Genomic DNA, 57671 nt, shown 5'->3' with positions numbered 1-57671 from the left:
TATATTTTTTATCCATTTACATGGGCTTTACAACTTCCAGAAGCAGACCTAGCTGCTAAAGCAGTATCAGTTGGTATTGCAGAAATGTTTTTACCTTCTCTTTTAGTTGTAAGTGCACCGCTTGTGACAAAGTTTGTTATTGCGGTTGTTTCGGTATCATCTATTTTGTTTTTCTCCGCTTCAATTCCTTGTATATTATCAACAGATATTCCGTTAAAAGTATCTGAGCTTATTATTCTATATGTGCAAAGAACGATTTTAACGTTGCTTATTATTACGCCGATTGCTTATTTGTTGCTTTAAAAAGGAAAGGTATTATCAAAAGGGGAAAGTTGGAAACATATAAAAAGTAGATTTGAAAATTAATATTTGTGATAAAAATATTAGTAATATACATGTGTTATATAAATGCGGGAACAGTTATTTCTGAGTTTTAAAGAGATAAAGTTATAAAAAAGAACCCTTCCGTAAAGGTTGGGTTCTTTTGTTTGTTATTTTTTATTAAAAGCAGGGTGTTCCCACATCGCTATCAAGCTAAGAAAAGCAAATACCCCAAAACGAGAAAATTTACATCTCTAGGTGAAAATGTACAATTTTTTGTTTTGGGGGCAATCTGCAAGCCCATCAATCTAAGATTTTAAAGTATCCCCTAAACGAAATTTTTGTATTTTTCTGAACTTTTATTTATTTTTCGTATATGACGTAATACTTCTTAAGAAGATTCCTAACCCTGCAAAAAAGAATCCTAAGCATAATAAGCTGGCTGGCGTTCCCCAAGTGATTTGATCTAGCATTTTTATCCCCTCCCGTTTATTAGTATATAGTATTTATTGGGATTTATCCAGATATTTCCTTGAATAGGCACCTCCATATGCCTATCAACCTAACAGAGCAGATTGCCCTATTTTCCGACTACTATGTCTAAAATAGCAGAGGCGGCAGAAGTAAGCTTTGGTAGTGTAGCATATTACTATGAAAGTAAAGAGAAATTGTTTGAAGCAGCAGTATTAGCACCTTTTGAAGATTTTAGAAAACTATTCTTATTAGTTCATGAATTCGATGGTTCACCATTAGAGAGAATTTCAAAGATGGTATATGAACAAATGAAATTTTGTATTCAATAAAGTAGTTCTTTAAGATTAGTACAATATGTAATTGCTCATCACGATCAATTTCCACAAATAATGAGTAAAATACTCGTTTTTTGGGAGGAATCAAAGGAGAGTATTTCTTCAGTAATAATCGATGGTCAGAAAAAAGGAGAACTAATGTTATTAGAACCAAATGTTGTATTTTCTTCTTATTTCTCTTATTTAATCGGTACGATATTAACTATTATTGATGAGCTTTCACACCCTATATGGGAAGAGTATATTCGACAAGGAATTCGTATGTTTGGTCCTAAGGAAGAGATGGTGAGGGAAATTGAATTAGGTTAAGTGAGGTTAAAAGGGATAAAGTAATAGAGCATGGAAAAATATGATCTGTTTAATAAAAGTTAATATTTATTCAAAAAGAAAAGAAGTCATTTTGATTCAAATGACTTCTTTTTATTTATCGTAAAATCGTAGTTAGTGCGAAATAATAATCAGTGGAGAGAAATAAAAAACATGAATTAAAATTTCACTTTATTTCAAAGTGAAATTCACATTTAGTGTGACTTTAGTTTTAGAATATTCCTTGACGGGAATATTCCTCTTTGGTTATAATCGATTCAACAGGAAAATAATATTAGTGATGATATTGATGTGTTATAACCGGAGACCATCACTTAACGAGGTGAGTGATATGTCGGGGAAAATTCCGGGCGTGAATATGACGACGTTGAGCGCTTTATCTGAACCGAATCGTATGAATATCGTTGAACTCTTGCGTGACGGTCCCTTAACCGTTGGGGAAATCGCCGAACATTTGGGATTAAGGCAACCACAAACTTCGAAACATTTAAAAGTGTTAAGCGATACAGGGATTGTGGAAGTGCAGGCTGAAGCTAATCGCCGGATTTACAAGCTCCGACCTGAGCCTTTCCAAGCACTTGATTGTTGGGTGCAGTCATTTAAGCGTGTGATGGAAGAGAGATTCGATAATTTAGATGAGTATTTGAAGGAATTGCAAAAAAAGGAAAAGTTATAAAATCAGTTCATATTTAAGGAGGAATTAACATGTCAAACAATACAATGGTATCAAGAGTAGAGAACGATCGAGTATTAGTACTGGAGCGTGTTTTCGATGCACCGCGTGATCTTGTATTCAGTATGTTTAAAGAAGCAGAGCATTTGAAACACTGGTGGGGACCAAGGGGCTGGGAAATTCCAGCATGCACTGTCGACTTCCGTCCGGGAGGCGTTTGGCACTACTGTATGAAGTGTATCGATCAGAACCTGGGGCAATTTTTTGGTATGGAATCATGGGGCAAAGGAGTTTATAAAGAGATTATTGAGCCAGAGAAAATTGTCTACACCGATTACTTTTCGGATGCTGAAGGCAATGTAAATGATTCTATGCCGTCAACCGAGATGACATTGGAATTCATCGATTTAGGTGGAAAGACAAAGCTAATAAACCGTGCTGAATATGTTTCCGAAGAAGCTCTTAAGACTGTTATGGACATGGGCATGCTACAAGGTATCACCGAAACTTGGGATCGTTTGAACGAGCGATTGGAGTCGCTGAAATAGATTTTTGTACCGCAACTTTATTTTCGGTGATAATTAGGTGTAAGTGTATGGAGTTTAATAAAAATTGTTTATAAAGGAGCGTTAAAATAAATGATTAATAATGTTGGTCAAATCATGTTGTATGTAAATAACCAAGATGAAGTGAAGGAATTCTGGACAGAAAAAGTAGGATTTATTGTAATTTCAGAGGAAGATAACGGTCAAGGAATGCGATGGATTGAAATTGCTCCAACTAAAGAAGCTGAAACAAGTATTATTCTCCATAATAAGGAGCTAATTGCTAAAATGCAGCCGGAGTTAAATCTTGGTACACCTTCTTTAATGTTCTTCTCAAAAGAATTCGATAGTTTATATAGTGATTTAGTAAACAAAAACGTTACAGTTGGAGAAATTGTAAATATGCCTTCAGGTAGAATATTTAATTTTGCAGATAGCGAAAATAATTATTTTGCGGTAATGGAAAAGAAGTAAATTTCAATTCAATTTATGAGTGCGATGCTTGAATAAAAGGCATCGCACTTTTTATTTTAAAGATATATTTTATTTCTCAATATAAAACACTTTTATATTCTTATATAACGATATAGCATTTATAGAGTATGATATAGTTACAACAAAGGGGGCTTACAAATGGAAATGATTCACGAAAGAGCAAAGTTACGGTTAATGGATAGCAATGATGTCGAAAAAATGTTTTCAATCGTGGAAGGAAATCGAGATATTTGGGCGTATTTAATCTCTAAAATGGATACTGTTCAAGATATGCAGCAATATGTTCAAAAGGCGATAAAAGCTTATGGGGCAGGGAAGGATTTGCCATTTGTTGTTGTGGATCAAAAGACAAATGAAATAGTAGGGAGTACACGCTTATATAACATTTCAGTTGAAGATAAGACGGTGGAATTAGGGAAAACGTGGTATGACCCAAGTGTGCAACGTACGAGTATGAATACGGAATGTAAGTACATGTTATTACAATATGCTTTTGAAAAGTTGCATATGCGGAGGGTACAAATTAAGACGGATGCACGAAATGAAAAAGCACAAAGAGCAATTGAAAGACTCGGCGCAGTAAAAGAGGGTGTACTTAGAAACGAAAGAAAATTACCGAGTGGGCATGTTAGAGATGCAGTTGTATATAGTATTATTGCAAGTGAATGGCCAGCTGTAAAGGAACGGTTATTAGAAAAATTAGAATCGTATAAAGAAAAACGATAATTCATATTAAGAAAGGTGTATTGATCGTCTAGTTGAAAAATATACCTTTTTTCTTACAAAATAGTTACTTCTTTTGTTTCATCATTCCATTATGATAAAAAATTCGTTACAATGTAGTTGTATGGTAATAAACTTATAAATTACATAAATGTAATGAAAACCGCAAACGAAAAATGAATTGATAATCCTCAATTTTAAATGAAAACCCTTTAATGCATATATATGATAAGAAAAATTCCTTCTTTTAAACAAATTCAAACAAAATGATTTGATATATACGTTTTTATATAGAAGTATGGATGATGTACGGAGGCAGTTATAAATGAAAGAAAATAAGAAAAGTAAGAAAAGAAGAATCTTGCAAGTATTCTTGCTTATGATTTGTTCTATTATTTTATATGTAAGTTATGCAGCTTACGATATTTGGAGTTATCGCTTTAAAACAGATGATGGTGTGAAGACAGATGCTGGTATCGTGCTGGGAGCAGCTTCATGGAACGGAAAACCATCTCCTGTATTTAAAGAAAGAATTAATCATGCAATTTCCTTATATAAGAACGGTAATATTAAAAAGATTATTTTCACAGGTGGTACAAAGTTTGAGGCAGAGCTTGAGGAAGCGCGTACTGCTAGAGTGTATGCACTGAAACATGGTGTGAAAGAAGAGGATATTCTAATTGAAACAAAATCCCTTTTCACAGAGGACAATTTAAAGAATGCAAAGCAAGTTGGAATAGAGAACGGAATACGCACATATACGATTGTGAGTGATCCACTTCATATGAAACGTGCAATGAAAATTGCAAAACATATTAAAATTGAAGCGTATGCATCACCAACTCCAACGTCAGCGTATAAAACGTTAGATACAGAAATCCCTTTCTTTTTTAAAGAATTATGCTCGTATATTGGATATGTAACCTCTTTGCCATTAAAGGCATTGAAAGGGGATTAATATAAGAAAAGAACCTATCTTTTTTATAGGAACTTTTCTTATTGTTCAAAAGCATTGTATTTTTATCGGAATAGTGAAACAATAGAGAAGTAACTTCATATAATCATAATGACAAAATGAACGGTTTATGAATCGGACATAAAGGAGATTATGTATGGCACTCTCATTTGTTGAAACAGAAGAACAATCTTTAGTTATTGAGAAAATAAATAAATTGATTCCGAAGTTCATGGAAAGGGAGCATCAACTAAGTGAATTAGGATCATTTCCGTATGAAAATATTAATAATTTGAAAGATATCGGATATACGAAATTAACGTTGCCAAAAGAATGGGGAGGCAATGCGATTTCTTTATATGACTTCGTTTTATTTCAAGAGAAAATAGCAGAAGGCTGCGGTGCTACCGCATTATCGATTGGATGGCACCTTGGCATTGTAAAGGAATTAGCTGAAAATCGTTCTTGGAATGAGGAAATGTTCACTTGGTTTTGTGAAGAAGTACGTAATGGTGCGCTTTTTAATCGAGCAGCGACAGAGCCGAATACAGGTAGTCCTACTCGCGGCGGGAAACCAGAGACGTTAGCTGTCAAAAAAGGTGAGAAGTGGATTATAAATGGAAGAAAAACGTTTACGACAATGGCACCAGTACTTGATTATTTTATCATTTCAGCAAGTATTGAAGGCCAGGAAGATATCGGAGAGTTTGTCATTCCAAAGAATACGCAAGGCGTGACAATTGAAGAAACGTGGGATAGCATCGCAATGCGAGGAACTGCGAGCCATGATCTCGTTTTACAAAATGTAGAGATACCAAATCGCTTTTTCACTGATATAAAGGGTTCAAAAGTTAAAGCTAAGGGTATTGGCTGGTTGCTACATATACCAGCATGTTATTTAGGAATTGCACAATCAGCAAGAAATTATGCAGTTCAGTTTGCGGTATCATACAAGCCAAACAGTTTAAATCATTCTATAAGTTTATTACCGAATGTTAGAAGGTTAGTTGGAGAATTAGAACTTGAGCTTATGCAAGCTCGCGTCTTTTTATATCAAATTGCGAAAAAGTACGATGAGGCAGAGGATAAACTATCATTACAAGCCGAACTAGCGGCAGTGAAATATGCAGTAACAAATGCGGCAATATCTATTGTAGATAAAGCAATGCGCATCGTAGGAGCAAAAAGTTTATCCGAAAAAAATCCGCTTCATCGTTATTATTTAAACGTCAGAGCAGGGCTACACAATCCGCCGATGGATGATGCAACACTATCTATGCTGGCGGATGCGGCGTTTCGGTCGTAGTTTTTTAAACTTACATTTTATTGTTTATGGACAATATAGTTGTTTTGAAAGCACGTGTTTGATTAGTAATCGAACACGTGCTTTTTATGTGTACGACGTACCAAATTGAGATGTAGATTTTTAATATAAATGGTTATCATGATTTTGGATTGTTATTGGCTGAAAGAATATTTATTGCAATGTTAGTTTGGCAACTTTTAATCCCAAATTAAAGGTCTTTCCAAGTTTATCATACGTAAATATTGTAAAAATTGACCTGCATGAACTGCATCATGATAGGCAATTCGTAATAGCATGTCGCCTAAATATCTTTGATAGCCAACATCGCTTCGATCAATAAGGGTTGAATCTAGCTCAGCTATGCTTATTGATTGAACATATTCTATGAAGTTAGTAAAGTATGATTGTGCCAATTCAATTTCTTTTTTTACACAAGTAATTGGCTCGTTATCATACGGGATATGTATGTCATTTATTGAGCCGTTGTTTTTTAAAATCATATGATAGTAAAAAGTTGAGGTCCAAACATGACGAATCATCTCACCAAAGGACATAGCCTCATGATCAGGTTTCCAATTAAGAAAATTATCGGGAAGAGAATTCCATAATTTTTCTGAGCGCCTTCTCGTTTCTTTCAAATTTAATATACTAAGATCAATTGCATTCATAATACATTCTCCTTTACTATTAAACTTAAAATAATTGTATCAATTTAACAGTTAGGGTATCATCGAAATATGAATGTATATCCGAATATCTCATATATAGCTAAACTAATTGCTGAACCTACAAGAGCAATTATCTTAGATTGTTTAATGAACAATCAGGCACTACCTGCTAGCGAATTGGCTTATAAGGCAAAAGTGTCACATCCAACGATTAGTTCTCATCTTTCTAAATTAGTAGAGGGGAATCTACTTACAGTTGAACAACATGGTAGACATCGTTACTATCGACTTGCTAATCAAGAGGTAGCAGAAGTTCTTGAAAAGTTAGGAACAATTGCACCAACAGTCCAAGTTCGGTCTTTAAAACAATCGGATCAACTAAAACAAATTCGTTATGCTCGAACTTGCTATGATCATCTTGCAGGCAGACTCGGTGTAGAGATAACTGAAAAATTACTACATAGGGAATTTATAATTTTAAAGGAAGGAGAATACATTGTAACGGAACAAGGTAAGGAGTGGTTTCTGAATTTTGGAATAAATATTGATAAGGCCGATATAAAAAGGAGGGTATTTGCAAAACCTTGTCTTGATTGGAGTGAACGACGCTACCATATTTCTGGTTGGTTAGGATCTGCAATAGCAAAACTGTTTTTTGAACAGGAATGGATTACAAAAACGGATAAGAATCGAGCCGTTCATCTTACAAAAAAAGGTGTAAAGTTATTGGAAGATCAATTAGGCATTGATATGAAAACTGAGGAAAGAAACGCTTGAAATTATAAAAGTCCGTCAAAATGACGGACTTTTTCATTGGGTGAGTTTAGATTCGATGTAAGTGTTAGACTGAAATATGTTTAAACATCCATCTTCACTTTTAGCGATATACTCTCCATTATATTACTTTTTGCATTATTCCGGTTGCACCTGAAGCCTCATAATAAGCGGATAAATAATAGTACCCTGGCTCAGGAGAGGTAACTAATGAACGCAAAGTAAATGTTTTACCTTCATTTGGTTTTATTGTATGTCTTACTAGTTTCTCTTCATCTTTTGATTTGATTGAATATGTAAATGCATTTGTACCGGTATTTTCAACTGTGACTTTTAGGTCACTGAGACCACTAAAGTCAAATCCAGTACCCATGTCCCCGCGGAATGTATGTGTATTGTTAAATGAAGATGAATGAAAGGTTTGAAATTCTTCTTTATTGCTTGATGAAAGGGTAATCGTTTCTGTTTCAATACTTGAAGTTGAGGAATCTAGTTTTGTATTTGGTTTTGTTAATAAAGTAATCGCGCAAAGTGATGCAATTACAATAAATGAACTAGAGATAACGAACCGTTTTTTTGTAAGAAACACATTCTTATATCCTTTTATAAGTATATAAGAATGTGTAATTTTAAGAAAAACATAACATATATGATATTTATTATCAATTCAATAAATCTTTCTTTTCATTCTTCTTTTTGTAGTTTTATAGTGGAATACTATGCTTCTTATTTCACCTACTGTATAATAAGAAAAAAGCACGAAAAGAGGTTATCTCATGCTAGAGGTTATTGCAACTTGTTTAGAAGATGTGAAGCGAATTGAAAAGGCTGGTGGAAATCGAATTGAACTCATTTCATCATATACAGAAGGTGGTTTAACACCGAGCTATGCTTTTATAAAAAAAGCAGTAGATGCAGTGCAAATACCAGTTCATGTTATGATTCGTCCGCATGCGAAGTCTTTTACATATACGGAAGAAGAAATTGAAATGATGAAAGAAGATATTGTAGTTGCTCAAAATCTTGGAGCTGCTGGTGTTGTATTAGGTGTGTTAAATGAACAAAATGAAGTTGATGAAGAGAAATTAGTAGATTTATTATCTGTTGTAGATGGAATAAATGTAACGTATCACCGTGCGATAGATGATACAGAAAATCCAGTAGAAGCGATGAAAGTTTTGAAGAAATTCAATAAAGTTACTCACGTTTTAACTTCAGGCGGACAAGGAAATGTAGTAGATAATATTCCGGTTCTTGCAGCAATGCAAAAAGAAAGTGAAGGGAATATACAGCTTGTTGTCGGAAGCGGAGTAACGAAAAAGAATGTAAAACAATTGCTAGATGAAACTGGAATTACGCAGGCGCATGTAGGTACAGCGGTTAGAGAAGGTAAGTCATGTTTTTCTGAAATTGACCTAAATTTAGTACAAGAGTTAGTTGAAATAATAAAGTAAGTATGTAAGAAAGAGGAGAGACGATGAAGACAAATACGAAGAAAGAATTGATCTCATGGATTAAGACGATAGGTATTACACTTGCGATTGCCTTTATCGTTCGTGGGGTGCTATTTACGCCGTCATTAGTACAAGGTGAATCGATGATGCCAACTTTAGAAAATAATGAGCGAGTTCTCGTGAATAAGATTGGTTATAGTATAAGCGGGTTAGATCGTTTTGACGTTATCGTCTTCCACGGAAAAGAAGGGTACGATTTAGTAAAACGAGTAATTGGTTTACCAGGTGATACAGTTGAGTATAAAGATGATGTTTTATATGTAAACGGAAAAGCGATGGAAGAACCGTATTTAAAAGAATTTAAAGAAAAGGCGTCAGGTCGTGTATTAACTCCTGATTTTACGTTAGAACAAATCACAGGGAAAACGAAAGTGCCAGAGGGCCAAGTGTTTGTTTTAGGAGATAATCGTGAAGTATCTAAAGACGGTCGTATGTTTGGATTTATTTCAGAAGATGAAATTGTCGGAAAAGGACAAGCTGTTTTCTGGCCATTGAAACAAGTGAGAGCGTTATAAAGCAAGTATGGGAGAAATATTCTTCCTGTCGATTTGAAATAAAGTCGTACTGTTTATAAAAAAGTTGCACCGTTTTATTCTTTTTGATTAAAGAAATCCAAGTGCGTTTGAATCAAATTTTTTTGTGAAACTGAATGTTCATTTAAGAAGGACAGAGGCCATTTTGATTATTATTTTTCAAAATGGCCTCTGTTTATTTGAAAATAGTATTGTGAGGAGGGAATTAAATGATAGTGAAAGAAGCAGAAGCTATCTTAAGCAGGAAAGGAGCCAAGAAAGTAAACGAAATTCCTAAAGAGGTCTTACAATTACTACAGCAAGGGAAATTAGAAAGTGTTAATCTAACAGAATGGCTAGCTATAAATCATATTGAACTACTTAAAAATGTCTTACCTTCAATAGGACTCAAGGATAGTTTGGAGTTTATAGTAGCTGAATTGGAAAAACAGAACGTTGAAACTGGAATGAAAGTCATTCGAATAATAGGAACTTTATTGGATAAAGTTATACGCGAAGAGAGTGAAAGGAAAAAGGAAGACTTACTGTTAAAATTATCTAATCATATTTCAGATAGTGTACGATGTTGGGCAGCGTTTATGAATAAAAAAACAAATAACACATTAAAAGATAAATTAACGTACATTCGACCTTTTGCAGCGGATCATCACTTTGGTGTTCGAGAAATTGCTTGGATGTCTATTAGAGAAGACCTTTCACAAAATATAGAAAAAAGTGTGGAGTTGTTAGTAGAATGGGCAAAAAGTGAAGATGAGAATATTCGCAGGTTCTCTGTAGAATCTATTCGTCCTCGGGGGGTATGGAGTAAACATATTGAAACATTAAAACAAGAACCTGATAAAGCACTTCCTATTCTTAATTTACTTAAATCAGATCCTTCAAAATATGTCCAAGATTCAGTTGGAAACTGGTTAAATGATGCAAGTAAAACCAAACCGGATTGGGTAATCAACCTGTGTGAAGAATGGGCAAAGGATACTGACATAAAATCAACTAGTAGAATTATTAAAAAAGCTAAAAGAACAATCTTGAAAAACAATTAACGTTCAATTAATAGACTTGTTAGTTGAACGAGGGAAACAAATAATCAATCATGTTTAAAAAAAGAATAATTTGAATAGCTATTAGAAGAGCATGTTTTGAACAAAGATTGTTCAAAACATGCTCTTTATATTTTTTTCTATATCAGTGTTATTAATGTAAATTGATAACACTTTATTTCAAATCTACACTTACATACTTTATTATTGAAATTTTCAATCTAACGGTTTTGTAGCAATGTGAACTTTGGAAAGTGAACCATCGTTATTTCTAAAAACAATTGCATATTCACCGTCAGGAAGCCAATCAGTCCAGTGAATATTGAATTCGCTTATCGCTTGTTCCCCAGGTTTTAAAGTTCCGTCAATCATCCAAGAATTTTTAGCGTTATATAGAGTGTAACGAAAAGGAGAATCACCTATATTTTGCACAAGAACGTTTAAGTTATCTCCTCCAAAATAATTGAAACTATAGGTGCTTGATCCAAAAAAGGCAACGTTGTTGTTAGTTATGAGACGTTGTTCAATTTGAGAGCTTAAATTAGTATCTTCATTTGTCGCAAATGTTACATTATCCCCTATACAAAAAGATAGCATAATTGCAGGAATCACTAGCAGTCTTTTCAAAAGAAACACTCCTCACATTTTGTTGTACATATACCATAATAAATAAAAATATTAGAAATGTAATAGCTTAATGTAGAAATTTACAAATGCATTTAATTATTTACGTTTTTTTAAATGACTGACAAAATTTATCGGAGGATATACACGAAAAATATATTGATAGAATTGAAAGAATATTTTATAATTTTAAATTATATGTTTGTTTCGAAAAACGGAATTGAAGTTCCGAAATTCGGAACAAGAGGGAGATAGAATGAGTATAAATAAAACGGCAGTTAAGACAATGGATATTTTAGAGTTGTTTTATGAGCATGAAGAGCTAAGTTTAACAGAGATGGTTCAGCTTACGAGTATGCCGAAAACATCTGTTTATCGTTTAATTGGCTCGTTGGAAGAAATGGAGTTTTTACAAAAAAACGAGAAGGGAAAATATCGTCTAGGAGTCGTTTTTTTACGATTCGGTCAACTTGTTTCACAAAGATTATCTGTAAGAAATATTGCGATTCCATATATGAAAGAGCTTAGAAATAGTTTAGGGCAGGCAGTTAATTTAATTATTCAAGATGGTAATGACGCGATTTATGTTGAAAAGATGGAAGGCGTTCAGCCTGTACGTGTGTATACGGCGGTTGGAAGAAGAGCACCGCTTTATGCGGGTGCATGTCCGAGAATTTTACTATCGTATTCCTCTAAGGAAGAGAAACAGAAATATATAGAGGAAACGGATTTAAAACAGTTTGCGGATGGAACAATCGTGGATAAGGAACAATTGCTAGAAGTGTTACAAATGGCGAAAAAGGAAGGACATACAATTAGCTATTCTGAGTTAGAAAATCATACAGCGGCTATAGCAGCTCCAATTTTTGCAAGTGATGGAACGGTTGTAGCAGGTATTAGTATTTCAGGTTTAGCAATTGAGTATAGCGAAAGTAACATTTTATATTTTACTGCGAAAGTGAAAGAAACAGCATACCGCATTTCGAAAGAACTCGGCTTTTTGGCATAGAAAGAGGGAGTGGGATGAAATTTTCTGCGTTAGGGGATCAAGCAATTATTGTTACATTTGGTGAAGAAATTGGGATGGATATATACGAAAAAGTGCAACGATTATTTCAAGCGCTAAGGCGGCATCCATTTGTAGGAATGGTTGAATGCGTTCCGTCGTTTACTTCATTAGCGGTTTACTACAATTTGTACGAGGTATGGAAGGGAAATGATAGAAATATAAGGCCATATGATTACGTTTGCCAGTATATAAGGGAGCTATGTGATTCATATAAAGAAGAAGTGAACCGAGATGTGAAACATATTTCTATACCAGTGTGTTACGGGGGAGAGTATGGACCTGATTTAGAAGAGGTTGCGCATTATCAAGGCTTACAAGTAGAGGATGTTATTCGAATACATAGTGAAACAACATATTTCGTGTATATGTTAGGTTTTACGCCTGGCTTCCCTTATTTAGGGGGAGTATCAAAAGAACTAGAAACACCTAGAAAAGAAACACCACGGTTACAAATTGCTTCTGGTTCAGTAGGTATTGGCGGAAATCAAACAGGTATTTATCCGCTTGAAACACCAGGAGGCTGGAATATTATCGGCCGAACACCTATTTCTCTATTTAATCCAAAAGAAGAAACACCAACATATATTCAAAGTGGTATGTATTTACGGTTTATACCAATAACAAAGGAAGAGTACGTATCGCTTGAGGGGGCTAAAGAATGGATGTAGAGGTTTTGCATGCAGGAATGTTTACAACAGTCCAAGATTTAGGACGATCTCATTATCAACAATACGGTGTACCTGTTGGCGGGGCTATGGATAAAAATGCGCTCAGGATGATTAATATGTTAGTAGGTAATGAGGAGAATGAGGCTGGACTCGAAATTACAATAATGGGACCTAAATTGTTAATAAAGAAAACGACATTGCTTGCGATTGGCGGTGCGGATATGGAACCGTTATTAAATGGAGAACGCATTCCATTATGGCGCCCTATATTAGCTGAAGAAGGAAGCATGCTTTGCCTCGGAAAAGCGAAAAGCGGTTGCAGAGCATATGTGACTTTTGCGGGCGGTATAAATATTGATCATACGATGGGAAGTAAAAGTACTTACATACGTGCTGCTCTTGGCGGTATTGAAGGGAGAATGCTGAAAAAAGGAGATTATTTTCAAATTGGTACAGGGGCAGAAGTTGCAAGTCGCTTTATTCAAAATTTACAAGAAGAAAAGCGTGTAAAAACGAAGTGGGCAATTTGCAACGATGCTTTACCAAAATATAAGAAGTATCCTATTCTTCGCGTCATAACAGACTTTGAATATGATCAATTTACAGAAGAAAGTATAAAGTCGTTTTTTTCGAAAGAGTATAAAGTGTCCAATTATGCTGATCGCATGGGATATAGGCTTGACGGAGATGTTTTAAATAGAGTTGAAGAGATAGAAATTTTATCGAGCCCAGTTACATTCGGAACAATTCAAGTACCAAATGGTGGACAGCCTATTATATTAATGGCTGATAGACAAACGACAGGTGGTTATCCGAGAATTGGACATGTAATTTCAGTAGATTTACCTCTTCTAGCGCAGCTGAAACCAGGAGACTATGTGACTTTTGAAAAAATAACTATGGAAGACGCTGCACAATTATATATAAAGCAGGAAACAAGTATGAGTCTATTAAAGAAATTCATCGCTTTACGAAGCTGAGATTAGGAGGAAAACATCGTGACTACAATCGATTTAAACTGTGATTTAGGAGAAAGTTTTGGAGCTTATAAAATGGGGAATGATGATGAAATTCTTCCGTTCGTTTCCTCTATAAACGTTGCTTGTGGTTTTCATGCTGGTGATCCGATCGTTATGCGGCAAACGGTTGAAAAAGCTCTGCAGCATAACGTAGCAATAGGAGCACACCCTGGCTTTCCTGATTTAATTGGATTTGGGAGAAGGAACATGCACGTTTCAGCAAGTGAAGTATACGATTATGTTTTGTATCAAATTGGCGCATTAGACGGATTTGTTAAAGCTGCTGGAGGGAAAATGCAACATGTAAAACCGCACGGTGCCTTATATAATATGGCAGCAACGGATTCGGAAATTGCGGATGCAATCGCAAAGGCAATTTATCATATTAACCCTGGATTATTACTTTACGGATTAGCGAATAGTGAGGCATTTATAAAGGCAACAGAAAAATATAATATAACTCTCGTACAAGAAGCTTTTGCTGATCGTACGTATAAGCAGGATGGAACTTTAACGAGCCGTACAGAAGAAAATGCTCTTATAAAAAATGAAGATGAAGCAATAAAACAAGTACTTCAAATGGTGAAAGAAGGGTATGTAGAATCGGTCAATGGGGAGAAAGTAGCAGTTCAAGCGCAAACGATATGTTTACACGGGGACGGAGAGAAAGCAGTCCAATTTGCGGGTGTAATATACAGAACATTCGAACTTAACGGTATTTCTATTTGTGCACCGAAATAAAGTGAAACTTTAATTAGCGGGATTAAAAATGAGGGGAAGTGCTAAAATTGATAAAATTAATTGGGATTTTACTTGTTGCGGTTGGATTTTTATTTAGGCTAAATACACTGTTAGTAGTAATGGTTGCGGGTATTGTTACTGGTATGGTTTCAGGCTTAAGTTTTTATGATGTGATCAGCATGTTCGGTAAATTTTTCATAGAAAACAGATATATGTCTATGCCAATCATATTAACTTTACCGGTAATCGGAATTTTAGAGCGTTATGGCTTAAAAGAAAGAGCAGAAGCACTTATAACGAAATCAAAAGGAGCAACAACTGGAAAAGTATTAATGTCATATTTTACGATAAGAGAATCATCAGCAGCACTTGGACTGAATATTGGAGGTCATGCGCAAACAGTGAGACCGCTCGTTGCACCGATGGCAGAAGGGGCTGCGCAAGGTAAATATGGTAAACTCCCTGATAAATTAAGAGAAAAGATTAAAGCAAACGCAGCAGCTGCGGAAAACACAGCTTGGTTTTTCGGAGAAGATATTTTCATTGCAACTGGTGCCATTTTATTAATGAAAGGATTCTTCGATTCAGTAGGTATGCATGTCGGTGTATGGGATATGGCGCTTTGGGGCATTCCAACTGCGATATCGGCACTGATTGTGAGCTGGATTAGGTTTAGAAGGTTTGATAAGTATATAGAGAAAACAATGAAGGCAGAAGAAAACCAAGAGAAGGAGGCTATATAAGATGAACATCATAACAATGGATACAATTTATTATGTATTAGGTATCATCGTTGCATTTATCGCTGTTCGTATTGCATTTGATCGTGAACATCCAAATAGATTTGGTTCTAGTTTATTTTGGGCATTGTTTGCAGTTACATTTTTATTCGGAAATGTAATCCCTTCGTTTTATGTTGGCTGTATTGTGCTCGCTATGGTCGTTTTAGCTTCATTAAATAAAGTAACAAAATCTGAGGAGAAAGAAGTACCAGTGCAAGAACGTGTGAAACATGCTGAGAAATTAAAGAATAAAATTTTCATGCCTGCACTATTAATACCTATTTTTACAATTATCGGTACATTAACGTTAGGGAAAATTAAATGGGGAAATGTCGCACTTGTTGATCCAGATAAAGTAACATTAGTTGCATTAGCGTTAGGAGCATTACTCGCATTCGTTGCAGCGATGCGTATTACAAAATCCAAAATAACAACGCCTGTTCAAGAAGGAAGTAGGTTATTACAAGCTGTTGGTTGGGCAGTTATTTTACCACAAATGTTAGCAGCACTTGGCGGTATTTTCGCGAAGTCTGGCGTTGGACAAGTTGTTTCTGATTTAGTCGGACAAGTGTTACCGACAGAGTATCCATTCGTTGCTGTTATGGCCTATTGTTTAGGAATGATGCTATTTACAGTCGTAATGGGGAATGCATTCGCAGCATTTGCCGTTATTACTGGAGGAATTGGCTTACCTTTAATTGTGCAAATGCACGGAGGAAACCCAGCAATTATGGCAGCATTAGGTATGTTTGCTGGATATTGCGGAACGCTGCTTACTCCAATGGCAGCAAACTTTAATATCGTACCTGCGATGCTTTTAGAACTGAAAGATAAAAATGCAGTCATTAAAGCACAAGTACCAATTGCTCTTTCAATTTTTATTATAAATATGTTTATTATGTACGGCCTTGTATATCGTTTCTAATTAGGAGAGTGAAACTATGAAAACAGTATTAGTAACAGGATTTGATCCGTTCGGCGGAGAAAGTATCAATCCAGCTTGGGAAGTCGCAAAAAGTTTGCATGAAAAAACAATCGGAGAGTACAAGATTATTAGTAAACAAGTTCCAACCGTATTTCATAAATCAATAAGAGTATTAAAAGAGTATATAGAAGAGTTGTCGCCTGAAATGATTATATGTATTGGACAAGCTGGGGGCAGACCAGATATTACGATAGAGCGTGTAGCAATTAATGTTGACGACGCAAGAATTGCTGATAATGAAGGAAATCAGCCGGTGGATATGCCGGTTGTAGAAGAAGGACCTAATGCGTATTGGTCTACACTTCCGATGAAAGCAATCGTGAAAAAACTTCGTGAAGAAGGTATACCATCATCTGTTTCACAAACGGCAGGTACATTCGTTTGTAATCATTTATTCTATGGTCTCATGCACGAACTAGAGAAACATGATAAGAAAATAAAAGGTGGATTTATTCATATTCCGTTCTTACCAGAGCAAGCGAGCAATTATCCAGGTCAACCAAGTATGTCACTTTCTACTATTAGTAAAGGTATAGAATTGGCAATTGAGGTAGCGATGGAAGTTGAGGTGGATATTGTGGAAATTGGGGGTACGACGCATTAAATAATAGTAGATTAAAGAGGGCTGATGCAGCCCTCTTTGTGTGTTTGTATTTTGTAATTGAAGATGCAGTATAGAATATAAAGGGAAAGGTTGCAATGGGAGTATTCTAACAAATATGGAATTGTTCCAAATAAAAGGGAACTTTTTAAATAGTTTCTTAATGATGTAGAATTTTCGTCTATATGAATGGATAAAAAGTTAAGTTCTGATAAACTCAAAGACATACAAAGTAATGATTTTAAAATGGTGTGATAAAAAATATCACACCATTTTTATGTAAAACAAACAGAGTGAATTTTTTTCCATTAGTAAAGTATAACTGGGTAAGAGATAATCATCAGAATTGTTAATTGTACTATGATTTTTCAAAACTGATAAATTTAAATATAAGTACGGTAAGAATGCGATATTTATCTAACTTTTACAAAAAAGAGTAACCCATTTGGCTACTCTTCACATAGAAACTTGTATTTGTTCATTTCAATAAGAGACCGTTATTGAAGTCCCTTCATGAAATTTTGGATTTTTGATGATAATGTAAACAGCAGGATGCTAACTAAAATGGAGATAGCACCAATAATACCAAAGTAAATTGCTTCTGTTGCAGGATTATACAGTTTAACAACTTGGGCATTTATTGCTTGCGCAGACGCAGTTGATAAGAACCATAAGCTCATGGTTTGCGAAGAGAAAGCAGCTGGAGCCAGCTTCGTCGTTATTGATAACCCTGAAGGAGATAAACAAACTTCTCCAATTACAATTAAAAAGAAGCTAAGGACTAACCACATAGGATTCACTAAAGAGTGAGTACCGTTGATTAAAGCCGGAATAATCATAACTAAGAATGATAAACCTGCAAATAGCAATCCAATAGCGAATTTTTTTGCCGTTGAAGGCTGCTTCTTGCCTAACTTTATCCAAACCCATGCAAAAATCGGGGCAAGCGTTACGATAAAGATTGGACTTAATGATTGGAACCAAGCGGAATGCAATGTAATTCCATTGAACTGTAATTGAGTTCGTTGATCCGCGTATGTCGCTAAGATAATAGCACCTTGTTCTTGTATAGACCAAAATATTGTAGCTGCAATAAAGAGTGGTATATACGCAAGAAGACGAGATTGCTCTACTTTTGTTGTTTTAGGACTACGATACATATAAATGAAATAATAGGTTGGAATAACAATCCCTAAGATACTAATTAGGAATGTAAAACGATTTATAGTTAACAACCCAGTTGGAATTGTAACCACACCTAGCAATGTTAATACAACCAGACCAACACTGAAATACTTAAGAGTCTTTTTTCTTTCCGAATCTGATAATGGATTAGGTACTTGCGTACCGACTAGACCAAGGTTTTTCTGTTTTGTTCCAACAAATACCCCTAACCCAATTGCCATACCAATTGCCGCAACTCCAAAACCAAGGTGGAAATTATATTGCTGACCTAATGTTCCGACAACTAAAGGTGCAAGTAAGGCACCTAAGTTAATACCCATGTAGAATATACTGAACCCTGAGTCACGACGCGGATCTGTTTCACTATATAAACTTCCTACGATGTTCGATATGTTAGGCTTTAACAACCCTGTTCCTAGAACTAAGAAGACCATAGAGATAAATAACGCACTTTTACTACCCGGTAAAGCTAAAATAAGATGGCCAATCATAATTAAAACGCCACCAAAGAATACGGTTTTACTTGGACCAAATAAACGATCCGATATCCATCCCCCGATAATACTAGACATGAACAGTAAGGAACCGTAAATTGCCATTATCGAGGTTGCGGTAGATTGATCAATTCCTAATCCACCTTTTGCGACCGAATAGTACATATAATATAGTAAAATAGCTCTCATTCCGTAATGAGAAAACCTTTCCCAAAACTCAGTGAAGAATAAAGAGAATAATCCTTTTGGATGCCCAAAAAATCCTGTTTGAGGAATACTTTGAACAAGTTCGTTTTTTTCTTTCATAATGTTAATATTACCCCTTGTTAATTTTTTATATTATACAAGTATAACTTAAGGGGCTCCCAGTAGTCCATAACTATCTAAGCCCATCGATGAAGAAAAGCAGCCTTCTGGCTGCTTTCTAAATGAATTGAAAAATTGTCATTTGCTCATTAGACACACCTTTCACTGAATCTACCTCTAAACAATCCAGAATTGATTGTGAGAGTGCTTTAGCTACTAAGAATGCTACGTATATTGTTGACTTAATTGAACAGTAGTTATCTTTGAAACTTTAATTACACCCAAAAAAATTGGGGGTTAATTCATGCAATGAAGTAAGTAAAATGAATTGTACAACACCTATTGTAAACAACTGGTATAATAAGTATAGGAATATACATAGAGGTGATTTTTGTGCAATTTGAAGAAGTACGTTCAATTTTAGAAAAAGCGAAGAAAATTACAGTGTTAACAGGTGCTGGTGCAAGCACAGAAAGTGGAATCCCTGATTTTCGTTCAGCAAATGGATTATATGCTGATGCGAATGTAGAGATGTATTTGTCGAGAGGCTATTATAATAGAAATCCGAAAGAGTTTTGGAAGCATTATAAAGAAATCTTTCAAATTAATACGTTTCATCAATATAAACCAAATCGCGGGCATCGCTTTTTAGCGGAGCTAGAAGAACAAGGGAAAGACATAACGATTTTAACGCAAAATATTGATGGTTTGCATCAAGTAGGTGGTAGTAAACATGTAATTGATTTACATGGAACACTTCAAACTGCGCATTGTCCGAAGTGTAAAACGGGATATGATTTACAATATATGATTGATCATGAAGTACCGCGTTGCGGGAAGTGTAATTTCATTCTAAACCCAGATGTTGTTTTATACGGAGATACACTGCCTCAATATCAAAATGCGATAAAACGTTTATATGAAACAAATGTACTTCTCGTAATGGGAACGTCATTAAAAGTGCAACCTGTCGCTTCATTCCCAGAAATCGCAAAGAGAGAAGTAGGCGCAACAACAATTTTAGTAAATGAAGAGTTAACAGGGCAAGAATACAATTTTGATTTTGTTTTTCAAAATAAGATTGGTGAATTTACCAAAGGGTTATCTTCGATTAAATAAGTTTTTGTTTTCGTAAAGAAACTGAGGTGAATGATGTCTACCTCAGTTTTTTTGTATGAATTATATTCATGTTATTGCGTATAAGGGGAATGGTAATAAATAGGATGAGAAAATCAAAAACTGAAAATTAAATCTTTTATTTCTTTTGTAATTAATATAAAATTCTATATATAGCATATAAATAAATTTAATACATAATGATTTTTGCGCAGAAATGTTAATAGAATGAAGCGAGGGAGCAAAATGAGACAGAAAAAGGAGAAACAGAAACAGTCGAAAAAGAAAAAGACTCATATTCCTTTTCGGTTAAATGTACTATTTTTTATCGTTTTTCTTTTATTTTCAGCTATTATTATTCAATTAGGTAAAGTACAAATCATTGACGGAGAAACGTATCGAAATGAAGTGAATAAAAAGGAAGATGTAACGGTGAGTACTCCAGTTCCGAGAGGGAAGATGTTTGACCGGGAAGGGAAAGTTATTGTAAATAATAAACCGTTACGAACTGTTACATATACGAAGATGAAAGGAGTGGACTCAAAAGAGGTTTTAATAGTGGCAAGAAATTTAGCACAGCTAATTGAAATGCCGCAAGAAGATATGGACAAGTTAACAGAGACAGATAAAAAAGACTTTTGGATGCAGTTAAATGAAAAACGTGCAGCAACAAAAGTAACGAAAGAAGATGAGAGTAAATTTAGGAAACAGGAAATAGAAGGGAAAGACTTAGATAAGAAAGTAGAAGAGTTGAGACGAGAAAGAATTACACAAGAAGAATTAAACGAGCTTTCGAAAGAGGATATAGAAGTACTAGCAATTAAAAGCAAAATGAATGCGGGATATAAAATGACGCCACAAATCGTCAAAAAAGATGTAAGTCAAAATGAATATGCAGTAGTGAGTGAAAGATTATCGAGCTTGCCAGGCGTAGATACGACTGTGGATTGGGAGCGCGAATATCCAAATGACAAAATACTACGTTCTGTACTTGGTAGTGTTTCTAGTGAAAATGAGGGATTACCAAGGGAGCAATTAGACTATTATTTAGTACGAGATTATAACAGAAATGATCGTATTGGTAAGAGTTACATCGAAAAGCAATACGAAGATGTGTTACATGGAACGAAAGAACAGTCTAAAAATATTACTGATAAAGCTGGAAATATTATTCGGACTGAAAAAGTGACAAAAGGAAAAAGTGGAAATAATTTAATGTTAACAGTTGATATGGATTTACAGAAAAAGGTGGAGGAAAGTCTTGAAAGGAATTTAAGGGCATTTCATTCTTCTGAACCGATGATGGATCGTGCATTCGTCGTTATGATGAATCCGAAAAATGGTCAAATTCTATCATTAGCAGGAAAGAAAATTGTAAATAAAGATGGCGGGATGCAAATAGAAGACTACGCTTTAGGAACGATGATAAGTTCTTACGAGTTAGGATCAACGGTGAAAGGAGCTACGGTATTAGCGGGATATCAAACAGAAGCGATTAAGCCATATACGCATTTCTTTGATGCACCAATGTACTTTAAAGGAAGTTCGAAGCCGAAGAAATCGTGGAAAGACTTTGGAGATATTGATGATTTAAGAGCATTGCAAGTTTCATCCAATGTCTACATGTTTAATACGGCGTTAAAGATTGCGGGGATTGATTATGTACCAAATAATCCACTAGATATTAAACAAGAAGCGTTTAATAAAATGCGTTATTACTTTAGACAATTTGGTTTAGGTGTACCAACCGGTATTGACCTTCCAAATGAATCGATTGGTCAAATGGGTAGAACCGATAATATACCTGGTTTTTTACTTGACTATGCGATTGGGCAATATGATACATATACGCCGCTGCAGCTTGCGCAATATATGTCAACGATTGCAAATGGCGGTTACCGAATGAAACCACAAATTGTACAAGAAATTAGAGAGCAACCAAATAGACCAGAGGAAGTCGGGAAAGTTATGCAATCGATGGAACCAGTCGTGTTAAATCGAGTGGATATGGATCTTTCATATATAAATCATGTGAAAGAAGGGTTTAGAAGAGTTTTCCAAGAGGTAGATGGGACAGGTGCTGGAACTTTTAAAGGATTACCTTATAAACCAGCTGGGAAAACAGGAACAGCAGAGACAGTGTACGGTGGAGAAAGTGATATTGGAAGAGATGAAAACAACTATCGAAAAAAATGTTATAATTTAACTCTCGCCGGGTATGCGCCATATGATGCTGATCCGGAAGTTGCTTTTTCTGTTGTTGTGCCATGGGTAAATAATGATAAATCAGGTATTAATTCTGCAATTGGTAAAGAGGTTTTGGATGCATATTTTGACTTAAAAACGCAGAGATCGGGTGCAAGTCCAGTCCCAGTAGCACAATAGCCGAGTAAGGCACAGTAAAAAACTTCAAATTGTAGTATATCACTGCGCAAATGAACAGGTGCAGTGATATATTTTTGAGCTGAAAAGTGTTTTGATAAGGTGGGAATGGATATGAAAGAGGAGAGTAAGAGAGGTTGGGGAAAGTACATACTATTTATATTTGTCCTAGTAGTAACGTACCAGTCTTTCACTTTATGTAAGGTGGAAGGAAAATCAATGCAGCCAACTTTACATGAAGAAGACTACGTATTTGTAAATAAAGCTGCGGTACATTTTTCTAGCTTACAGCACGGAGAAATCGTCATTATTAAGGAAGAGGATGAGTCGAAATATTATGTGAAACGCGTAATAGGACTTCCTGGTGACGTAATTAACATAACGAATGGAACTGTATACGTAAATGACAAAAAGCAAGAGGAACCTTATATAAATAAAGATTTATATAATAATACACAAGTGTTTTACAACTTTCAAAAGACAAAGATTCCGCCAAATAAGTTATTTGTAATGGGAGACAATCGTGAACAAAGTAAGGATAGTCGAAATGGTTTAGGGTATATTGAAGAAGATAATATAATAGGAAAAGTGGAATTTGTGTACTATCCTTTTTCGAAAATGAAAATACTAGACTAGTTTAGTCTAGTTATTTTATTTTCTTCAAAAAACCATTCGGATTAAATGATATGAAAAATTTATGCTTTGTCTCATCTACTATGAAATTATTATTTTTTGTTAAAAATTTTTCCACAGCTTCCATCGGACCAGGGCCCCAATCAGGGAGAATAGGATTTCCGTTAATACATGTATCCTCGACGATCATGTAGCTACCAGTAGTTACAATTGATTTATATAATTGCAGTTCTTTTAATACATGTTCTTTACTATGATCGGAATCTAAAATAACTAAAATAACATCGTCAGGTTTTCGCATACTTAAAATAGTTTGGACAGCACTTACAGAAACAGAAGAAGCTGTTAAATACGTAATCCGATTATGTGATGGGCGATTTGGTTGCGGCGTTATATCAATAGTAAGAACGTGACCTTTTCCTATTAAATCTAGAATAGAAGCTAAATAAAGTGCGCTACCACCATGGAAAGTCCCGCATTCAATAATTAAATCCGGTTGTAAGTCGTAAATAATTTCTTGATATAAGAAAAGGTCAGAGGGAAGTTTGCAAATGGGGACACCGAGCCAGTTTGTACCGTTTGGCCATACATTGCTATCATAAAAGCATTTTAAAAATTCATTTCCTATGTTATCGATGTTGAATTCTCCTTTCTCAAAAGGATTCTTTCGTTGGACGTAAAGTGTTTACGTATGAAAGTTGTACTGTATATTATGTGAGGAGCAATGACAAGGAGAGTGTTTTTACGTGGAAATGATAAGAATTCCTCATGTAGAAAATGAATTGCTTACAGAAGAGGATGTAAAAGAAAGGAAATGACGATATGTATAAGTACACAATTTGCTTCATTAGAAAAGGGGATAACATACTCCTTTTAAATAGAAACAAGAAGCCAACAATGGGAATGTGGAATGGCGTTGATGCTACTCCATGCTCATCAACTTAAAAATATTAACTACCCCAAGAGTAAAAAATGCTATCCCTTCTTTATATTCATACTAAAAGAATAGCGTTTTTTCATTATTTAAATATGATTTCATCTGAATTTAATGGAGATTTCCCCTACAAAAGTAGTAGAATTTTTATTTGAATTTGCTACCTCAGTTAGATTTATCATATTTCAATTTCGATATAATAATAGTAACTAGGTATATCGGATATGGAGATACATTACAATGATTATACATACTTCAGATTTATAATTATAGTAACTACTCAACCCGTAGTTACCAATAAAGAAAGGAATAAGCAGAATGATACGGAACATATACGAAACTCATTTACATGTAAGAGATTTAGAAAAGGCTATAGATTTCTATCAAAATAAGTTGGGGTTAGCATTAGCAAGAAAACTCTCCAAAAGAAAAGTGGCTTTCTTTTGGGTAGGAGAAAGTAAAAAGCAAATGCTTGGACTATGGGAGGTACATAACAATGAAGCTTTTGAGATGAAACACTTTGCTTTTGGTGTAGATTTAGAATTTCTAAAGACTTCTAAAGTGTGGTTAGAGAATCGTGGAATAGAAGTGGTAGGGAGCCAAGGGAAGGGAAGTCAAGAACCAATTGTCCAAAGATGGATGCCAGCTGCAAGTGTATACTTTCTGGATTGTGATGGAAATAAATTAGAGTTTATTTCTATGTTACATGATAATCCAGATGAATTAGAATATGCATCCTATTTAAGTGAATGGGATGCGGAACACCAAGAAAAATAAATGAGATTGTATCCCGGAATATTGTTGATTACACAAGGTCTATTCTGACAGAAGATGATACGGAGAAACGATATGAAAAACATCTCGTTTCACAATAGGAAAAGACACGTTAAAATACAAAGAAAAAGCCAAATTCCAATAAAGAATTTGGCTTTTTTGTAAGGAATGCTAATTCAAGTTTTACTCTACATAATTCGCTTTTATAATAAAACGATGTTGCTGCACATCAAAATATCCTTTTTGCAAGATGATTTCATGTATGCGATATAATTCCTCATAATACCTTTCTACAGTAAAATCAGGAATTTGCCACGGAATTGCTTGTAAGTAATAGACAACAGCACCGACATCATAAAAACGCTGAAGAGGGAATTCTTCTTTCGCTTTTAAAATAGTAAATCTATTTTGTTCTAATTCACTACATGCCGTTTTGAGTGACCAACTTGAAAATTCGCTATTCAGCGGTGTGCCAAACTGCTCATTAAGTTCCGCACAATCAAGACCACCGACTTGTTGTGTAAGAAATGTTCCATTAGTGGAAAGAATTCTTTTCACTTCAGAAGCAGCGTAGGATTCATGTTGATTCACAATTAAATCAAACTGACCATCTTGAAATGGTAAAGCAGTATCATCAGTCACTTCTACAACTGTAACCCCTAAAGGTTCTAATTTCTTTTGTGCAATTGGGACATTCGGAGCATAGCCCTCAGTAGCGCAAATAGTTGGTGGGAACGGTTGTAACATAGATAAAAACTCTCCGCCGCCAGTACCCATATCTAGCATTGATTTTGCACGTTGCATAAGCTGGAAAGCAGTGCTACCGTACGACCATGGTAGGGGCTCGCTATTCATACGGCCAGTTTCTGAAATGAAAGAGAAATCCCAGCCGCTAAAGTTAGTCTTTGCACTTTCTAATAGTGCTGAAAATAATGGATCACGTTTCATATTGTTGTCCTCCTATTTCGTTAATAAATGATATAGTAAGAAAAGAAAAAGGGAGGACCTCTTATTAAAATGAAGCGGTTTTACGTTTCGTGTTCAAATAGATTCATACAAATTCGCTCCTTGCGAGAATAGTTATTTATATATTCGGGATAATTGAGTAAAAATCCTTTGAAATTATAGGGGAAGGCAGTTGTTTAATGAAAAATTGGATGGAGTTTACAGACAAAGAGTACGACCAAATTTGGGACATGATAGATAGTAAGCTTAAGTTTTCACCAAGTGATTCTACATTCCCACCATTTAAGGTGCCAAGTCCTTTTGTAACATATGATATTTCTCATTACTTCGGAGAATCGGTAGATTTAAATGTATATGACGATTTGGAAGAAAAAGCATTACTAGTTTTTAAAGAGAATACAGTATCGGATGAATATATAATGGCATTTGATTGGCAACATGAATGTTACTGGGTAAATTCACATTTAAAGTTCGATAGAAATGAATTTGATGAGTGGACAATCCCGATTTTTCCAAATGGAGATTACTATTTCTTTATTCAGAAGGACTTTAAGTGGGGGTATTTAGGTCATCCTTGGGAGAAGAGTATAACGATATTTGGAAAAGAATTAATAGAGAGCTTTGAACAACGTAAGCCAGAAATGTTTCAAAATATTTTAAGGCAGGGATAATGTTTTAAAGAGAAAAAACGCTTATACTTCATTTTTGAAGCATAAGCGTTTTTGTATAAAATACTTAAAAACAAAAATCTTTTGGTAAAGTGCCATTTTTTATCATCGTTCTTAATCCATGTTTCATAATCCAAGGATTAACAGGATGGTTTTTATCGAGTAATTGTTGCAACCATTGAAAAATGAGTTCGTGATCTTCTTTCGTAATATCATTAATGTGATTGGCTACAGATTTTTGAACATACTTAGAAGGGTCATTCATTAATGGCTCAAGAAGCTTTAAATTATTTCTGAAGTCACCTTTCAGAGCTCCTATTTTTTTTGCCCAAGGAAGTCTTGGTCTAGTACCTTCTGAAACTAATCTCCTGATGTGGCTGTTTTCATCACGTAACCATTGCTGCAATATGTCTAAGGTTTCTTCATGGTATTTTTCAAGATAAGGACGAATGGCATATTCAGCAGTATTTCTTTTTGTTATTTCATACATTGCGTTGAATGAGGAGTCAAAATCGTTAAGCCCATATTTTTCAACGTATTTTGCGATAGGCATATACATATAACCATTTGTAAATGTGCCGACTTCTGTTGTATTTTCTGGTCCCAATGTTTTCAGTAATATATGTATTGCTTCATTAAAATCTTTTTGTAATGCATTGTGTAATTCATCTGCTATTACTTCTATACGTTGCTTTAACTCTAAATTTTCAACTTTATATGTTACGGAATCTACAAAATTTTTTTTAGAGAAATTAGGAACGTGTTTAGAAATAGAATCAGCCATTTTTTCTGCTAATTCTTCGTTAAATAAAAATTTTAACGGAACATATTTACCCATTTTTTCACCTCAGTGGTCAGTTAAAAACAATTGTTATTTTTTAATCGACAACCCATACACCAACGTCTCACTTGGAGTCGTAATACTAAAACCAGTTGTTTTATAATCAACTTTTAACGTATCACCAGTGTAGTCTTTCGTGAATGAGTCCATTTGTATAATAAGCTGTTCATCTTCATATACAACATCATCCGCATTATATGTATCCCAAATTAAATCAACATCAACAAAAATGCTGCAAGAGTTTGTCATTGTCCCTCTAATGCGAATAATCTTTTTGTCTTCACGTTCTAGTCTATGTATAGCAACTTTTGCTTCATCAGTAATACGAATGTTCATGTAATCCCAACCTTTATTTATATTTCCTCTATTATTGCAAAAACGGGAGAAATAGGGAAGGGAGAAGCATTGCATTAAAAAAACGAGCAAACAATTTTGTTTGCTCGTTTTGCTATACTCTATTTCAGTTCACATTTATCAAGTGGAATGACTTTCGTTTTCTTAGTAAATTTATAGCCCAACCATAGTACTAAGAAGAGTGGTAAACCGATGTAAGAAACGAGTACACCGTTCCAGTCGATAGATGCTCCTGTAAATGCTCCGTAGTTTTGGCCTAAAATAACGATAACACAAAGTGCAAATGCAAAGATTGGACCGAACGGGAACCATTTCGCTTGATATGGTAAATCTTTCAAATCTTTCCCTTGTGCAATATAGGCTTTTCGGAAACGGTAATGACTAATAGCAATCCCTACCCAAGCAATAAATCCTGACATCCCAGAAGCATTTAATAACCAAATGTATACAACACCGTCACCGAATAAAGAAGCGATGAAAGCGACGCTACCAACTACTGATGTTGCGATTAATGCGTTAACAGGGACACCACGGCTATCTAATTTGCCTAAGAATTTAGGTGCTTTTCCTTGGCGAGCTAAATCCCAAAGCATACGAGTTGATGCATACATTCCAGAGTTACCAGCAGAAAGTACTGCAGTTAAAATAACAGCGTTCATAACAGAAGCAGCGAAGGCAACGCCCGCTTTTTCAAATACAAGTGTAAATGGACTTACTGTAACATCACTTGCTGCAAGGCTTTCAGTCGTATAAGGAATTAATAAACCGATAACGAGAATTGCTAAAATGTAGAATAATATAATACGCCAAAAGATAGAACGAATTGCTTTTGGAATATTGCGTTCTGGATCAGCAGTTTCACCAGCAGCTACTCCTAATAATTCAGTTCCTTGGAATGAGAAACCAGCAGCCATAAATACACCGATAATTGCCATGATGCCGCCATTAAATGGTGCATCTGCAACAGTGAAGTTTTTAAAGCCGACAGCTTCGCCGCCCATAATTCCAAAAATCATCATAAAACCGACAATTAAAAAGATAATAATAGTAACTACTTTAATAAGTGCGAACCAATATTCAGATTCACCAAAACCTTTAACAGATAAATAGTTTAAGAGAAAAATAATAGCTAAACAAAGTCCACTCCAAATAAGAGAAGGGGTATCTGGGAACCAAAATTTCATAATTAATGTTACGGCTGCTAGTTCGGCAGCGATCGTAATCGCCCAGTTATACCAATAGTTCCATCCAAGTGCAAAACCAAGTGATGGATCAACAAATTTTGTTGCATAAGTGCTAAAAGAGCCAGTAACAGGCATGTAAGCTGCGAGTTCTGCTAAGCTTGTCATTAAAAAATAAACCATAATTCCAATTGCGGCATATGCGACTAATGCACCGCCAGGACCAGCTGAATGGATAACACCACCACTGGCAAGAAATAATCCGGTACCGATTGTACCACCGAGAGAAATCATCGTAAGGTGACGAGATTTTAATCCGCGTTTTAATTCACCTTGTCCTTGTGTAGTTTGCGTTTTAGAGGTAGATTGATTTGTTGCGCTATTCATGTTCAACACTCCTTTTCTTGTAGGTTAGGAAGGAGCGGGGGAGAAAAATACAAAAAACCGCCAAAGGAATTAGGCGGAACGTTTCACAAATAACCACCCCATCATACCCTTCCGTTAAGATAGCACACCACGTTTACACGGTAATTTTGTAAACGTGACAGTTCTGTTCCTTTCGGAGACAGCCCCAGCTCATATTTCCAGAGAAGAAATATAAACTTCGGCAACTTTTCCTTTCAAACGGAGTCAATGACATTCGCTGTGTCTCGTCCATTTTACTTTTAAAAGTCGCAACCTCTACCTCATCGGATTGATGAGGATTTATATATTGCTAAGATATTTAATATATGGCAATTGTAATGACTTTCTGAATATATTGCAAGGAATTTTGTTAGGAAAAGTCAAAAAATATCGGTTATTGTATAGGAAACGCTTGCATAACTCCACCCGAACCTACTATTATGTAGCAATAAGCAAAGAAAAAATTGTTATACAAATGTTTCGCAAAAAATATTGAAAAACCCTTTAAAATTAAAAGAAAATTCAGAAAATATAATTCGACATAACTATTAAAAGGGGATTATTCCTTAAATTCGTTTCAAAGAATAAGTATAAATCCGATAAATAGAATGAATATTCTTTTTATTTCTGATAAAATTGAGGTATTGTTTAATTGAAAAGGGGATATCATTATGAAATTAGAAACGGAAAGATTACATATAGTACCGTGTACAGAAGAATGGATTCAAATTGCGAATAATCAAGGATACAATAGTGGCCCACATATTGTAGGGCATATAGAAAATGTGAAACGAAATGTGGCTTCATTACCGTGGGGACCGTGGTATGTTATTCGGAAAGAGGATGATGTTGTTCTAGGTGATATAGGATTTAAAGGGAAACCGAATGAGCAACATACAGTAGAAATTGGTTATGGATTTATTGAGAAATATTGGAATAAAGGGTATGCAACAGAAGCAGTTAGTGAATTAATGAAATGGGCTTTTCAAACAGGGGAAGTGGAAATGATTATAGCGGAGACACTCCTTGATAACTATAGCTCCATTCGTGTATTAGAGAAATTACATATGAAAAGAGTAAATAGTACTGAAACGATGGTCAATTGGAAAATAGAAAAATAAAAAATACCGCTCGAAGTAAATCGGGCGGTATTATTATTAATTATGGTAGCATTTGTTTTTGATCTGCCGGGTATCCAATTGTTGAATGTTTCGAATGGTTACGAACAGCAATAAAAATAGATATAATAACGACAAGACCAACTGCAACGTAAGAAAGTGAAATAATAGTTGGATCAACTTTAAATGATGTAAGTAATGTACGTATATTCGTAAAGATAATAAGTCCGCCAACGAGTACGCCAAGTAAATGAGAAGGAACGATGCGTACTAACCATGCGGCGATTGGTGCGGCAACAATACCACCAAGCATGAGGGCAAATACCCAAACCCAGCTTATTTGTTCCCAACCAAGTGAGATGAAAAAGCCGATTGTTGCAGCGAGTGAAACGGGAAATTCGCTCGTATCTACAGATCCAATAACTTTTCTAGCATCATTTCCTTTTGCAAGTAGAACAGGTGTCGTAATAGGTCCCCAGCCACCACCGCCAGTTGAATCAACGAATCCTGCGAACAGACCGAGTGGTACAAGTTGTTTAGCAGACATACGCTTATTTGAAGAAACAATTTGTTTTTGAATGATGAATCGTAATAAAATATAAACCCCTAAAGTAAATAAAAATAAGGAAATGTACGGTTTAATTACATCGCCAGGTAAATTACTTAAAAAACATGCCCCAATAAATGCGCCAATTGCCCCTGGTAATGTAAGTCTGGAAACTGTATATTTATCAACGTTTCCAAATTTGATATGAGATGCACCAGAAGCGGCGGTTGTAACGACTTCAGCTAAATGAACTGATGCGGAAGCTACAGCTGGTGCGATACCAAACATTAATAATAGTGAGGTAGACGTTACCCCGTACGCCATACCAAGTGCACCATCGATCAATTGAGCGAAAAATCCAATAATAGCAAAGACAATTAATTTCTGCATAAATAATCCCCCTGTAATAATAAATGAAAAAGACACTTTTCCCGTATGAGAAAAGTGCCTTTGGTTTTTCCAATCAGCAATAATTAAATTTGTTTCATTATAATACGTATTAATCGTATAAATCAACTTGGTTTTAAAGTTTTTTGAATTGAACGAAAGAAAAATAAAATATACAATAAAAGGATGGAGAGAAAGGGGAGAAAGACTATGTTAGCATTTGATCATCTCGTTCACGCAGTACATTGTACACCGGAGGAAGCGGCAAAACAAATGCAGGAGCATGGATTTCATACTGCATTAGGCGGAGAGCATACGACTTGGGGTACTTGGAATAGTTTATGTTATTTTGATTTATCATATATAGAATTTTTAGCAGTTCAGCATGAAGAAAAAGCGAAAGAAGCGGAAAATCCATTAGTACAAGAAACAGTGGTGAAATTAAAAAATGGAGAAGGGATGCTACAAATCGCAATTCGAACAGATGCAATTGAAGAACTAGCAAATAAGTTTAATAAGCACGGCTTACATACGATAGGACCATTTGAAGGGAAACGGATGAGAAAAGATGGTCGGCTTTTAGAATGGAAAATGTTATTTGTAAAGCAAGAAGAGAAAGGACCGAAATTACCTTTCTTTATACAGTGGAATGAAACGGATGAAGAAAGAAGAAACGATTTACGTAAAATAGGGACGATCACTGAACATAAAAATAAAGTACAAGAAATTGAAACGATTCATTATACGGTGAAAAATGTTCGAGAAACAGTGCGGAAATGGAAAGAAGTAATGGAGCTAACTGCAAATTCAATCATACAAAATGAAGAATGGAATGCTGAGTGTCAAAGTGTATCATTTGGTGATATTCATGTGCAGTTTTGTGAACCGATTGGGGAAGGTCTAGTTCAAGATCGCCTGAAGAACCAGGGCGAATATCCATTTGCAGTGGAGTTTAAAGGGGAAAATAAACGAGAGTATGAAGTGTTAGGTAGTTTGTTCGTATATTAATAGAGGTGAGTTTTGTGGAAGAAATGTTAAGAGAGATAGAAAGAAAACTAGAGTGGTCACGTATTGTAAAATGTACAGCAATTACAAAAGGTTTTTCACACGAAGAGAAGTATAAAATTGACCTAGAGAATCGAGAAACTTATTTTGTAAAAGTGTGTGATTCTGCTAATTATGAACGAAAACAAGAAGAATATATGTATATGAAACAATTGGAGTTATTACATATTCCAACGCCGAAGTTAATTCATTTCATAAAACTTGAGGGATTAAATAAATGTGTTCAAGTATTTGAATGGACCCAAGGTGTAAATGGTGAAGAGAGCTTAAGCAAGCTATCGGTGGAAGAACAGTATAATGCAGGAAGAAAAGCAGGGGAAATATTAAAGAGAATTCACTCGATAGAAAGAGAAAGTGCAAGTAATAAATGGGAAATATTTAGGTGGAATAAGTATGAAAGGTACATAGAGGCATTAGCAGATTATGAGGTGAATTTTCTGGATTTGAAGCCAGTATTAACCTTTGTAGAAAATCATAAAGACTTATTGAAAAATCGGCCTATCACATTTTTACACGATGACTTCCATCCAGCAAATAGTATGATTCATAATAATGAATTTATCGTTATCGATTTTGGTGGATATGATTTTGGCGATCCAATACACGATTTTTATAACGTAGCGATTTTTACTACAAGAATAAGCAAACCATTTGCGGTTGGACAAGTTTACGGTTATTGCGGAGGTGAACCGTCAATCCATTTTTGGAAACTGTATTCATTATATGCAGCGATGACATTCCCAGCGGATATCGTATGGACAAACCGAAGCACGCCACACTTAGTAGATGATATGAAAGAGAGATTGAACCGAATTATAGAAGATCATAATCATTTTTCATCTTATATTCCAAAATGGTATCAATCACAACATGCGGATATAATAAACAACAAATAACGGAGGGATTCATTTGGATAAAATTGCGGTAATTTCAGATATACATGGTAATATTCCGGCATTAGAATCTGTACTAAAAGATATTAAATTAAGAGGAATTGAACGTATTATTTGTCTTGGAGATTTAGTAGGAAAAGGTCCTCATTCTAGCGAAGTAATTGAAATCGTTCGTAAAGAATGTGAAGGAACCGTAATGGGAAATTGGGATGATTTCATTACAAAACCGACTGAATTTGAAGCGTTAAAATGGCATCAAAAACAACTGTCAGAAGAACAAAATGAGTATTTAAGAAGCTTACCATTTTCAATTGAATTTTTTATGAGCGGCAAACTCATTCGTATGTTCCACGCTTCACCGAGAAGTTTGTATGAAAGAATTCAACCACACGCTTCAAGAGAAGAGCGTGTTAGTATGTTCGAAAATAGTGAGTTGACAGAGAATATAGAAGGGGAAAGAAAACCAGATGTTGTTTGCTACGGTGACGTTCATCAAGCATACATTCAAAATTTCAGAGGGAAAACGTTATGTAATGCTGGTAGTGTAGGAAATCCTCTTGAAATTACACAAGCTTCCTATTTAATTTTTGAAGGAACTTACAATGAAAAAGAAGCAGCGAGCTTTTCCATTCAACTCGTACGAGTACCATATGATATTGAATTAGCCATCCGATTAGCAGAAGAGCTCGATATGCCAGAAATTGAGGAATACAAGCAAGAATTACGGACTGCTTTATATCGAGGATTTAAGGGGAAGTAAGCTATTAATAATATATCAAGGATTTTTTTGATATATCAACAATTCGACAAAGGATATCGACTTACCAACAAATAGTGACATAAACTCTTACTCATAATAATATTATGTAAACCGATTGTGGGGAGAAATATCATGAACCGAAAACAACGTATGAAAGAAATTGTAGATCATATTTTAAAGCTAAACTTAACCTATCCAACAAGAGTTGGAGTAAGTGGTATTACAGCTTCAGGAAAAACAACATTTGCAAACGAGCTTGCGGAAGAGATAAAAGAACGAGGAGTACAAGTAACACGCGCCAGCATTGACGATTTTCATAATCCGAGAGCGGTTCGCTATGCACAAGGAAAAGAGTCTGCAAGAGGGTATTACGAAGATGCGCATGATTATACGGCTTTCAAAGAAAGGCTATTAAAGCCTTTAGGACCTAATGGGAATTTGCACTATGAAACAATTTCTCATAACTTAATAACGGATATCCCTGTACATAATACGCCGCTAGTGGCGCCGCCAAATATGGTGCTAATAGTAGATGGAACATTTTTATTGAAAAAAGAAATTGAGTATCTATTTGACTATAAAATTTTTGTAGATACAGATTTTGAGATTGCGAGAAAACGTGGTGCAAAGCGTGAGACTGAGGCTTTTGGAAGTTATGAAGAAGCAGAGAAAATGTTTATAAACAGATATCATGCGGCTTGTAAAATGTATATAGATAAGCATAATCCGAAAGAATGTGCGAATGTTATTTTTCAGAATAGTAATTTTGATGATCCGGTAGTTGTATTTAAAAGACATTAATACAGTTTATATAGGGGGAATGAACATTTGTTTAGATGGTTTCAAAAAAATAATAAAGTGAATGAAGAGGAGGATGGACAATATTTAGAAATAAAAAATGAACAGATAAATGAACAGTTAAAACAAAAAATAATGGAACTAGAGAGTATAAGTGAAGATATTTGTAGTAAGTATCAAAAAATATATGAAGAACGTTTCGCACAAAATGGTAAATTAAATTTGAGGCTGTCAATTAAAAGAGATATAGACGGTGATGAATTAGAAGAACTAACATCTAATAATTGCTTAGAGTATGAATATAGATCAGAGATTAATTTCGAATATGATTCTTCAAAATTATGGGAAGTCTGTACTATTTCACTTTGGTACTATTACCAAGGATATCGAAAAAGTGGTAGCATAGGAACACTTTATAGCGGAACGATTAATGAATTAGAAGAAGAAGTTAAAACAACATTGGAAGAACTGTTACATAGTGAAGATAATTAACGATTCGATTTTATATTGCATTAAGAATGGATTTAATTTTAAGATACTAATAGGGAATAGTTTAGGAAGAGAAATTTAAAGGGGATAAAAAAATGACAGAAGTACTAGAACTAAAAGAAGAATTACAACAAATTAAAAATAATAACTATGCTGTACCAGAAGACGTAGACGCATATCCATATGCGCAGTGGATGCTAGATTATATCGGGTCACCTGATGCTGAATTACGTGATGATTTAATTTATAGTACGCTTCACAAATGGATTACAAATGATGTGTTTAGACAAAAAGAATTACGAGGATTAATGTTACAAGCAATTAGTCCCGATTACTTATTTTATAAAATTGGTGAAAAGGGCACAGACTCTGTATTTAAACGTGCGTTCTCCGTATTAATTCCGCCGCTTATTTTATCTGTTCATGAAAGAGAACCACTGTTATCTGAAGAACAACTGTATAGTGTAGCAGAACAAGTTCTGGAATATGTATATTTAGAAGAAGATGTAAGGGGTTACGTAGAAGGAAAAGGCTGGGCACATTCTACTGCACATGCGGCAGATGCACTAGATGCTTTAGCACGTACAATACAAAATCGTGAGTTTTCATATGCAATCCTTGCTGCTGTTCGTCAAAAAGTTCGTATGAGTGACTACGTATACATACACTTTGAGGATGAGAGATTAGTAACGCCAATTATGTCGTTACGTAATCAAAATCTTTTAACTGAAGAAGAGTGGAGCAACTGGCTACATAGTATAGCAACTGTTGAAGACATCCGACATCCTCAGCAAGCTATTTTAGTACAAAATATTAGAACTTTCTTAAGAAGTTTTTATTTTAGAGTTTTAGAGACAGAGGGTAGTACAGCCTTTACAGATGATATATTGGAGACTTTGAAGGATTTGCGTAGGTATTAAAAAAGCATTTGAATTAGAATATATGATTCAAAACTTATAATAAATAAAAATACATTTTGTTAAGAGAAAAGTACATAAAACTAATACCTTCCAAACATACTAATAAAATGTGTTGGAGGTGAAATTTATGGACAAAAAAGACTTTGAAAAAGTTTATAATGATTACTTACATCAAGGAGAAGAGCAAGCTCAATTTGAAGTAGACAATGAAGTCAATTCAGGAGCAGAACAAATTGTTGCCGTTCGTAAAAACGATGATGGGGATTTAATTGCTTTTAAGACAAGTAGCGGGAGAGAGTTAGATTATATTACAGCTCTTAGTGAAGCGAAATCAGGGAATTTAGCTCATGTGGACGTATTTCATAAGTATGGTAGAGATATTATACGTAGTGAACCTGATGGAATAAAGGAAAATAACTTAGATAATTTACCTTCATTTTAAACAGGTAAACCTCAAGAAGAGAATGTTCATTTGGATATTCTCTTCTTTGTTTTGCGAAGTTTTCCTTGCAAATAGACGGTTCATTTTTAAAGTGCAATTATACTTTTAAAGAGCACTCTAAACTTCTCTTTATCTTCTGCTGTAAATGGTTTCGGTCCCTTTGTACGCTTACCGCTTTTTCGAACCATTGCACTTAAATACCGTGTTTGTAACAATTGTTCAATGTTTTCATTCGTATACTTATAGCCTTTATGGTGTAGAACGATACAGCCTTTTGCTAAAGCAAGCGAAGCAAGACCGTAATCTTGCGTTACGATTAAATCTTCTTTTTTTGCTAACTGCATAATCCGATAATCCGCAGCATCTGCTCCAGAATCAACATAAATTGTTTCTACACCTTTTGGTTGTTCCGCATTAGAATAATGAGAAAAGCTAGTAACGAGGGTAACAGGAATTTCCACATTCGTAGCTTCATAAATAATCACATCTTTTACAGGACAAGCATCTGCATCAACGTAGATCTTCATTTTATCACTCCTATGAATAGGTTCGTGTTGATAATAATGGTAGATTTTGCTTTTGTCAAACGAGACTTCTTTACATAATGTTATTTCCCACAAACCAAAATAGCCTCACGCAAACGAGAAATTCCCTCCTCAATTTGATCAATACTTACTTTTCCATAAGACAAACGTATATAACCATCTTTCGCGCCGAAAATACTGCCTGGCATAAAGGCAATTTCTTGTTTTAAGCTTTGCATTATGAGTTGTTTTTCGTTTATCGGTTCGTTTAATTTTCCCCATATGTATATACCGCCAGTTGGGTTTGCAAAAGAGATTTTATCATGAAGTTGCTCGTTTAGGGCACGGACGATAATGTCTCTTTTTTTTGCTAATTGTTTTCGTAACGGTACGATATGCGACTGAAATGGTACAGTTTCGAAAAATTGTTGTATAAGCCACTGCGGGAATATACTCATTCCTAATTCCATTTGGTGACGCGCATCTGATAATCGCTCTACGACAGACTGCGGAGCGACAAGCCAGCCAACTCGTAACCCTGGCGCAATCATTTTAGATAAGGAATGTACATAAATGACAGTTCCATTTTCATCAATCGATTTTAAAGTAGGACAAGGTTGTTTCTTTTCTAACGTAAGTAAACTAGACGGATCATCTTCAACGATCGCAATTCGTAAGTCTGCGCAAAGTGATAACAATTTTTTTCTACGGTTTGGATGCAGCATCGTTCCCGTAGGATTTTGGAAATTTGGATTTAAAAAAATCATTTTAATACGATGTTTTCTATACAATTCCTGCACATCGTCTGGATTAATACCGTGTTCATCGACAGGTAATGGGAAAATACGAATACCTGCCGATTGGAATAATGGTAATGAGTAGCAGTGAGAAGGGCTTTCGAAAGCGACTGCGTCACCTGGATTTAATAAACATTGTACGATAAGGTGAAGTGCTTGCTGTGCACCAGATGTAATCATAATGGATTGTTCAGTCGCTTCAACTTTTAAATATTCCTTCATATATTTCACTACCGCTTGTCTTAGCGGGAGATACCCCTGGGGATGATCGTAACTTAATGACTGCGTTAACGGTTGTTCTCGCAAAATCGTTTGTAGTTGATCGTGAGGATAGAGGTTACAACCGAGCTCCCCGTTTGCGAAGTCAATAATGTTTTCATTTTGCTGTACTTCTGCCCGAATATGGCGAAGTAACGGTAAGTTTGGTAAAAACGTGCCACCTTCTACGAAATTTCTCCAGTTCGGCGTTAAAGTTGGAGAAACACCCCACATATGTGTACTTACACGTGTACCTTTACCGGTCGTACTTTCTACAATTCCCATAGCACGTAGTTCATTATAAGCAGTCGTTACTGTACTTCGGTTTACATTTAACTGCGTAGCTAATTTCCGTTCGGAAGGGAGGAAGCTTCCTGGAGGAAGTTCTCCGTATGTAATACGTTTCTCAATAAAGTCAACAACTTGCTGATAAATAGGGATTTTACTGTCGTTATCTAGCTTCCATTCCATACAAACGCCTCCGCAAATCTTATATACATCAAGTATAACAAATTGGCTGGGTAAAAAAACAGCCAATTGGACGGTGTTATATCCAGCCAATTTTACTATGCTAAATAGGGAAGGGGAGATTCGGATGAAACGATGGCAAATGGAATGGCTCCTAGTATCAGTAGCTTTAGTATGGGGAGCAAATTATACAATTGGAAAGTATGGCGTGGCATATATGTCATCCATTCAATTTAATAGTTTACGATTTTTAGTAGCATCTCCGGTATTATTACTTATTACATTTTTAATGGAACGCTCATTACGTATTGAAAGAAAAGATTGGTTACGATTAGTAGCAGTCGGTATCGTTGGTACGGCAATGTATCAAACGATGTTTATGCTATCTGTAAAATATACTTCAGCAACGAACGCCTCATTATTAATTGCGATGTCACCTATTTTTACAGGGATATTAGCAGTATTACACAAACAAGAGCGTTTTTCGATGAAAGTACAAATTGGTTCAATAGTAGCGTTTATTGGTGCAGCATTCGTTTTATTAACAGGACATACAGGAGGAGCTACATACGAGTATGCGTGGCTCGGAAATGTAATTGGATTAGTCGCAGCAATTGCGTGGGGATGGTATCCAATTTTAGCGCAACCACTTATTACAAAATACTCCGCAATGAGAGTCACATCATGGTCTACTTTAATTGGAATTGTACCTCTCGTTATATACTGTTTATTCAACGTAAGTTCTTTAACGTGGCCAGTAGACATGCCAAGCTGGGGTTCTCTAGCATATTCAATCGTCTTTGCGACAATCTTCGGACTTGCGATGTGGTATGTCGGTATTAGTAAAATAGGTTCAACGAAAGTAATGGTATACATGTATCTTGTTCCACTTTTCGCAGTTATCTTTGCGGCAGTAACAATTGGAGAGCAAATTAATATGATGCAACTCGTTGGCGGACTGATTATCTTTATCGGCTTATATGTTGTAAAAAAAGGCGGAATCAAAAAGCCAGCTCTCAATTTGAAAAAAGTAAGCTAACAGTAAAAAGGATCTCTTTCATATAGAAGGAGATCCTTTTTTATTTCGTAATAAAAGCGCTTGTTCAACGGCCCATTTTTGATGATCATGAATGAGAAGCTCTACAGCAAGTAAAGGAGACATCCACTTTAAAACATGATCATCTTCACAGTTATTAATTTGCTGATGCACCATGTTTGCGCTATAAAAGAACCCATCGTTTAAATAATATGTATCTTCCTTTTCTGCATAAAAATATCGTGCTGCATTACCGATATATTGACCAATTTCAATTGCCCATCCTAATTCTTCTAGTAGTTCACGATGTAAACATTTTTCTTTTGTTTCATTACCTTCCATACCGCCACCAGGTAAAAAGTAACGGTCTCCTTTTTGGATAACAGCAATTATTGAAGAAGATGAATGGAAAATAATCGCATAACAACTAGGTCTTAATACATAATGAACGGTACGTTTTTTAGAGCCAAACGTGAGTTTTGAAATCATAAAACACGACTTTTCTCTATAAAATACATAAAAGGGATAATAAGGTAAATGTCGAATTATATTAAGATAATCATAGTTGATTGGAGTGATATCAAAATGATAAATCGAAAGTGTTCAAGGTGTAAAGAAATAACGGGTACAATACATGGTGGTAAAAAAATAAATGAAGAATTTTTGTGTGAAGATTGTCTACAAAAAGGAATTGCGAGCGGGGAAATCGAATTATCACAAGTGGAGCAAGAACAAACCTCGTATCTTTCTATAAAAATATTAAAAATAATGAGTGTTATTTATTTAATAGTATCTATTATAACTGTTTTTTCTGCTGGAGCACTTATACAGGATCCAGGGCTTGGTGGAATATCATTTTCAATAACAGGTGCAGTTGGTGTTATGATAATTGGATCGATATTCCAGTCTGTTCTTGTATTTTCAGGTATTTGGGTATTCATTCTGTTAGTCGAAACGGTTATTAAAATATATGAAAAAATGAAGTGAGTGAGAGGGAGAAATACATGCGAGTAAGAAATATTCAAGGGGAAGATTATGTAAATATTCATTCTGTATTAAATGATTGGTGGGGCGGAAGAGATATGGCTAGTATGTTGCCGAAGTTGTTTTTCGTCCATTTTCAAGAAACGAGTTTTATCATTGAAGAGGATGGCGAAACGTTAGGTTTTCTATGTGGTTTCTTTTCACAAACGCATAAAGATGAAGCGTACGTTCATTTTATCGGTGTAAATCCGAAGTTTAGACGAAAAGGAATCGCATCGACGTTATATTCTTATTTCTTCGATGTCGCTCGTGCAAATAACCGTAAAGTTGTAAAAGCAATTACGTCACCAATTAATAAAAATTTGATACAGTTTCATCAAGAAATCGGTTTTCGAATCGAGGCTGGGGATGATGAGATAGATGGTGTATCCGTACATACAAATTATGATGGGAACGGCGGGAGTAGAGTTTTATTTTTAAAAAATGTGTAAAGTAGGCTGACGTAAAGTTAGCCTTTTTGTTGTGAGGAGGGATAAATATGGAGAGTTCTCAAAGTAGAAACGAGTATTTACGACGTATTTATAAAGTGCAAGACTATATAGAATCACATATAAATGATTCACTTTCAATTGAAGATTTAGCTAATGTGGCAGGCTTCTCAAAATTTCATTTTCATAGAATTTTTAAAGGGATGATGGATGAGCCGTTATCTCGGTATGTGAATCGTTTGAAGTTAGAGAGGGCAACACACCTTCTTACTTATCGTACAGATATGACGATTACAGACATTGCGTATTACTTCGGGTTCACAGATTCAGCAGTTTTCTCCCGGACATTTAAAAGTTATTACGGAGTAAGTCCGTCTCACTATAGAAATCACAATAGCAAGAAGTGCAAAGACGTTAGCGAAGATTCTCAATACAATGAGTGTAAGAAGGTTCGAGGAGAGGTCGAAATTGTAACAGCGGACAACGTAAACGTCGCATACATAAGACATGTAGGTACATATAAAGATTTAGCTATAGATTTTCCGAAAATGATAGAAAAACTATTTCATTACGCATCGGAGCAAAACTATCATGTATTTGAGGATACGAAAGTATTAACCATTTACCACGATCATCATGAATTTACTGAGGACTATCATTTAAGAACAAGTCTATGTATAACAATTCCAGATGAGTCCGCAGTAGAAACGAGCGACATTGGAATAATGGTAATACCTTCAGGCAAGTATGCGGTAGGTCATTTTGAAATATTCCAAGATGAATATAAAGGAGCATGGGATTTCTTATACGGTGAGTGGCTTCCAAATAGCGGATATAAACCGAAAGATTCGTATCCTTTCGAAGTATATAGAAATGATCCAAGGCAGCATCCCGAACATAAACATATAGTTGATATATATGTACCTATCGAACCTTTTTAATCATGGATTAAGGGGGAAGAACGATGAAAGCTGCTGAAGAGTTAGATTGCATTATAAAAGAAGAATACAAAAATATTAATGGTATGTTAGTAGTGCAGAGAGGTAATGTTGTTTTTGAAAATTATTATAATGGTTACGGTCCAGATGATGCATGTCATGTAGCATCGGTCACAAAAACGATAATCTCTGCGTTAATTGGGATATGTATAGATAAAGGATATATCAAAAGTGTTAATCAAAAAGTAATAGAGTTTTTTCCTGAATATAATCTTAAGGCATCTGAAGTAACAGTTCGGCATCTACTTACAATGACAGCTCCATATCCTTATGTAGACTGGCAGGAACCGTTAGAAGAACTATGTACACAAATGGACTGGGTGAAGTATACGTTAAATAGGGCAGGAAAAGGTGGAGAAATTGGACCTTTTAAATATTCATCGGCAGGCGCACATGTACTATCAGCAATTATTACGAGTGTAACAGGGAAAAGTGCTCGTGAGTTTGCGAACGAATATCTATTCCAGCCTATCGGCATAAGAGAAATTCCAAACTACAATATGAAAGCATTTGGATTTGATGACTTATTCGGAAAAGATGTAAAGGGATGGGTTCACGATCCAAATGGTATTTCAACTGGCGGATGGGGACTTACGTTAGCAGCTAGAGATATGGCTAAGTTTGGACAGATGTATTTGAATGAAGGTATTCATAATGGAAAACAAATACTATCAAAATCATGGATAAGAGAATCGACAACAATGAATCAAAATCAATATGGTTACTTATGGTGGTTACGAGAAGAGGATGGAATCTTTTCATACTGTGCAATGGGTGATGGTGGGAATATGATTTGTTGTATTCCGGAGAAGGAATTGGTGGTGGTGATTGCATCTGAGATTATACCGGAAGCGAAGGATAGATGGAGATTAATCAAAGAGTGTATATTTCCTTATTTAAAAGTTTTACAAAAGTTACAATAAGAGAAATAGTTAAACTTGCTATGTTCTACATAATTGAAATAAGTGCTGTGAGAACGGAGTCGTTCAATTAAAATTAGAAAACTTCAACACCTATACGATTATTGAATAATTGAAAGGTGTTGAAGTACTTAATGAGCTAATTAAGGTACATCAAACTGAAACACTTTTTTTAATTGTTAACTATTTTTTAACTTTTCGATGTATAAGATACATAATGCAAAGTGCAATTGCTAAAAAGATAAATTTAATTAACTCCATTAGGCGGGCATCCCACTTGTTTTGCAATCCATCTGTTAAAAAAAATACATTAAACATACCATGTAAAATTGCGGATGGTAGTACAGAACAACCGTACTCTCTCGTGTACGTCAAAATTATAGATAATATAAATAATAACGATAGATAACTTAATATTCCTACAAACCATAACTCATAGTTTTTATAAAAGAGTGCTACTGGTAAATGCCATAAAGACCAAAGTGAAGCTGTAATTATTGCGGTTTGTATTAATGAATATTTTTTTCGTAAATAGTAATGAAGATTCCCGCGCCAAATAATTTCCTCAAAAAATGCAGACAAAGCTGCAATTGTAAGACCAATGAGTAGGAGAAATCCCAATTCATTGCAGTGATTAAATAAGAACTTTATATTATAAAAATAGAAATGGAGACATAGACCTAAAAGTAGTGGGAATAAAATGGAGAAAATTAGTGATTTTAATGTTGGGCGTGAAATGCCAAATGTATGGAAAATTTCTTGTTTCTTATATGCTTTTTGATATAAAATAACGGCTAACAACGGAACAACCATCGTGAACCCCAAATAACTACGACCATTTTCTATGTTTAGCAAAAAGATATAAAAGAACGATGTGAGAGAATAAATGTAAAATGTTGAATGATAAGCTATGTTTTTATTAATATTTATCACCTACCTAAGTACGTATAATTTGTTAATCAAATATTGGATATTTTAATTATATATGAAATGGAAATAGACAGAATGAATATTTTCATATTGTTGATTCTAGTAATAGAGAAGGGGATTAAATTATATCCCTTTTTTCGCTAGTATAGTAAGAGATAGTAAGAGATAGTAAGAGATAGTAAGAGATAGTAAGAGATAGTAAGAAATGGTAAGAAATAGAAAGAGATTTCACTAGATGGATAAAAGACGTTGTTTGAAAGGTGAGGGTATGATGACAAAGTCTAATGTTGTAGAAATCATTTCAGCTTAGTAGCTATTATCGGTGTGTATGTACTAATAAATGCACCAGAAATGGGGAGTAAGGCAACAAGTGAATCTGTTGCAGAGCAGGGCGGTCATATGGATACAAGTACGTATTTAGCTTTATTACAAGGATACGGAAATTCTTATACAATTCTAGGCGCGACTTGTTTATTTATGGGGTTGCTCAGTTTAATTTCGATCATTTCAATTCAAGTATATAAAAGTAAATAGAGGTTGAAAAAACAATGCTCCTGCCAAATTGACAGGAGCATTGCTCGTATAAATAAGTATTTTCGTAGATGTGTACTTATCACTATGACTTAGTTGAAATATTTTTCAACCCCTCTTTATCGTCTTCATTACTGTCGAATTCGATAAAAAGTTATGTCACAAGTTGCAAATTTGGATGACTTTATATTAACTATAGAAAAAAATGAAAAATACCCGTAACTTTTTACAAGGGAAAATCGTTAAACAAAAGAAAAGGTTTTTAATCATGCGCTTGATTGAATGGGGGAAAAAGAATGAAGATTCTAATACTGGGCGGTACACGTTTTTTAGGAAGGGCTTTCGTAGAAGAGGCTTTGAATAGAGGGCATGAAGTCACATTATTTAATCGCGGAACAAATAATGAGATTTTTCCTGAAATAGAGCAGTTAATCGGTGACAGAAATGATGATGTTTCAAGTTTAGAAAATCGAAAATGGGATTTGGTCATAGATACGTGTGGATTTTCTCCTCATCACATTAGGAATGTAGGAGAAGTACTTAAAGATAATATAAAGCATTATACATTCATCTCAAGCCTTTCCGTATATAAAGATTGGATCCCGCATCACATAAAAGAAGATTATAAATTACTACCTGAACCACCAAGTGATAAGGTAAAAGCTGTAGAGAATGGTGAAATATCTCCTTATGAGTATTACGGTGCGCTTAAAGTATTATGTGAAAAAGAAGCAGAGAAGTATTGGCCGGGTCGTGTTTTACACGTAAGAGCAGGACTTCTTTCAGGAATGTTTGATTATACAGATCGGCTTCCATACTGGATTGGGCGTGTAGAAAAGGGAGGAAAAGTGTTAGTTCCAGGAAGGAAAGACCGTCCAGTGCAGTTCGTTGATATAAAAGACGTCGCAAGCTTTGGACTAAACATGGCAGAAAACAATAAAGTAGGTACATTTAATGTAACGGGTCCGAAAGATGAGCTGACGATGGAAGAGCTATTAAATATGAGTAAAAAGGTTACGAATAGCGATGCTGAATTCGTTTGGATCGATGAATCATTTATGAATGAGAATAAAGTACAGCCATGGACGGAAATGCCATTATGGCTTCCCGAAACTTTTTCATTAGAAGGTGAAACAGATCCGTGGAAAGGTGGGTTTTCTATAAGTATTGATAATGCTGTGAAAGAAGGGCTTACTTTTAGGAAATTAGAACATACAGTTACAGATGTATATGAGTGGATGAAGAGTGTGGACGAATGGGAATTAAAAGCAGGTATTTCAATTGAAAGAGAAAAGGAGCTGTTAGATAAGTGGAATGAAACAAAGAGAGTGTAAATAAGGATTCTATGAAAACAGGACTCTGTCTATTGGTTAAACAGAGTCCTAATATTTATCTACCATTCAATTGGTTCTTCCCCATATATTTCCCATAACTTAGGAAACATCTTTTTCAAACCGTCTTCGTCATCTTCATTCCAGCCAAACTCGATATCTATATCGTCGAATTTTTCATTAGATAAGACATGATAAAGTGTAAAGTAAGTATCATTTTCATCCCCGGTTTTTTCTGCATATACAGTGTATCCAAAGTATAATGAAAGTTCTTCAATATTTGGTACGTCATACTCACTCAAATTTTCTAATACAGGAATTAACCGTTCTGGATCTTCAATACACGCTTCGTATGTTTCTTTTCCTTGATATAATAACCACCCGCGGAAGTAATCAAAACTATCATCCGAACAACCGCCCATAATTATATATGCAGCTGCCCATAAGTGAGACGTATAGGAGGCTTTTAAAATATGGTGCATATGTGTGTCAAAAGCTACAATTTCATGTACTGTACGTTTAGCGAGGTGAGAAGTGAGCCATTCTATTTGTTCTTCTTGGTCTTCGCCTTTCGATTTTGCACGAGCAAGTAGTTCCCAAAAATTTTCTTCTGTTATCGTTTTTTCTTTTATGTAATCTTCCCCTAGAATAGGGTCGGTATATCCTTTTTTTCGTTTGGAAGCGATTAGTTTGTTAACTTCTTTTATGCATTCTTCTTCTGTTTCAAACTCTTTCGCTTTCACACTACCAGCTGTGCCGATTTTTCCGTAAAACACAACGTAGTCTCTATCTTTCACAACGATTTTCCAAAACTTATTTGATTTCTCAGTTTGCTGGATTAATAACGTTTCCATTCGTACCCCCATATTGCTTTTCTAGTATGCATTGTGATTGTAACATATGTATAAATACCTGTAATGACAAAAAGGTAAGTGTAGTTTTCGGAAAGTTCGAAAATTATTGAATGAAATAGAAAAATTTAGTAATCTTATTTGTACAGCACATACATAATAGTTTTGTAATCATACATTGGAGGGGTTTGTTGTGGATCTTACGTTTAAAGTAGAGGAAACATGTTTTAATTACCGAGTCGGAGCAATTTGTAAACATGATAATAAAATACTCATTCTGCAAGGTGACGGTGAAGATTTTTGGTACGTACCAGGCGGAAGAGTGAAAATGCTAGAAAATAGTGAGGACGCGTTAAAACGGGAGCTTGCAGAAGAAGTAGGTGTTCCTATTGAGGTGAAGAGATTAATATGGTCAGTAGAAAATTTCTTCACCCTTTCTGAGCGAAAGTTTCATGAGATTAGTTTTTATTATGAAGTAGAATTGCATGAATTACCTGCAAATGGGGCTGATCAATATATTCTAGAAGAAGAAGGTAGAAGGTATTTATTTATGTGGGTGCCGGTAGAAGAGTTAGATGCGTATAACTTACAGCCAGCGTTTATAAAAGATAAAGTAAAGGATATATCAATTCATACAGAACATATCGTTTTGCAAAAATAAGCGTGTTTGGAGGGGAAAACGGTGAAAGGGACTAAAAAAGAGGTACATATAAACGATAAAGTCATTCGTTACACACATATCGAAAAAGGTTCTAATACGGTTTGCTTTATGTTTTCAGGTTCCGGTTACAATTATGATAAACCATTATTCTATTATGCAACGATGCTTATGCTTGAAAATAAAATAGATGTAGTACATATTCATTATTCCTACGATGGACAGTTAATGGAAAAACCAATGGAAGAAGTAACGAAAGTAATGATGGATGATATTAATCCTATAATGAATGAAGTATTAAAAAGTGGGCAATATAGCAATTCGATGTTTTTAGGAAAATCACTTGGAACAATCCCGATTGCGAATGATTTAATAAAGAGAGAAGAATACTTACGGTCAAAAATGATATTGCTTACACCATTACTAACTGTTGATTCGATTTTTGATTCGATCCTACATAGTCGTCACGACGGGCTTTTAGTAATCGGAGACAAAGATCATCAATATAATGCAAATCAAATAAATCAGTTACATAAAACGAATTTACAGATTGAAGTTGTCAAAAACGCTAACCATTCTGTAAATGTTGGAGAATTTGAAACCGAGAATTCGATCGAAGCGATAGCAAAAATAATAGAAAAACTTAAAGAAGTTGTTAGGAAAAACTAACCTATCAATACATGAAAAAAGAGGTGCGAATGGCACCTCTTTTTTTATTTAATAAGCCTTCAAAACATGAAGCAAATAATCTTTCCGATTTAGCGGATTAAAGTCAACACGTTTTCGAGTAGGGAAGGGAGCCGTCAGCTTTGTGAAACCAGTTGGCTTTGTTATAAAGATACCTTCTCCTTCAGTAAATGAATGGAGCATTCGTTTAAAATCCTCTATTTTTGCAACAGGTAATGATCCTGTTAAATGGTAAGAATCATTATGCAACGTAGGCTCTGCAAAAGTTGCTGGAATAGCAGCAAGCTTATACATTGCGGTACTAATTGCGTGCTCCGGTACAGTTAATTCGAACTCGTTTACTGGTTCAAATGCACATGTTTCAGCGTGCTTTAAAGCATCCATTAAAACGAGTGGTGTTAAATTTCTAAAGTCACTTGCTGTTGTAACAGGGCTTGCATAACCAGTATGTGTTAACGTGACGATAATGTCCGTAACTTCCCATCCGTACAAACCTTGTTTTAACGTTTGAAATACAGTATCTTCAATCGCTTTATGAAATGCTAAAGGCAATGATCCAAGCTCAACACCTAACTTATATGTTATGCCAGAATTCAGTTCACCACGTTCAACTTTGAAGCCGATTGTCGCGTAAAATGGATTCGTTTTTTCTCCCATTAATTCAGCAGAATTCCCAATGCCAATTGGTTTCTCAATACATACAACCCGCGTATTTGAGAAAGTAACCTGCAAATTATATTTCTCAAAAAGTGTTGTTTCAATTACTTCTTTTTGTACTTCCCCGAAAAGGCGAATATATAGTTCATTATGAATATCATCTTTCCACACTTTAATGAGCGGATCTTCTTCGCATAGCTCCATAAGTGCAGCGTATAGATCATGAATTCGCTCTTTAGGTACTGCTTCAATAGCAGCTTCCATTTGCGGTTCGGCAAAGTGAATATCTTTTATATAATCCGTCCGTTCACCGATAATATCACCAATTTTAATATTCGTAAGTCCCCATACTTTGCAAAACTCTCCGCTTTGAACAGTAGAAGATTGAACTGCATTTCCATTATGAAATATGCATATTTTTTTAATCTTCTCTTTATGTGATAGAGACTCACTGCGCTGAATATCAACATATTTTCTAACGTGTAAACAACCAGAAAATAGTCTTACGTAAGCAATCTTTTCGCCAGAAGATTCACGTTCAATTTTAAAAACAACACCGGATAATGTTTCATCTTGTACCGATTTAGTAGCTGGAATTAAGGCTGAAATATTATTAAGTAATTCAGTTACTCCTATACCTGTCATTGCTGAACCCAAAAAGATAGGAAACACATTTGCTTGCTGTATTTGCTTTTCGAGTTCTTTTCTTAATAGTGCATCCGGTATTATTTCGTTATTTACATATGACTCAAGCAATGATTCGTTAAATGGTGCTAACAGTTCCATACAATCGTCATAGGATTTATATTCAATAATATGAGCTTTCTTTGTTCCTTCGTTCTCTACAGAGTAGAAGGGGAATGCGTCATTTGAAAGGATTGCTTTTATTTGTTTCACAACTTTTTCAGTATTTGCGCCACTACGGTCTACTTTATTAACAAATAATATAGTAGGTATGTTTAATTTCTGTAATGTCCGCATTAAAATCTTTGTTTGTGCTTGCACACCTTCAACGGCAGATATAACTAAAATGGCACCGTCTAAAACACGGAATGATCGCTCCACTTCAGCGATAAAATCAGCATGTCCAGGTGTATCAATAACATTTACTTTTAAATCATCAATAAAGAAAGAAACGACAGATGCTTTAATCGTAATTCCGCGTTGTCTTTCTAATTCCATTGAGTCAGTTTGCGTATTGCCACTATCTACTCGGCCAACTTCTTTAATCACATTCGTTTCATAAAGAATACGCTCAGTCAAACTCGTCTTGCCAGCATCTACGTGCGCGACAATCCCTATATTTATTGTTGTCATATGTGAATATCCTCATTTCATTTTCCATTTTTATTTCCTCATTTCTATTTGTGTATTGCCGCATTACAATCACTCTCCAGTCATTTAAATTAGTACTATTATAATGTAATTTCCATTTTTTGTAACGCGACAAAGCGCCTTAATTTGGAAAAATAAAAATGTAAACAAAATGCTTGCATTCTAAATCGATATAGATTATATTAATTGACATATCAACTATTGATGCATCAAACGTTTTTGTTTTGCATGTAAAGGAGGGGTAATTTGACAAGTTCATGCTCAAAAGAAGCAATAATTTTATATAAATTACACTTTCTCAACAAAGAAGTAAGTTCGAAATTTGAAGGGTGTACGGGTATGAGTCAGTCTCGATTAGAGCTTATACTTCAGTTATTTGAAGTAGATGAAATTAGTCAAAAAGCACTTCAGCAAGAAGTAAATATTGATAATGCCGCGATTACGAGGCATTTAAAACAGCTGGAAGCAAACGGAATGATTACAAGACGTAAAAATCCAGATGATAACAGAATTACGTTAGTGTCTCTTACAGAAGAGGGGCGAAATAAAATTCAAGTGTATCAAGAGGAAAAAGAGCGTTTCGCTACTTCAGCATTTAAAGGATTAAGTGAAGAAGAACGCGACAATCTTTTAACGATGTTAGACCGCATTCAAGAAAATATAAAAGAACTTTAAAAAAGGGAGAATACAACTATGACTAACTCAGTAAAAACAAATGATTTTAACGAAATTTTAACAGGACGCCGTTCAATCCGTAAGTACGATCCTTCAGTGAAAATTAGCAAAGAAGAAATGACTGAAATTCTTACAGAAGCAACACTTGCACCATCTTCAGTAAACATGCAACCATGGAGATTCCTTGTTATTGAAAGCGACGAAGCAAAAGCAACACTTGCGCCACTAGCGAAATTCAATCAATCTCAAGTAGAAACATCTTCAGCGATGATTGCTGTATTTGGTGACTTAAACAACTTTGATAACGCAGAAGAAATTTACGGTACAGCAGTAGAGCGCGGACTTATGCCAGCTGAAGTAAAAGAAGATCAAATGAAAAAACTTTCAGGTTACTTCTCAATGGTTACACCAGAAGTAATGAAAGATACTGTACTAATTGACGGTGGTCTTGTAGCGATGCAATTTATGTTAGCAGCACGTGCTCACGGTTATGACACTTGCCCAATTGGTGGATTTGAAAAAGACCAAATCGCAGAAGCATTCGGATTAGACAAAGAGCGTCACGTACCAGTTATGTTAATTTCAATCGGAAAAGCTGCTGACAGTGGTTATCCATCAGTACGTCTTCCAATTGAAAAAGTTGCTGAGTGGAAGTAATTTTATAAAAAAACAGAAATAAGTGAGATATGAGAGGGGAAACACCATGATTATTATTCACGCAATATTTCAAGTAGATCCAGCAAAACAACAATCATTTTTAGAAGAAATTCAGCCATTACTTCATGGTTCAAGAGAAGAAAGTGGAAATGTATCTTACGATTTATATAAAGATACTGAAAAAGAAAGTGTTTATACGATGGTAGAAGTATGGAAAGATGAAGCAGCAGTTGCGAGTCATAATACGAGTGAACACTTCACATCTTTCGTTAGTAAAGCATCACAGTTTTTAAATGCTCCGCTTGATATAAAGGTTTATAGCGGTGAACTAGTAAAATAATTAGGTAGAAAAAGATGACTTTAGCGTATGGCTGAGGTCATCTTTTTTATTTAGATAGGAATATATTTACTTCTAACGTAATGTGTTATAATTCAGAAAATGAATATTCTTAATTTTAAAAACATTTAAAGGTGGTAGTGAAATATATGAACATATTAAAGAAAATCACTAACAATATTTCAAAGGTCATTATAGGGAAAAATGAATCGATTGAACTCGCAGCAATAGCTCTTATAGCAAGAGGACATATTTTATTAGAAGATGTACCTGGGACCGGAAAAACAACATTAGCGAAAAGTTTGGCGAAAAGTGTGGACGCTAAGTTCCAAAGAATTCAATTTACAGCTGATACTTTGCCTGGAGATGTTATTGGACTCGAATATTTTGATGTGAAGGAATCGGAATTTAAAACGAGGTTAGGGCCTATTTTTGCAAATATAGTATTAGTTGATGAAATTAATCGAGCTGTGCCGAGAACGCAATCTTCGTTACTTGAAGTTATGGAAGAACGTACTGTTACAATTGCGAAGCAGACACATTCATTACCAGAACCTTTTTTAGTTATTGCAACGCAAAATCCAATCGAGTCAGCGGGTACATTTCCTTTACCTGATGCTCAATTAGACCGATTTTTACTTACTATACGCCAAGGTTACCCTACGAGAGAAGCAGAAAAGGAAATGATGAATCGGTTCCAAATGAATGATCCATTAGAAACGCTGCATTCTATTATTTCGAGTGAAGAAATAATAAATATACAAAAACGTGCAAGGGAAGTGTTAGTAGGGAGTGATGTGCAAGATTATCTTCTTGAAATTATTGAAGCAACTCGTAAGCATGAGCTAATTGAAATTGGTGTAAGTCCTCGGGGCACATTGGCATTTATGAGAGCGATTCAAGCACGGGCGATATTAAATGAAAGAGATTATTGTACGCCAGATGATATAAAACTACTAGCTGCATCCGTTTGTGCTCATCGGTTAACGTTAACGATTGAAGGGGAGATGAAAACGACAAAAGAACAAATCATGAAAGAAATTCTTCATACGATTAGTGTGCCAGTGGAGAATGTACGATGAATCAACAGCTTGTGTATACACCGTTAGCGGAGCCTTTCGTAATTGGAGTTATGTCAGTTGTAGCCGTTATTTTATGTGTATTTTCAAGTAATCTACTCATATTATCTCTCGTATTTTTGTATGTAATTTTAATAGGTGCTATGCATGTATACATACGTAAAGTATCTCGTGTTGAATGGGAATACAGTCAAGGAAATTCGAATGTATTTATCGGTGAAACGAACACGTGCAAAATGAAAATTTCAAACAAGTCGATATTTCCTATTTTCAATATCGTATTTCGATTTAAATGTGAAAATAAGCTAACTTGGAATCATGATGAAATAAACAAAAATCATAGTACAGGTTCAAATTATTATATGAATTTTAATTTAAAAGGAGGAGAGTCAGTTTCATTTGATTTGCAAGCTGTAGCGTTAAAAAGAGGAATTGCGAAATGGGAAGAAGTTGAAATTGTTATTACTGATCCCTTTGGATTCATAACGAACCATATAACATATAAACAAGTTGATACGCCGTCCTATTTAGTTTTACCAGCCGTTCCGAAAATACAAGTTCCTGAATTACAAGAATGGTCACGCGGATTTCGAAAAGCGATGTCTTCTCCGCTATATGATGAAACGAAAGTAATGGGAGTGAAGTCTTATGAAAATGAAGATTTTCGTTCTATCCATTGGGGTGCAACAGCGAAAACAGGGACGATAACTGCGAAAAAATATGAACGAACACAATCTGATAAATACGCGATTTATCTCAATTTACAAAATAAAAGTGGCGTTTCTTTACGAAATGATATTGAAGAGCTTATTGAATTAACCGCAGGCATATGCAAACAACTGCTCATGCAAGATTGTTCATTTGAGTTATGGATTAATAGTGTGAAAGGTAACGGATTGTTACATGTAAAGAACGGGGATAATCGGAAACATTTGCAAAATGTATTAAAGGTACTTGCCTCAATATCGGATCAAGATACGCCTGTATCATCTTCTTATTTTTATACAGCAGGATTTCGTCGTAAGGAATTGGATGCAGTTCCTTTAATTCTTGGTACTTCACCTAGGGAATACAGTAGAACGAATAAATGGATTGTAATTAAATGATAAGAAGGGATTCATGTCATGTTGAATAAAAAGCGGCATATGAAGGTGAAGTTGTGGAGTGTAAAAGCTTTAATCATACTTTTCTTTGCGGTTAGTGCGATAACGTTATCACAAGGTGTTGTGCATGTACAGGACATAGTAAAAGAGCGTTTTTTTAGTAAGACGGAGACAATATCGGAAAGAAATTATGATTTTACTAGTTTAGACGAACAGTTTGATGAACCTGAAAGAATTATAGATGAAGAAACAGGAGTTGTAGATACAAGAACAAAAATAGATAGGAAAATTCCACTTTTTGTACGAAAAAATTCATGGACTGATGTGTTTTCTGTTCTTTCAAATTCATGGATTAGTGTCGTTTTTTATGTGATTATTGCAGTGGTCATTCTATATGCTTTTTATAAATTAATGAGGAAAAAGGTAACGAAATCAGAAATAGAACAGGATAAACAATCGATAACAAAAGAAAATACGGATAGAACCGAAAAGAACAAGAAAGTGAAGCATCAGTTTGAACAGCCGTTACCTAAAGACACGATAAGGAAAACATTAGTTGAATGGGAAAGAACTTTACCATTTCACGAACAGCGAAGGCCCTATGAAACGATGCAACAATGGCTGAAAAGAATTTGTAGAACGATAGACATTATTCCAATATACGAGTCTGTCCGATATGGTGAAAAGACGTATACGGAGTTAGATATTGAGAAGATTATGTGGTGGATAGAGCGGGATGGAAAAGGGGGACATGAATAGCAGAATGTGCTATATCAAAATAAAAAAGAGGGCTGAGTTAATCTAAATATAAAAATTATATAAGTAAATAAAATTAGCTGCAAATTAATTTTATTTACTTATATTTAATTGCATGTTAATGTATACTTAATTTTTTAATATCTCTACCAATGGAAAAAGAATATACAAGCTATATGGAACTCTTTGTAGAGTATTGCTTCTTTAATTGTTCATGAGTGTATCTTTGTTTTATTAATATAGAATGAAAAAAGGATACGTTAGAGCTAAACGATTAATGGGTAGCATGTTAATAAAAAATTACATGAGTTTAGTAAAAACTTATAATTTATTTTTAAGGGTGTGAAAATATAATGAAACCGGTATTGAAAAGCATACTTATTTCCTTTGCTTTTTCTGCAGTAGGGATGTGTTGGTTGCTGTTCATGTTATTTAGAGGAGGCGGAGACTGGTTATTGTCTTGGATAGGGGTATTAATGGCATATTTATCTTTATACACTTTAATAGATTTATATTGTAAAAATACATACGAAAAAACATTAAATATAGTGCTTATAAAATCAACAGTTACTACCTTTAGTTTTGGAGTATTAGGAATCATATTTGGTATAATACACGAGCTATTAACACCATGGAGTCTCAGTTTAATGGTTTGGTATTGGCTGCTAACTCTACTTTTATTTTTAACGACCATAATATTATTAGTTATTTTAGTATTTGTAAATCGTAAAGATCAAAATTTCCCCGGGGTATATAGATTACTTATACTTCTAAATTTACTACTTACGCTAGGACCAGTATTGTGGCCACTATTTCTTACTATTATCGGAAATGGTATGAATGCTAGTGCAGGATGGTAAAACTGAATAAAGATTAGTAGTTTAAAGAAGTGAATGAAATAAAAAGTTGATATAGGGTTTTAAGTATGTAAGAGAACGTGTTTTGATAAATTGAAAACACGTTCTTTTTTTATTGTTAATCTTAATATGCACTCCTGAAATTTATAAGATAATTCGATTGGGAAAAAGATATGTTACTGGAACAAACATATATGTACCTTTGAAACGAACACAATTAATGAATCATCTTAAAAATAATAAAGACGAGGTGAAATGAAAATAAGGGCAGTTAAGTGGCTGTCCTTATTTTATATGCCCTTTTTATTTTCATGCATAGCCCTTTCTCAGTTTATCGTATCAAAATTTGAACGTAAGTATTTCGTAAGGAATGGATAAGAAAAAAGAGAGTTTTATCATATAGGATTAAAGTATAACTTGAATTAATCCGATATTAATAGAGGAGAGGGAGCCTTATGAAAAAATGTAATTCAATTAAGTTAGCAAGTTTGGCAGTTTTATTAGCGGGTACTACTCTATTCACACCAGATTTTACTGTGAAAGCAGAGTCTGTTCAAAATTTATCTAGTCCGTCACAATCGCATGATCAAAAGAATCGGAATGGTTGGAAACAAGTAATGCAGGAAACAGTACAGCTTGGAACCCCGGGAATATTAGCGAAGACGTCTAACAATGGAAAGATTAGTAGTTATACTGCTGGCGTCGCGGATTTAAATACAAAGAAAACAATGAAATCGGATTATCGTTTTCGGATTGGGAGTGTGACGAAGACTTTTACCGCTACGACTGTTCTTCAATTAGTAGGAGAAAATCGCGTGCAACTTGACGATCCAATTGAAAAGTGGCTACCCGGTCTCATTCAAGGAAATGGGTATGATGGCAATCAAATTACGATACGTCAACTTTTGAATCATACGAGTGGTATAGCTGAATACTTAAAGTCAAAAGACGCTGACATAATGAATTCGAGAAAAACGTATACAGCAGAAGAAATAGTGAAAATGGGACTTTCTCTACCCCCAGATTTTTCACCAGGTAAGGGATGGCTGTATTCAAACACAGGATACGTAATATTGGGAATGCTTATTGAAAAAATAAGTGGCAATAGTTATGCAGAAGAAATTGAAAAGCGAATTATTGAGCCTTTGGATCTGTCAAATACGTTTTTACCAGGGAATTCACCCGTAATTCCAGGAAAGAATCATGCTCGAGGGTATATGAAAATTGAAGAAACAAGAGACTTGAAAGACATAACGTATTATAATCCGAGTTTAGCTAATTCAGCTGGAGATATGATTTCTAATGCGGACGATTTAAATACGTTCTTTTCATCGTTACTCGGTGGTAAGCTATTGAAGGAACGCGAGCTAAAAGAAATGCTTACTACAGTTCCTATAGAAGGAAAAGGTGTTGGTGATGGATATGGCCTTGGGATCTATGAGACTAAACTTCCAAACGGTGTTTCAGTTTGGGGTCACGGAGGGGCAATTCCTGGATTTACAACTTTTGTTGGCGGAGTAATGGGAGGCAAACATACATTAGCTGCCAATATTAACTCTTTAGGTGCGATGGATGTTTTTACACAGTTTAATAAAATGATGCAAATTGAATTTAAGAAATAGATGAAAAGAAAGCGAATGGAATACTGCTTTAAAGGACAGTATTAGCATTCATGGTATGGCAGCAATCAAGTATATGTAGAACATAAATACGGATACAAGTGTAATTCAATCTTATAGTCTAGTATAAAAAGATGTCAGTTGCATGACATCTTTTTTATTTTGGATCAAAGAGATATATTATGAATTTTGAAAATTGTTATTTTTGTAATTATTCAATATAATAAAGGGTATAGGGGATATACAGGGGAGTTATGAATGGAAAATACTTTAGTTAGTTAATTATTTTTGTTTTAATAAATAAA

At 34.9% G+C, this 57671-nt stretch carries 65 protein-coding genes, 3 pseudogenes and 1 riboswitch (1 of these 69 only partly in view); of the genes and pseudogenes, 52 read left to right on the top strand and 16 right to left on the bottom strand.

Translation table 11 applies throughout. The features are described from left to right. The 9 genes from I6L50_RS21500 to I6L50_RS21460 all read left to right on the top strand — a co-directional run. Positions 1-303, top strand: partial view of a YjiH family protein gene (locus I6L50_RS21500; protein ID WP_113935823.1) — the 3' end only. The gene continues 1026 nt to the left of window position 1, outside the view; 303 of the gene's 1329 nt are visible here — the last part of the coding sequence; its start codon lies beyond the left edge, outside the window; the stop codon is at positions 301-303. Between the two features lie 593 nt (positions 304-896). Beyond that, the gene (locus I6L50_RS21495; RefSeq protein ID WP_257475407.1) at positions 897-1124 is read left to right on the top strand and encodes a TetR/AcrR family transcriptional regulator; all 228 of its coding nucleotides are present in this window, start codon (positions 897-899) and stop codon (positions 1122-1124) included. Between the two features lie 144 nt (positions 1125-1268). Further along, the gene (locus tag I6L50_RS21490) at positions 1269-1439 is read left to right on the top strand and encodes a hypothetical protein (protein ID WP_219302974.1); all 171 of its coding nucleotides are present in this window, start codon (positions 1269-1271) and stop codon (positions 1437-1439) included. Positions 1440-1788: 349 nt separating this feature from the next. Beyond that, positions 1789-2133 carry an ArsR/SmtB family transcription factor gene (locus I6L50_RS21485; protein ID WP_012261209.1) on the top strand — a complete coding sequence of 115 codons (345 nt, stop codon included), beginning with the start codon at positions 1789-1791 and terminating at the stop codon, positions 2131-2133. Between the two features lie 29 nt (positions 2134-2162). Beyond that, on the top strand, positions 2163-2678 hold the full coding sequence (locus tag I6L50_RS21480; protein ID WP_219302972.1) for an SRPBCC family protein: 516 nt from the start codon (positions 2163-2165) through the stop codon (positions 2676-2678). Positions 2679-2768: 90 nt separating this feature from the next. Beyond that, positions 2769-3149, top strand: a complete 381-nt coding sequence (locus I6L50_RS21475; protein WP_000609551.1) for a VOC family protein — start codon at positions 2769-2771, stop codon at positions 3147-3149. A 159-nt stretch (positions 3150-3308) separates the two neighbouring features. Then, positions 3309-3896: a GNAT family N-acetyltransferase gene (locus tag I6L50_RS21470; protein WP_219302970.1), complete on the top strand. Its 588-nt coding sequence runs from the start codon at positions 3309-3311 to the stop codon at positions 3894-3896. Positions 3897-4218: 322 nt separating this feature from the next. Beyond that, complete coding sequence (locus I6L50_RS21465; protein ID WP_002033016.1) at positions 4219-4851, top strand: YdcF family protein; 633 nt, start codon at positions 4219-4221, stop codon at positions 4849-4851. Between the two features lie 154 nt (positions 4852-5005). Further along, the gene (locus tag I6L50_RS21460) at positions 5006-6154 is read left to right on the top strand and encodes an acyl-CoA dehydrogenase family protein (protein WP_219302969.1); all 1149 of its coding nucleotides are present in this window, start codon (positions 5006-5008) and stop codon (positions 6152-6154) included. A gap of 197 nt (positions 6155-6351) precedes the next feature. Here I6L50_RS21460 and I6L50_RS21455 read toward each other — a convergent pair whose 3' ends face one another. Next, on the bottom strand, positions 6352-6822 hold the full coding sequence (locus tag I6L50_RS21455) for a DinB family protein (protein WP_219302968.1): 471 nt from the start codon (positions 6820-6822) through the stop codon (positions 6352-6354). 69 nt (positions 6823-6891) lie between these two features. On the opposite strand from I6L50_RS21455, the gene I6L50_RS21450 reads away from it, so the two are divergent. Beyond that, entirely contained in the window at positions 6892-7599 is a 708-nt protein-coding gene (locus tag I6L50_RS21450; RefSeq protein WP_219302967.1) for an ArsR/SmtB family transcription factor, read from the top strand. 118 nt (positions 7600-7717) lie between these two features. Here I6L50_RS21450 and I6L50_RS21445 read toward each other — a convergent pair whose 3' ends face one another. Continuing rightward, positions 7718-8185 carry a hypothetical protein gene (locus tag I6L50_RS21445; protein ID WP_219302959.1) on the bottom strand — a complete coding sequence of 156 codons (468 nt, stop codon included), beginning with the start codon at positions 8183-8185 and terminating at the stop codon, positions 7718-7720. 187 nt (positions 8186-8372) lie between these two features. Here I6L50_RS21445 and I6L50_RS21440 point away from each other — a divergent pair, with 187 nt between their 5' ends. The 3 genes from I6L50_RS21440 (at position 8373) to I6L50_RS21430 (ending at position 10686) form a co-directional block, all read left to right on the top strand. Then, positions 8373-9050 carry a copper homeostasis protein CutC gene (locus tag I6L50_RS21440; RefSeq protein WP_113935816.1) on the top strand — a complete coding sequence of 226 codons (678 nt, stop codon included), beginning with the start codon at positions 8373-8375 and terminating at the stop codon, positions 9048-9050. A 23-nt stretch (positions 9051-9073) separates the two neighbouring features. Then, a complete protein-coding gene (gene lepB / locus I6L50_RS21435) occupies positions 9074-9625 on the top strand; it encodes a signal peptidase I (protein ID WP_002084707.1) in 552 nt (183 codons plus the stop codon). A gap of 227 nt (positions 9626-9852) precedes the next feature. Beyond that, positions 9853-10686 (top strand): DNA alkylation repair protein, encoded by an 834-nt coding sequence (locus I6L50_RS21430; RefSeq protein WP_088039687.1) that lies wholly within the window; start codon positions 9853-9855, stop codon positions 10684-10686. 213 nt (positions 10687-10899) lie between these two features. Here I6L50_RS21430 and I6L50_RS21425 read toward each other — a convergent pair whose 3' ends face one another. Then, complete coding sequence (locus tag I6L50_RS21425; RefSeq protein ID WP_061675625.1) at positions 10900-11310, bottom strand: hypothetical protein; 411 nt, start codon at positions 11308-11310, stop codon at positions 10900-10902. A 253-nt stretch (positions 11311-11563) separates the two neighbouring features. On the opposite strand from I6L50_RS21425, the gene I6L50_RS21420 reads away from it, so the two are divergent. Genes I6L50_RS21420 through pcp form a run of 7 tightly spaced genes read left to right on the top strand, consistent with a single transcriptional unit; the run spans position 11564 to position 17175 of the window. After that, positions 11564-12316 (top strand): IclR family transcriptional regulator, encoded by a 753-nt coding sequence (locus tag I6L50_RS21420; protein WP_219302957.1) that lies wholly within the window; start codon positions 11564-11566, stop codon positions 12314-12316. A gap of 14 nt (positions 12317-12330) precedes the next feature. After that, positions 12331-13044 (top strand): 5-oxoprolinase subunit PxpB, encoded by a 714-nt coding sequence (gene pxpB / locus I6L50_RS21415; RefSeq protein WP_219302955.1) that lies wholly within the window; start codon positions 12331-12333, stop codon positions 13042-13044. Next, positions 13035-14024, top strand: coding sequence for a 5-oxoprolinase subunit C family protein (locus tag I6L50_RS21410; RefSeq protein ID WP_219302953.1), 990 nt, complete (start codon positions 13035-13037; stop codon positions 14022-14024). The genes pxpB and I6L50_RS21410 overlap by 10 nt, the downstream gene beginning before the upstream one ends. Before the next feature lie 18 nt (positions 14025-14042). Next, positions 14043-14804, top strand: coding sequence for a 5-oxoprolinase subunit PxpA (pxpA, locus tag I6L50_RS21405; protein ID WP_219302951.1), 762 nt, complete (start codon positions 14043-14045; stop codon positions 14802-14804). 47 nt (positions 14805-14851) lie between these two features. After that, on the top strand, positions 14852-15547 hold the full coding sequence (locus I6L50_RS21400) for a DUF969 domain-containing protein (RefSeq protein WP_113935811.1): 696 nt from the start codon (positions 14852-14854) through the stop codon (positions 15545-15547). Position 15548: 1 nt separating this feature from the next. Beyond that, positions 15549-16511, top strand: coding sequence for a DUF979 domain-containing protein (locus I6L50_RS21395; RefSeq protein ID WP_219302949.1), 963 nt, complete (start codon positions 15549-15551; stop codon positions 16509-16511). 16 nt (positions 16512-16527) lie between these two features. Further along, positions 16528-17175 (top strand): pyroglutamyl-peptidase I, encoded by a 648-nt coding sequence (gene pcp, locus I6L50_RS21390; RefSeq protein ID WP_219302948.1) that lies wholly within the window; start codon positions 16528-16530, stop codon positions 17173-17175. 494 nt (positions 17176-17669) lie between these two features. Here the strand turns inward: pcp and I6L50_RS21385 are convergent, their stop codons facing one another. Next, entirely contained in the window at positions 17670-19157 is a 1488-nt protein-coding gene (locus tag I6L50_RS21385; RefSeq protein WP_219302946.1) for a peptide MFS transporter, read from the bottom strand. Between the two features lie 393 nt (positions 19158-19550). Here I6L50_RS21385 and I6L50_RS21380 point away from each other — a divergent pair, with 393 nt between their 5' ends. From I6L50_RS21380 to lepB (I6L50_RS21370), 3 genes are all read left to right on the top strand, one after another. Then, entirely contained in the window at positions 19551-20276 is a 726-nt protein-coding gene (locus I6L50_RS21380) for an NAD-dependent protein deacylase (RefSeq protein WP_219302944.1), read from the top strand. Positions 20277-20501: 225 nt separating this feature from the next. Next, positions 20502-22658: a peptidoglycan D,D-transpeptidase FtsI family protein gene (locus I6L50_RS21375; RefSeq protein ID WP_219302943.1), complete on the top strand. Its 2157-nt coding sequence runs from the start codon at positions 20502-20504 to the stop codon at positions 22656-22658. A gap of 111 nt (positions 22659-22769) precedes the next feature. Continuing rightward, the gene (gene lepB / locus I6L50_RS21370) at positions 22770-23291 is read left to right on the top strand and encodes a signal peptidase I (protein WP_219302939.1); all 522 of its coding nucleotides are present in this window, start codon (positions 22770-22772) and stop codon (positions 23289-23291) included. Between the two features lie 10 nt (positions 23292-23301). On the opposite strand, the gene I6L50_RS21365 is transcribed toward lepB (I6L50_RS21370), so the two are convergent. Further along, the gene (locus I6L50_RS21365) at positions 23302-23925 is read right to left on the bottom strand and encodes a cephalosporin hydroxylase family protein (protein WP_219303732.1); all 624 of its coding nucleotides are present in this window, start codon (positions 23923-23925) and stop codon (positions 23302-23304) included. Positions 23926-24110: 185 nt separating this feature from the next. Here I6L50_RS21365 and I6L50_RS21360 point away from each other — a divergent pair. The 3 genes and pseudogenes from I6L50_RS21360 to I6L50_RS36015 form a co-directional block, all read left to right on the top strand. Continuing rightward, positions 24111-24206, top strand: a pseudogene (locus tag I6L50_RS21360) (NUDIX hydrolase); the annotation flags it as partial. Between the two features lie 334 nt (positions 24207-24540). After that, a complete protein-coding gene (locus I6L50_RS21355; protein ID WP_219302938.1) occupies positions 24541-24999 on the top strand; it encodes a VOC family protein in 459 nt (152 codons plus the stop codon). 11 nt (positions 25000-25010) lie between these two features. Further along, a pseudogene (locus tag I6L50_RS36015) lies at positions 25011-25097 on the top strand (NUDIX hydrolase); the annotation flags it as partial. Between the two features lie 82 nt (positions 25098-25179). Here I6L50_RS36015 and I6L50_RS21350 read toward each other — a convergent pair. Next, positions 25180-25944: a class I SAM-dependent methyltransferase gene (locus I6L50_RS21350; protein WP_219302936.1), complete on the bottom strand. Its 765-nt coding sequence runs from the start codon at positions 25942-25944 to the stop codon at positions 25180-25182. Between the two features lie 197 nt (positions 25945-26141). On the opposite strand from I6L50_RS21350, the gene I6L50_RS21345 reads away from it, so the two are divergent. After that, on the top strand, positions 26142-26633 hold the full coding sequence (locus tag I6L50_RS21345; protein WP_219302934.1) for a DUF2716 domain-containing protein: 492 nt from the start codon (positions 26142-26144) through the stop codon (positions 26631-26633). Between the two features lie 64 nt (positions 26634-26697). Here I6L50_RS21345 and I6L50_RS21340 read toward each other — a convergent pair whose 3' ends face one another. The 3 genes from I6L50_RS21340 to I6L50_RS21330 all read right to left on the bottom strand — a co-directional run bounded on the left by I6L50_RS21340 (position 26698) and on the right by I6L50_RS21330 (position 29393). Then, on the bottom strand, positions 26698-27468 hold the full coding sequence (locus tag I6L50_RS21340; protein WP_219302932.1) for a DNA alkylation repair protein: 771 nt from the start codon (positions 27466-27468) through the stop codon (positions 26698-26700). Between the two features lie 33 nt (positions 27469-27501). Continuing rightward, positions 27502-27807 (bottom strand): iron-sulfur cluster biosynthesis family protein, encoded by a 306-nt coding sequence (locus tag I6L50_RS21335; RefSeq protein ID WP_063218291.1) that lies wholly within the window; start codon positions 27805-27807, stop codon positions 27502-27504. Between the two features lie 119 nt (positions 27808-27926). Beyond that, positions 27927-29393, bottom strand: coding sequence for an amino acid permease (locus I6L50_RS21330; RefSeq protein WP_113935797.1), 1467 nt, complete (start codon positions 29391-29393; stop codon positions 27927-27929). Positions 29394-29505: 112 nt separating this feature from the next. Beyond that, positions 29506-29698: riboswitch (Lysine riboswitch) on the bottom strand. 384 nt (positions 29699-30082) lie between these two features. Here I6L50_RS21330 and I6L50_RS21325 point away from each other — a divergent pair. Next, on the top strand, positions 30083-30532 hold the full coding sequence (locus tag I6L50_RS21325; protein ID WP_219302930.1) for a GNAT family N-acetyltransferase: 450 nt from the start codon (positions 30083-30085) through the stop codon (positions 30530-30532). A gap of 40 nt (positions 30533-30572) precedes the next feature. Here the strand turns inward: I6L50_RS21325 and I6L50_RS21320 are convergent, their stop codons facing one another. Next, positions 30573-31466, bottom strand: a complete 894-nt coding sequence (locus I6L50_RS21320) for a sulfite exporter TauE/SafE family protein (RefSeq protein WP_219302928.1) — start codon at positions 31464-31466, stop codon at positions 30573-30575. 207 nt (positions 31467-31673) lie between these two features. On the opposite strand from I6L50_RS21320, the gene I6L50_RS21315 reads away from it, so the two are divergent. The 7 genes from I6L50_RS21315 (at position 31674) to I6L50_RS21285 (ending at position 36830) form a co-directional block, all read left to right on the top strand. After that, positions 31674-32471, top strand: a complete 798-nt coding sequence (locus I6L50_RS21315; protein ID WP_219302926.1) for a VOC family protein — start codon at positions 31674-31676, stop codon at positions 32469-32471. 14 nt (positions 32472-32485) lie between these two features. After that, the gene (locus tag I6L50_RS21310; protein ID WP_219302924.1) at positions 32486-33424 is read left to right on the top strand and encodes an aminoglycoside phosphotransferase family protein; all 939 of its coding nucleotides are present in this window, start codon (positions 32486-32488) and stop codon (positions 33422-33424) included. 13 nt (positions 33425-33437) lie between these two features. Further along, positions 33438-34181 carry a metallophosphoesterase family protein gene (locus I6L50_RS21305; RefSeq protein ID WP_219302922.1) on the top strand — a complete coding sequence of 248 codons (744 nt, stop codon included), beginning with the start codon at positions 33438-33440 and terminating at the stop codon, positions 34179-34181. 132 nt (positions 34182-34313) lie between these two features. Further along, positions 34314-34982, top strand: a complete 669-nt coding sequence (locus I6L50_RS21300; protein WP_219302920.1) for a nucleoside/nucleotide kinase family protein — start codon at positions 34314-34316, stop codon at positions 34980-34982. A gap of 27 nt (positions 34983-35009) precedes the next feature. Continuing rightward, the gene (locus tag I6L50_RS21295; protein ID WP_219302918.1) at positions 35010-35471 is read left to right on the top strand and encodes a hypothetical protein; all 462 of its coding nucleotides are present in this window, start codon (positions 35010-35012) and stop codon (positions 35469-35471) included. Between the two features lie 92 nt (positions 35472-35563). Continuing rightward, a complete protein-coding gene (locus I6L50_RS21290; protein ID WP_219302916.1) occupies positions 35564-36388 on the top strand; it encodes a DUF2785 domain-containing protein in 825 nt (274 codons plus the stop codon). A 127-nt stretch (positions 36389-36515) separates the two neighbouring features. Continuing rightward, the gene (locus I6L50_RS21285; protein WP_219302914.1) at positions 36516-36830 is read left to right on the top strand and encodes a DUF3892 domain-containing protein; all 315 of its coding nucleotides are present in this window, start codon (positions 36516-36518) and stop codon (positions 36828-36830) included. Positions 36831-36916: 86 nt separating this feature from the next. Here the strand turns inward: I6L50_RS21285 and I6L50_RS21280 are convergent, their stop codons facing one another. Continuing rightward, complete coding sequence (locus tag I6L50_RS21280; RefSeq protein ID WP_219302912.1) at positions 36917-37357, bottom strand: YaiI/YqxD family protein; 441 nt, start codon at positions 37355-37357, stop codon at positions 36917-36919. A gap of 80 nt (positions 37358-37437) precedes the next feature. Further along, on the bottom strand, positions 37438-38880 hold the full coding sequence (pdxR, locus tag I6L50_RS21275; RefSeq protein ID WP_219302910.1) for a MocR-like pyridoxine biosynthesis transcription factor PdxR: 1443 nt from the start codon (positions 38878-38880) through the stop codon (positions 37438-37440). A 124-nt stretch (positions 38881-39004) separates the two neighbouring features. Here pdxR and I6L50_RS21270 point away from each other — a divergent pair, with 124 nt between their 5' ends. After that, positions 39005-39916: a DMT family transporter gene (locus I6L50_RS21270; RefSeq protein WP_219302908.1), complete on the top strand. Its 912-nt coding sequence runs from the start codon at positions 39005-39007 to the stop codon at positions 39914-39916. Positions 39917-39934: 18 nt separating this feature from the next. Here the strand turns inward: I6L50_RS21270 and I6L50_RS21265 are convergent, their stop codons facing one another. Beyond that, entirely contained in the window at positions 39935-40402 is a 468-nt protein-coding gene (locus I6L50_RS21265; RefSeq protein ID WP_219302906.1) for an NUDIX hydrolase, read from the bottom strand. Positions 40403-40498: 96 nt separating this feature from the next. On the opposite strand from I6L50_RS21265, the gene I6L50_RS21260 reads away from it, so the two are divergent. Genes I6L50_RS21260 through I6L50_RS21245 form a run of 4 tightly spaced genes read left to right on the top strand, consistent with a single transcriptional unit; the run spans position 40499 to position 43306 of the window. Further along, positions 40499-40900 carry a DUF3980 domain-containing protein gene (locus I6L50_RS21260; protein WP_219302904.1) on the top strand — a complete coding sequence of 134 codons (402 nt, stop codon included), beginning with the start codon at positions 40499-40501 and terminating at the stop codon, positions 40898-40900. A gap of 17 nt (positions 40901-40917) precedes the next feature. Continuing rightward, positions 40918-41388 carry a GNAT family N-acetyltransferase gene (locus I6L50_RS21255; protein WP_219302902.1) on the top strand — a complete coding sequence of 157 codons (471 nt, stop codon included), beginning with the start codon at positions 40918-40920 and terminating at the stop codon, positions 41386-41388. Positions 41389-41435: 47 nt separating this feature from the next. Beyond that, on the top strand, positions 41436-42326 hold the full coding sequence (locus I6L50_RS21250; RefSeq protein WP_219302900.1) for an AraC family transcriptional regulator: 891 nt from the start codon (positions 41436-41438) through the stop codon (positions 42324-42326). 23 nt (positions 42327-42349) lie between these two features. Further along, the gene (locus I6L50_RS21245; protein ID WP_219302898.1) at positions 42350-43306 is read left to right on the top strand and encodes a serine hydrolase domain-containing protein; all 957 of its coding nucleotides are present in this window, start codon (positions 42350-42352) and stop codon (positions 43304-43306) included. 180 nt (positions 43307-43486) lie between these two features. Here the strand turns inward: I6L50_RS21245 and I6L50_RS21240 are convergent, their stop codons facing one another. After that, complete coding sequence (locus I6L50_RS21240) at positions 43487-44236, bottom strand: CPBP family intramembrane glutamic endopeptidase (RefSeq protein WP_219302896.1); 750 nt, start codon at positions 44234-44236, stop codon at positions 43487-43489. 232 nt (positions 44237-44468) lie between these two features. Here I6L50_RS21240 and I6L50_RS21235 point away from each other — a divergent pair. Both I6L50_RS21235 and I6L50_RS21230 read left to right on the top strand, forming a co-directional pair. Further along, positions 44469-44767 (top strand): annotated as a pseudogene (locus I6L50_RS21235) (hypothetical protein). Between the two features lie 293 nt (positions 44768-45060). Then, the gene (locus I6L50_RS21230) at positions 45061-46098 is read left to right on the top strand and encodes an SDR family oxidoreductase (protein WP_219302894.1); all 1038 of its coding nucleotides are present in this window, start codon (positions 45061-45063) and stop codon (positions 46096-46098) included. Positions 46099-46157: 59 nt separating this feature from the next. Here the strand turns inward: I6L50_RS21230 and I6L50_RS21225 are convergent, their stop codons facing one another. Beyond that, positions 46158-46949: a DUF4240 domain-containing protein gene (locus tag I6L50_RS21225; protein WP_219302892.1), complete on the bottom strand. Its 792-nt coding sequence runs from the start codon at positions 46947-46949 to the stop codon at positions 46158-46160. A gap of 190 nt (positions 46950-47139) precedes the next feature. Between I6L50_RS21225 and I6L50_RS21220 the strand changes: the two genes are divergently transcribed. Beyond that, entirely contained in the window at positions 47140-47607 is a 468-nt protein-coding gene (locus I6L50_RS21220; protein ID WP_219302890.1) for an NUDIX hydrolase, read from the top strand. A gap of 21 nt (positions 47608-47628) precedes the next feature. Beyond that, positions 47629-48273 (top strand): alpha/beta hydrolase, encoded by a 645-nt coding sequence (locus I6L50_RS21215; protein ID WP_219302888.1) that lies wholly within the window; start codon positions 47629-47631, stop codon positions 48271-48273. 48 nt (positions 48274-48321) lie between these two features. Here the strand turns inward: I6L50_RS21215 and I6L50_RS21210 are convergent, their stop codons facing one another. Beyond that, entirely contained in the window at positions 48322-50265 is a 1944-nt protein-coding gene (locus tag I6L50_RS21210) for an elongation factor G (protein ID WP_219302886.1), read from the bottom strand. 264 nt (positions 50266-50529) lie between these two features. On the opposite strand from I6L50_RS21210, the gene I6L50_RS21205 reads away from it, so the two are divergent. The 8 genes from I6L50_RS21205 (at position 50530) to I6L50_RS21170 (ending at position 57369) form a co-directional block, all read left to right on the top strand. Beyond that, the gene (locus I6L50_RS21205) at positions 50530-50958 is read left to right on the top strand and encodes a MarR family winged helix-turn-helix transcriptional regulator (protein ID WP_000204160.1); all 429 of its coding nucleotides are present in this window, start codon (positions 50530-50532) and stop codon (positions 50956-50958) included. 18 nt (positions 50959-50976) lie between these two features. Further along, positions 50977-51615: a nitroreductase family protein gene (locus I6L50_RS21200; RefSeq protein ID WP_000185377.1), complete on the top strand. Its 639-nt coding sequence runs from the start codon at positions 50977-50979 to the stop codon at positions 51613-51615. A 46-nt stretch (positions 51616-51661) separates the two neighbouring features. After that, positions 51662-51955, top strand: coding sequence for a putative quinol monooxygenase (locus I6L50_RS21195; RefSeq protein WP_000583821.1), 294 nt, complete (start codon positions 51662-51664; stop codon positions 51953-51955). A gap of 146 nt (positions 51956-52101) precedes the next feature. Beyond that, positions 52102-53034: an AAA family ATPase gene (locus I6L50_RS21190; RefSeq protein ID WP_219302884.1), complete on the top strand. Its 933-nt coding sequence runs from the start codon at positions 52102-52104 to the stop codon at positions 53032-53034. Next, positions 53031-54137: a DUF58 domain-containing protein gene (locus I6L50_RS21185; protein ID WP_219302882.1), complete on the top strand. Its 1107-nt coding sequence runs from the start codon at positions 53031-53033 to the stop codon at positions 54135-54137. The genes I6L50_RS21190 and I6L50_RS21185 overlap by 4 nt, the downstream gene beginning before the upstream one ends. Positions 54138-54155: 18 nt before the next feature. Next, positions 54156-54893 carry a signal peptidase II gene (locus tag I6L50_RS21180; protein ID WP_219302880.1) on the top strand — a complete coding sequence of 246 codons (738 nt, stop codon included), beginning with the start codon at positions 54156-54158 and terminating at the stop codon, positions 54891-54893. 350 nt (positions 54894-55243) lie between these two features. Further along, positions 55244-55750, top strand: a complete 507-nt coding sequence (locus tag I6L50_RS21175; protein WP_002127948.1) for a DUF3902 family protein — start codon at positions 55244-55246, stop codon at positions 55748-55750. A 452-nt stretch (positions 55751-56202) separates the two neighbouring features. Then, positions 56203-57369 carry a serine hydrolase domain-containing protein gene (locus I6L50_RS21170; RefSeq protein WP_219302878.1) on the top strand — a complete coding sequence of 389 codons (1167 nt, stop codon included), beginning with the start codon at positions 56203-56205 and terminating at the stop codon, positions 57367-57369. The last annotated feature ends 302 nt before the right edge of the window (positions 57370-57671 follow it).

Origin of the sequence: Bacillus sp. FDAARGOS_1420 (assembly GCF_019344915.1) — a bacterium.
Classification (GTDB): Bacteria; Bacillota; Bacilli; order Bacillales; family Bacillaceae_G; genus Bacillus_A; species Bacillus_A mycoides.
This window is presented reverse-complemented; position numbering and strand designations above follow the sequence as displayed.

Excerpts from the sequence above, each read along its gene's own strand:
- I6L50_RS21490 (WP_219302974.1), top strand. The coding sequence starts at position 1,269 with ATGTTATTAGAACCAAATGTTGTATTTTCTTCTTATTTCTCTTATTTA.
- I6L50_RS21485 (WP_012261209.1), top strand. The coding sequence starts at position 1,789 with ATGTCGGGGAAAATTCCGGGCGTGAATATGACGACGTTGAGCGCTTTA.
- I6L50_RS21480 (WP_219302972.1), top strand. The coding sequence starts at position 2,163 with ATGTCAAACAATACAATGGTATCAAGAGTAGAGAACGATCGAGTATTA.
- I6L50_RS21475 (WP_000609551.1), top strand. The coding sequence starts at position 2,769 with ATGATTAATAATGTTGGTCAAATCATGTTGTATGTAAATAACCAAGAT.
- I6L50_RS21470 (WP_219302970.1), top strand. The coding sequence starts at position 3,309 with ATGGAAATGATTCACGAAAGAGCAAAGTTACGGTTAATGGATAGCAAT.
- I6L50_RS21465 (WP_002033016.1), top strand. The coding sequence starts at position 4,219 with ATGAAAGAAAATAAGAAAAGTAAGAAAAGAAGAATCTTGCAAGTATTC.
- I6L50_RS21460 (WP_219302969.1), top strand. The coding sequence starts at position 5,006 with ATGGCACTCTCATTTGTTGAAACAGAAGAACAATCTTTAGTTATTGAG.
- I6L50_RS21455 (WP_219302968.1), bottom strand. The coding sequence starts at position 6,822 with ATGAATGCAATTGATCTTAGTATATTAAATTTGAAAGAAACGAGAAGG.
- I6L50_RS21450 (WP_219302967.1), top strand. The coding sequence starts at position 6,892 with ATGAATGTATATCCGAATATCTCATATATAGCTAAACTAATTGCTGAA.
- I6L50_RS21440 (WP_113935816.1), top strand. The coding sequence starts at position 8,373 with ATGCTAGAGGTTATTGCAACTTGTTTAGAAGATGTGAAGCGAATTGAA.
- lepB (WP_002084707.1), top strand. The coding sequence starts at position 9,074 with ATGAAGACAAATACGAAGAAAGAATTGATCTCATGGATTAAGACGATA.
- I6L50_RS21430 (WP_088039687.1), top strand. The coding sequence starts at position 9,853 with ATGATAGTGAAAGAAGCAGAAGCTATCTTAAGCAGGAAAGGAGCCAAG.
- I6L50_RS21420 (WP_219302957.1), top strand. The coding sequence starts at position 11,564 with ATGAGTATAAATAAAACGGCAGTTAAGACAATGGATATTTTAGAGTTG.
- pxpB (WP_219302955.1), top strand. The coding sequence starts at position 12,331 with ATGAAATTTTCTGCGTTAGGGGATCAAGCAATTATTGTTACATTTGGT.
- I6L50_RS21410 (WP_219302953.1), top strand. The coding sequence starts at position 13,035 with ATGGATGTAGAGGTTTTGCATGCAGGAATGTTTACAACAGTCCAAGAT.
- I6L50_RS21395 (WP_219302949.1), top strand. The coding sequence starts at position 15,549 with ATGAACATCATAACAATGGATACAATTTATTATGTATTAGGTATCATC.
- pcp (WP_219302948.1), top strand. The coding sequence starts at position 16,528 with ATGAAAACAGTATTAGTAACAGGATTTGATCCGTTCGGCGGAGAAAGT.
- I6L50_RS21385 (WP_219302946.1), bottom strand. The coding sequence starts at position 19,157 with ATGAAAGAAAAAAACGAACTTGTTCAAAGTATTCCTCAAACAGGATTT.
- I6L50_RS21375 (WP_219302943.1), top strand. The coding sequence starts at position 20,502 with ATGAAGCGAGGGAGCAAAATGAGACAGAAAAAGGAGAAACAGAAACAG.
- lepB (WP_219302939.1), top strand. The coding sequence starts at position 22,770 with ATGAAAGAGGAGAGTAAGAGAGGTTGGGGAAAGTACATACTATTTATA.
- I6L50_RS21355 (WP_219302938.1), top strand. The coding sequence starts at position 24,541 with ATGATACGGAACATATACGAAACTCATTTACATGTAAGAGATTTAGAA.
- I6L50_RS21350 (WP_219302936.1), bottom strand. The coding sequence starts at position 25,944 with ATGAAACGTGATCCATTATTTTCAGCACTATTAGAAAGTGCAAAGACT.
- I6L50_RS21345 (WP_219302934.1), top strand. The coding sequence starts at position 26,142 with ATGAAAAATTGGATGGAGTTTACAGACAAAGAGTACGACCAAATTTGG.
- I6L50_RS21340 (WP_219302932.1), bottom strand. The coding sequence starts at position 27,468 with ATGGGTAAATATGTTCCGTTAAAATTTTTATTTAACGAAGAATTAGCA.
- I6L50_RS21335 (WP_063218291.1), bottom strand. The coding sequence starts at position 27,807 with ATGAACATTCGTATTACTGATGAAGCAAAAGTTGCTATACATAGACTA.
- I6L50_RS21330 (WP_113935797.1), bottom strand. The coding sequence starts at position 29,393 with ATGAATAGCGCAACAAATCAATCTACCTCTAAAACGCAAACTACACAA.
- I6L50_RS21325 (WP_219302930.1), top strand. The coding sequence starts at position 30,083 with ATGAAATTAGAAACGGAAAGATTACATATAGTACCGTGTACAGAAGAA.
- I6L50_RS21320 (WP_219302928.1), bottom strand. The coding sequence starts at position 31,466 with ATGCAGAAATTAATTGTCTTTGCTATTATTGGATTTTTCGCTCAATTG.
- I6L50_RS21315 (WP_219302926.1), top strand. The coding sequence starts at position 31,674 with ATGTTAGCATTTGATCATCTCGTTCACGCAGTACATTGTACACCGGAG.
- I6L50_RS21300 (WP_219302920.1), top strand. The coding sequence starts at position 34,314 with ATGAACCGAAAACAACGTATGAAAGAAATTGTAGATCATATTTTAAAG.
- I6L50_RS21290 (WP_219302916.1), top strand. The coding sequence starts at position 35,564 with ATGACAGAAGTACTAGAACTAAAAGAAGAATTACAACAAATTAAAAAT.
- I6L50_RS21285 (WP_219302914.1), top strand. The coding sequence starts at position 36,516 with ATGGACAAAAAAGACTTTGAAAAAGTTTATAATGATTACTTACATCAA.
- I6L50_RS21280 (WP_219302912.1), bottom strand. The coding sequence starts at position 37,357 with ATGAAGATCTACGTTGATGCAGATGCTTGTCCTGTAAAAGATGTGATT.
- pdxR (WP_219302910.1), bottom strand. The coding sequence starts at position 38,880 with ATGGAATGGAAGCTAGATAACGACAGTAAAATCCCTATTTATCAGCAA.
- I6L50_RS21270 (WP_219302908.1), top strand. The coding sequence starts at position 39,005 with ATGAAACGATGGCAAATGGAATGGCTCCTAGTATCAGTAGCTTTAGTA.
- I6L50_RS21265 (WP_219302906.1), bottom strand. The coding sequence starts at position 40,402 with ATGATTTCAAAACTCACGTTTGGCTCTAAAAAACGTACCGTTCATTAT.
- I6L50_RS21260 (WP_219302904.1), top strand. The coding sequence starts at position 40,499 with ATGATAAATCGAAAGTGTTCAAGGTGTAAAGAAATAACGGGTACAATA.
- I6L50_RS21255 (WP_219302902.1), top strand. The coding sequence starts at position 40,918 with ATGCGAGTAAGAAATATTCAAGGGGAAGATTATGTAAATATTCATTCT.
- I6L50_RS21250 (WP_219302900.1), top strand. The coding sequence starts at position 41,436 with ATGGAGAGTTCTCAAAGTAGAAACGAGTATTTACGACGTATTTATAAA.
- I6L50_RS21245 (WP_219302898.1), top strand. The coding sequence starts at position 42,350 with ATGAAAGCTGCTGAAGAGTTAGATTGCATTATAAAAGAAGAATACAAA.
- I6L50_RS21230 (WP_219302894.1), top strand. The coding sequence starts at position 45,061 with ATGAAGATTCTAATACTGGGCGGTACACGTTTTTTAGGAAGGGCTTTC.
- I6L50_RS21225 (WP_219302892.1), bottom strand. The coding sequence starts at position 46,949 with ATGGAAACGTTATTAATCCAGCAAACTGAGAAATCAAATAAGTTTTGG.
- I6L50_RS21210 (WP_219302886.1), bottom strand. The coding sequence starts at position 50,265 with ATGACAACAATAAATATAGGGATTGTCGCGCACGTAGATGCTGGCAAG.
- I6L50_RS21200 (WP_000185377.1), top strand. The coding sequence starts at position 50,977 with ATGACTAACTCAGTAAAAACAAATGATTTTAACGAAATTTTAACAGGA.
- I6L50_RS21195 (WP_000583821.1), top strand. The coding sequence starts at position 51,662 with ATGATTATTATTCACGCAATATTTCAAGTAGATCCAGCAAAACAACAA.
- I6L50_RS21190 (WP_219302884.1), top strand. The coding sequence starts at position 52,102 with ATGAACATATTAAAGAAAATCACTAACAATATTTCAAAGGTCATTATA.
- I6L50_RS21185 (WP_219302882.1), top strand. The coding sequence starts at position 53,031 with ATGAATCAACAGCTTGTGTATACACCGTTAGCGGAGCCTTTCGTAATT.
- I6L50_RS21180 (WP_219302880.1), top strand. The coding sequence starts at position 54,156 with ATGTTGAATAAAAAGCGGCATATGAAGGTGAAGTTGTGGAGTGTAAAA.
- I6L50_RS21175 (WP_002127948.1), top strand. The coding sequence starts at position 55,244 with ATGAAACCGGTATTGAAAAGCATACTTATTTCCTTTGCTTTTTCTGCA.
- I6L50_RS21170 (WP_219302878.1), top strand. The coding sequence starts at position 56,203 with ATGAAAAAATGTAATTCAATTAAGTTAGCAAGTTTGGCAGTTTTATTA.